Origin of the sequence: Mycoplasma sp. 4079 (genome assembly GCF_047785185.1) — a bacterium.
GTDB lineage: Bacteria > Bacillota_I > Bacilli_A > Mycoplasmatales > Metamycoplasmataceae > Mycoplasmopsis.
Genome location: NZ_JBLNNG010000002.1, coordinates 1 through 57,671, shown reverse-complemented (window position 1 = coordinate 57,671; position 57,671 = coordinate 1). Strand labels below are relative to the sequence as shown.

Annotated in this window: 46 protein-coding genes, 4 tRNA genes and 1 other RNA gene (1 of these 51 running past the window's edge); 18 read left to right on the top strand and 33 right to left on the bottom strand. The window is 29.4% G+C overall.

Annotation, left to right across the window (positions count from 1 at the left end):
• Positions 1-555: the 5' portion of a hypothetical protein gene (locus tag ACMZI9_RS00840; protein WP_416099055.1), read on the bottom strand. 102 nt of this gene lie to the left of the window's left edge; the window shows 555 of its 657 coding nt (coding positions 1-555); the start codon lies at positions 553-555; its stop codon lies off the left edge, out of view.
• On the opposite strand from ACMZI9_RS00840, the gene ACMZI9_RS00835 reads away from it, so the two are divergent.
• Entirely contained in the window at positions 556-3,663 is a 3,108-nt protein-coding gene (locus ACMZI9_RS00835) for a type I restriction endonuclease subunit R (RefSeq protein WP_323176635.1), read from the top strand. It begins immediately after the preceding gene.
• 164 nt (positions 3,664-3,827) lie between these two features.
• On the opposite strand, the gene nusG is transcribed toward ACMZI9_RS00835, so the two are convergent.
• The 7 genes from nusG to ACMZI9_RS00800 form a co-directional block, all read right to left on the bottom strand.
• Positions 3,828-4,430, bottom strand: coding sequence for a transcription termination/antitermination protein NusG (gene nusG / locus ACMZI9_RS00830; protein ID WP_323176636.1), 603 nt, complete (start codon positions 4,428-4,430; stop codon positions 3,828-3,830).
• An 11-nt stretch (positions 4,431-4,441) separates the two neighbouring features.
• A complete protein-coding gene (secE, locus tag ACMZI9_RS00825) occupies positions 4,442-4,699 on the bottom strand; it encodes a preprotein translocase subunit SecE (RefSeq protein WP_323176637.1) in 258 nt (85 codons plus the stop codon).
• A 2-nt stretch (positions 4,700-4,701) separates the two neighbouring features.
• Entirely contained in the window at positions 4,702-4,851 is a 150-nt protein-coding gene (gene rpmG / locus ACMZI9_RS00820) for a 50S ribosomal protein L33 (RefSeq protein ID WP_323176638.1), read from the bottom strand.
• A gap of 100 nt (positions 4,852-4,951) precedes the next feature.
• Complete coding sequence (locus tag ACMZI9_RS00815; protein ID WP_323176639.1) at positions 4,952-6,952, bottom strand: SGNH/GDSL hydrolase family protein; 2,001 nt, start codon at positions 6,950-6,952, stop codon at positions 4,952-4,954.
• Between the two features lie 1,036 nt (positions 6,953-7,988).
• Entirely contained in the window at positions 7,989-8,588 is a 600-nt protein-coding gene (locus tag ACMZI9_RS00810) for a hypothetical protein (RefSeq protein WP_323176640.1), read from the bottom strand.
• Positions 8,589-8,599: 11 nt separating this feature from the next.
• Positions 8,600-9,364, bottom strand: coding sequence for a 23S rRNA (guanosine(2251)-2'-O)-methyltransferase RlmB (gene rlmB / locus ACMZI9_RS00805; RefSeq protein WP_323176641.1), 765 nt, complete (start codon positions 9,362-9,364; stop codon positions 8,600-8,602).
• A 7-nt stretch (positions 9,365-9,371) separates the two neighbouring features.
• Complete coding sequence (locus ACMZI9_RS00800; RefSeq protein ID WP_323176642.1) at positions 9,372-10,604, bottom strand: class I tRNA ligase family protein; 1,233 nt, start codon at positions 10,602-10,604, stop codon at positions 9,372-9,374.
• 164 nt (positions 10,605-10,768) lie between these two features.
• Here ACMZI9_RS00800 and argS point away from each other — a divergent pair, with 164 nt between their 5' ends.
• The 5 genes from argS to ACMZI9_RS00775 all read left to right on the top strand — a co-directional run bounded on the left by argS (position 10,769) and on the right by ACMZI9_RS00775 (position 16,970).
• Positions 10,769-12,424 carry an arginine--tRNA ligase gene (gene argS, locus ACMZI9_RS00795; RefSeq protein ID WP_323176643.1) on the top strand — a complete coding sequence of 552 codons (1,656 nt, stop codon included), beginning with the start codon at positions 10,769-10,771 and terminating at the stop codon, positions 12,422-12,424.
• Positions 12,425-12,441: 17 nt separating this feature from the next.
• Positions 12,442-12,693: a DNA-directed RNA polymerase subunit delta gene (gene rpoE, locus ACMZI9_RS00790; RefSeq protein WP_257089423.1), complete on the top strand. Its 252-nt coding sequence runs from the start codon at positions 12,442-12,444 to the stop codon at positions 12,691-12,693.
• A 13-nt stretch (positions 12,694-12,706) separates the two neighbouring features.
• Entirely contained in the window at positions 12,707-13,573 is an 867-nt protein-coding gene (gene fba / locus ACMZI9_RS00785; protein ID WP_323176644.1) for a class II fructose-1,6-bisphosphate aldolase, read from the top strand.
• 82 nt (positions 13,574-13,655) lie between these two features.
• Positions 13,656-14,777, top strand: a complete 1,122-nt coding sequence (locus ACMZI9_RS00780) for a thermonuclease family protein (protein WP_323176645.1) — start codon at positions 13,656-13,658, stop codon at positions 14,775-14,777.
• 240 nt (positions 14,778-15,017) lie between these two features.
• Entirely contained in the window at positions 15,018-16,970 is a 1,953-nt protein-coding gene (locus ACMZI9_RS00775) for a DNA topoisomerase subunit B (RefSeq protein WP_323176646.1), read from the top strand.
• An 837-nt stretch (positions 16,971-17,807) separates the two neighbouring features.
• Here ACMZI9_RS00775 and ACMZI9_RS00770 read toward each other — a convergent pair.
• Positions 17,808-18,038, bottom strand: a complete 231-nt coding sequence (locus ACMZI9_RS00770; protein ID WP_323176647.1) for a sigma factor-like helix-turn-helix DNA-binding protein — start codon at positions 18,036-18,038, stop codon at positions 17,808-17,810.
• Positions 18,028-19,077: a signal recognition particle-docking protein FtsY gene (gene ftsY / locus ACMZI9_RS00765; protein ID WP_323176648.1), complete on the bottom strand. Its 1,050-nt coding sequence runs from the start codon at positions 19,075-19,077 to the stop codon at positions 18,028-18,030. Before ftsY ends, ACMZI9_RS00770 begins: the two co-directional genes overlap by 11 nt.
• A gap of 136 nt (positions 19,078-19,213) precedes the next feature.
• Between ftsY and ACMZI9_RS00760 the strand changes: the two genes are divergently transcribed.
• From ACMZI9_RS00760 to der, 4 genes are all read left to right on the top strand, one after another.
• Positions 19,214-19,993: a hypothetical protein gene (locus tag ACMZI9_RS00760; RefSeq protein WP_323176649.1), complete on the top strand. Its 780-nt coding sequence runs from the start codon at positions 19,214-19,216 to the stop codon at positions 19,991-19,993.
• Between the two features lie 87 nt (positions 19,994-20,080).
• A complete protein-coding gene (locus tag ACMZI9_RS00755; protein WP_323176650.1) occupies positions 20,081-20,476 on the top strand; it encodes a hypothetical protein in 396 nt (131 codons plus the stop codon).
• A gap of 10 nt (positions 20,477-20,486) precedes the next feature.
• Positions 20,487-21,173, top strand: a complete 687-nt coding sequence (gene cmk / locus ACMZI9_RS00750) for a (d)CMP kinase (RefSeq protein WP_416099054.1) — start codon at positions 20,487-20,489, stop codon at positions 21,171-21,173.
• Positions 21,166-22,476 (top strand): ribosome biogenesis GTPase Der, encoded by a 1,311-nt coding sequence (gene der, locus ACMZI9_RS00745; RefSeq protein WP_416099053.1) that lies wholly within the window; start codon positions 21,166-21,168, stop codon positions 22,474-22,476. The genes cmk and der overlap by 8 nt, the downstream gene beginning before the upstream one ends.
• Before the next feature lie 121 nt (positions 22,477-22,597).
• Here der and rsmG read toward each other — a convergent pair whose 3' ends face one another.
• Together rsmG and ACMZI9_RS00735 are read right to left on the bottom strand one after the other, a co-directional pair.
• Positions 22,598-23,287, bottom strand: coding sequence for a 16S rRNA (guanine(527)-N(7))-methyltransferase RsmG (gene rsmG / locus ACMZI9_RS00740; protein WP_416099052.1), 690 nt, complete (start codon positions 23,285-23,287; stop codon positions 22,598-22,600).
• A complete protein-coding gene (locus tag ACMZI9_RS00735) occupies positions 23,274-24,260 on the bottom strand; it encodes a ribose-phosphate pyrophosphokinase (RefSeq protein ID WP_416099051.1) in 987 nt (328 codons plus the stop codon). Before ACMZI9_RS00735 ends, rsmG begins: the two co-directional genes overlap by 14 nt.
• Before the next feature lie 111 nt (positions 24,261-24,371).
• Here ACMZI9_RS00735 and ACMZI9_RS00730 point away from each other — a divergent pair.
• Positions 24,372-24,457: transfer RNA gene (locus tag ACMZI9_RS00730), tRNA-Leu, on the top strand.
• A gap of 8 nt (positions 24,458-24,465) precedes the next feature.
• Positions 24,466-24,541: transfer RNA gene (locus ACMZI9_RS00725), tRNA-Lys, on the top strand.
• A gap of 171 nt (positions 24,542-24,712) precedes the next feature.
• Here ACMZI9_RS00725 and ACMZI9_RS00720 read toward each other — a convergent pair.
• From ACMZI9_RS00720 to alaS, 13 genes are all read right to left on the bottom strand, one after another.
• A tRNA-Ile gene (locus tag ACMZI9_RS00720) sits at positions 24,713-24,789 on the bottom strand.
• 64 nt (positions 24,790-24,853) lie between these two features.
• A complete protein-coding gene (gene rpsI, locus ACMZI9_RS00715; RefSeq protein ID WP_323176655.1) occupies positions 24,854-25,252 on the bottom strand; it encodes a 30S ribosomal protein S9 in 399 nt (132 codons plus the stop codon).
• A gap of 2 nt (positions 25,253-25,254) precedes the next feature.
• Complete coding sequence (gene rplM / locus ACMZI9_RS00710; RefSeq protein WP_257089389.1) at positions 25,255-25,689, bottom strand: 50S ribosomal protein L13; 435 nt, start codon at positions 25,687-25,689, stop codon at positions 25,255-25,257.
• Between the two features lie 172 nt (positions 25,690-25,861).
• The gene (locus ACMZI9_RS00705) at positions 25,862-26,542 is read right to left on the bottom strand and encodes a 16S rRNA (uracil(1498)-N(3))-methyltransferase (protein WP_416099050.1); all 681 of its coding nucleotides are present in this window, start codon (positions 26,540-26,542) and stop codon (positions 25,862-25,864) included.
• A gap of 2 nt (positions 26,543-26,544) precedes the next feature.
• Positions 26,545-28,164: an ABC-F family ATP-binding cassette domain-containing protein gene (locus ACMZI9_RS00700; protein ID WP_416099049.1), complete on the bottom strand. Its 1,620-nt coding sequence runs from the start codon at positions 28,162-28,164 to the stop codon at positions 26,545-26,547.
• Between the two features lie 185 nt (positions 28,165-28,349).
• Positions 28,350-28,961: a hypothetical protein gene (locus tag ACMZI9_RS00695; RefSeq protein WP_416099048.1), complete on the bottom strand. Its 612-nt coding sequence runs from the start codon at positions 28,959-28,961 to the stop codon at positions 28,350-28,352.
• Between the two features lie 61 nt (positions 28,962-29,022).
• A complete protein-coding gene (gene secA, locus ACMZI9_RS00690; RefSeq protein WP_416099047.1) occupies positions 29,023-31,836 on the bottom strand; it encodes a preprotein translocase subunit SecA in 2,814 nt (937 codons plus the stop codon).
• A 199-nt stretch (positions 31,837-32,035) separates the two neighbouring features.
• The gene (locus ACMZI9_RS00685; RefSeq protein WP_416099046.1) at positions 32,036-32,452 is read right to left on the bottom strand and encodes a hypothetical protein; all 417 of its coding nucleotides are present in this window, start codon (positions 32,450-32,452) and stop codon (positions 32,036-32,038) included.
• Positions 32,453-32,941: 489 nt separating this feature from the next.
• Positions 32,942-33,628 carry a hypothetical protein gene (locus ACMZI9_RS00680; RefSeq protein ID WP_416099045.1) on the bottom strand — a complete coding sequence of 229 codons (687 nt, stop codon included), beginning with the start codon at positions 33,626-33,628 and terminating at the stop codon, positions 32,942-32,944.
• A 24-nt stretch (positions 33,629-33,652) separates the two neighbouring features.
• Positions 33,653-34,147: a transcription elongation factor GreA gene (greA, locus tag ACMZI9_RS00675; protein ID WP_257089363.1), complete on the bottom strand. Its 495-nt coding sequence runs from the start codon at positions 34,145-34,147 to the stop codon at positions 33,653-33,655.
• Between the two features lie 63 nt (positions 34,148-34,210).
• Positions 34,211-34,867 carry a BC85_0335 family putative methyltransferase gene (locus tag ACMZI9_RS00670; protein ID WP_416099044.1) on the bottom strand — a complete coding sequence of 219 codons (657 nt, stop codon included), beginning with the start codon at positions 34,865-34,867 and terminating at the stop codon, positions 34,211-34,213.
• The gene (gene ruvX, locus ACMZI9_RS00665; protein WP_323176663.1) at positions 34,867-35,307 is read right to left on the bottom strand and encodes a Holliday junction resolvase RuvX; all 441 of its coding nucleotides are present in this window, start codon (positions 35,305-35,307) and stop codon (positions 34,867-34,869) included. Before ruvX ends, ACMZI9_RS00670 begins: the two co-directional genes overlap by 1 nt.
• Positions 35,295-37,919: an alanine--tRNA ligase gene (gene alaS, locus ACMZI9_RS00660; protein ID WP_416099043.1), complete on the bottom strand. Its 2,625-nt coding sequence runs from the start codon at positions 37,917-37,919 to the stop codon at positions 35,295-35,297. The genes ruvX and alaS overlap by 13 nt, the downstream gene beginning before the upstream one ends.
• Before the next feature lie 276 nt (positions 37,920-38,195).
• On the opposite strand from alaS, the gene ACMZI9_RS00655 reads away from it, so the two are divergent.
• Positions 38,196-40,628 carry a leucine-rich repeat protein gene (locus ACMZI9_RS00655; RefSeq protein ID WP_416099042.1) on the top strand — a complete coding sequence of 811 codons (2,433 nt, stop codon included), beginning with the start codon at positions 38,196-38,198 and terminating at the stop codon, positions 40,626-40,628.
• Between the two features lie 44 nt (positions 40,629-40,672).
• Here ACMZI9_RS00655 and mnmA read toward each other — a convergent pair whose 3' ends face one another.
• The gene (mnmA, locus tag ACMZI9_RS00650; protein WP_416099041.1) at positions 40,673-41,788 is read right to left on the bottom strand and encodes a tRNA 2-thiouridine(34) synthase MnmA; all 1,116 of its coding nucleotides are present in this window, start codon (positions 41,786-41,788) and stop codon (positions 40,673-40,675) included.
• Positions 41,789-41,888: 100 nt separating this feature from the next.
• A complete protein-coding gene (locus ACMZI9_RS00645) occupies positions 41,889-43,202 on the bottom strand; it encodes a C1 family peptidase (RefSeq protein WP_416099040.1) in 1,314 nt (437 codons plus the stop codon).
• A 75-nt stretch (positions 43,203-43,277) separates the two neighbouring features.
• On the opposite strand from ACMZI9_RS00645, the gene ACMZI9_RS00640 reads away from it, so the two are divergent.
• A complete protein-coding gene (locus ACMZI9_RS00640) occupies positions 43,278-44,063 on the top strand; it encodes an MAG0110 family membrane protein (protein ID WP_323188945.1) in 786 nt (261 codons plus the stop codon).
• A 111-nt stretch (positions 44,064-44,174) separates the two neighbouring features.
• Here ACMZI9_RS00640 and tuf read toward each other — a convergent pair whose 3' ends face one another.
• Entirely contained in the window at positions 44,175-45,362 is a 1,188-nt protein-coding gene (gene tuf / locus ACMZI9_RS00635) for an elongation factor Tu (RefSeq protein WP_257089347.1), read from the bottom strand.
• Positions 45,363-45,850: 488 nt separating this feature from the next.
• On the opposite strand from tuf, the gene ACMZI9_RS00630 reads away from it, so the two are divergent.
• On the top strand, positions 45,851-48,232 hold the full coding sequence (locus ACMZI9_RS00630) for a phosphoketolase family protein (protein WP_323176669.1): 2,382 nt from the start codon (positions 45,851-45,853) through the stop codon (positions 48,230-48,232).
• 82 nt (positions 48,233-48,314) lie between these two features.
• Here ACMZI9_RS00630 and ACMZI9_RS00625 read toward each other — a convergent pair whose 3' ends face one another.
• From ACMZI9_RS00625 to ACMZI9_RS00605, 5 genes are all read right to left on the bottom strand, one after another.
• Positions 48,315-50,285 (bottom strand): endonuclease, encoded by a 1,971-nt coding sequence (locus ACMZI9_RS00625; protein ID WP_323176670.1) that lies wholly within the window; start codon positions 50,283-50,285, stop codon positions 48,315-48,317.
• A 93-nt stretch (positions 50,286-50,378) separates the two neighbouring features.
• Positions 50,379-51,848 carry an endonuclease gene (locus tag ACMZI9_RS00620; RefSeq protein ID WP_323176671.1) on the bottom strand — a complete coding sequence of 490 codons (1,470 nt, stop codon included), beginning with the start codon at positions 51,846-51,848 and terminating at the stop codon, positions 50,379-50,381.
• Between the two features lie 143 nt (positions 51,849-51,991).
• Complete coding sequence (locus ACMZI9_RS00615; RefSeq protein ID WP_323176672.1) at positions 51,992-52,837, bottom strand: HAD-IIB family hydrolase; 846 nt, start codon at positions 52,835-52,837, stop codon at positions 51,992-51,994.
• 7 nt (positions 52,838-52,844) lie between these two features.
• The gene (locus ACMZI9_RS00610) at positions 52,845-53,675 is read right to left on the bottom strand and encodes a bifunctional 5,10-methylenetetrahydrofolate dehydrogenase/5,10-methenyltetrahydrofolate cyclohydrolase (RefSeq protein ID WP_257089337.1); all 831 of its coding nucleotides are present in this window, start codon (positions 53,673-53,675) and stop codon (positions 52,845-52,847) included.
• Positions 53,663-56,152, bottom strand: coding sequence for a valine--tRNA ligase (locus tag ACMZI9_RS00605; RefSeq protein ID WP_323176673.1), 2,490 nt, complete (start codon positions 56,150-56,152; stop codon positions 53,663-53,665). Before ACMZI9_RS00605 ends, ACMZI9_RS00610 begins: the two co-directional genes overlap by 13 nt.
• A 167-nt stretch (positions 56,153-56,319) precedes the next feature.
• On the opposite strand from ACMZI9_RS00605, the gene smpB reads away from it, so the two are divergent.
• From smpB to ACMZI9_RS00590, 3 genes are all read left to right on the top strand, one after another.
• Positions 56,320-56,760: an SsrA-binding protein gene (smpB, locus tag ACMZI9_RS00600; protein ID WP_323176674.1), complete on the top strand. Its 441-nt coding sequence runs from the start codon at positions 56,320-56,322 to the stop codon at positions 56,758-56,760.
• Between the two features lie 7 nt (positions 56,761-56,767).
• Positions 56,768-57,150, top strand: a transfer-messenger RNA (tmRNA) gene (gene ssrA / locus ACMZI9_RS00595).
• A 3-nt stretch (positions 57,151-57,153) separates the two neighbouring features.
• Positions 57,154-57,228: transfer RNA gene (locus ACMZI9_RS00590), tRNA-Thr, on the top strand.
• Positions 57,229-57,671 lie beyond the last annotated feature (443 nt).

Here is a 57,671-nt window from a genome sequence, read left to right as displayed (position 1 = left end):
AATTTCTTCAGAATGATTGTTTAAATTTATTGATATTTTTTCAAGCATTGGTTTAGTAATAAATTTAATTACTGATCCTTGAGAATTATTTTTCAAAACATTTATATTATTTTCACATTCTTTTAGAAACAAGTAAAAATATTTTTGAGGTTCTAATACATAAGTCCTTTGATATGCATTAAATTTGCCCTTGTAATGTTTAACTGAGATTTCACCATTACCAGCAATTATTATAGCCTCACAATCAAAAGCATAATCATTAATTAGTAACTCATTAGTACCACATGTAAAAAACGGAAAAGAACCGGCCTTATCAGCTTCATTAGCATTAAGTTTTCCTGTTTTTATTAAGCATACATCTGCTAATGATAGATTTTGTGTACATGGATATTCAGAATTTTGAGAATAAAGATTTGTCGAGATTATTTTTAAAAAATTTATTTTCTCCTCAATTTTTTCAATTAAATCATCGACGCTTCCTATAGTGTTAACTATCTGTATTAATTTTGAGAAAAATAACTGCTTTTTTATATAATAATTTCGAGGTAAAATCATATGTTTAATGAAGCTACTATTGAGAATAGCATTATAGAACTTTTAGAAAAAAATGGTTTTGAATTTTTAAATTTTGACGATTCATGACTAAGTGAAAGAAAACTTGATGATTTCATTAATAATGAAGTTCTTTTAAATTCGTTAATTGAAATAAATAAATTTGATGATTTAGAAATACTTAACGAAGCAATGAATATGCTTATGAGAGTTGATAATCCTTCTTTATTCGTAAGGAATTTTTTAGTTCACAAAATCTTAGTAGAAGGTGTGACAATTGAGTCAAATAAATATCAAGTTAACCCTCTTATTAAATTCATTGATTTTGATAATGTAGATAATAACACATTTCAAGTAGTTCATCAAATTAAGTTCAACGAAGGAAGATCGACTAGAATACCGGACATAGTTGTGTACATAAATGGACTTCCTTTAATTGTAATGGAACTTAAGACTTTAGTTGAAGATGCTACTGGAGCAACATTGGAAGACGCTTACAATCAATTAGGTGGAAGCAGCGAGTCTAATGGATACCGTTATGATATTCCAACTTTATTTAATTACTCTGCTTTTTTAGTAATTTCTGATGGAGTAAGTACTAGAATCGGAACATTGACTTCTAAATTCGATAGATACAATGAGTGAAAAAGTGTTGATGGTAAAAAAGGTTATGATGATAATTATGCATTTAAACTAAATACCTTCATAGATGGAGTGTTTGAAAAAAGCAGATTACTAGATATTATTAAACATAATATTTTCTTTATTCAAGACAAAAATGACAAACCAGTTAAGATAATCTCGCAGTATCACCAGTATTTTGGTGTAAAAAAATCAGTTCAATCAATTTTAAATAGCATTAAGTCAAACGGAAATGGTAAAGCTGGTATTGTTTGACATACTCAAGGTAGTGGTAAATCATTTTCAATGCTAATGCTTGCACATAGATTATTGATTAACAAAGAATTAAATGTTCCAACTATAGTGGTTTTAACAGATAGAATCGACTTAGATGATCAACTTTATAAAACTTTCTTTAGTGCGCGTAATTACCTAAAATGCGAACCTCAAATAGCTACATCTAGAGAAGATTTAGTTAAGAAGCTTAAACACATTAAACAAGGTGGAATAATTTTTACTACAGTTGGTAAATTCGATAAGCATCATTTACCAAAAAATGAACGTTCAAACATTATTGTCATGACTGATGAAGCTCATAGAGGGCACTATGGAATTTATGAAACTGTTCATTACGAAAGAAATAAAGAAACTGATGAATTAGAAGCAGTTTTCAAATATGGAGTAGAAAAGTATATTAGGGAAGCATTACCTAATGCTACTTTTATTGGATTTACTGGAACTCCGGTATCAACAAAAGAAAAACAAACAACAGACATTTTCGGTGATATTATCGATGTCTACGATATGACTCAATCAGTTATCGATGGTTCAACAGTAAAACTTTTTTATGAATCTAGACTTGCAAAAGTTTGGACAGATCAATCAATATTGAGTCAAATTGATAATTACTATAATGATTTAGTGAAAAATGAACAAGCAGATAATCAAGCAATAGAAAAATCAAAGCGTGAAATGAGCAAAATCAAAGTCATTTTAGAAGATGATGACATGATTGATTTATTTGCTAGAGATATTATGGCTCATTATTCTGAGAGAAAGGGTACTTTAAACGGAAAAGCCATGATTGTTTGTCAAACTCGTCATGCAGCTTTAAAACTATATAAGAAAATAGTTGATGAGATTGTACCTGAAATGAAAGAACAAGTAATTTTAGTTGTTACTGAATCTAATAAAGACACAGAAGAAATGCGTAATCTATTTAAAGATTCTGCATATAGAAAAGAGTTAGGTGAAGAATTTAAAAAAGATACATCAAAATATAAAATCGCAATTGTAGTTGATATGTGATTAACCGGTTTTGATGTACCCGACTTAGATGCAATATATTTTATTAAGAGACTCAAATCTTATAATTTAATGCAAGCTATTGCTCGTGTTAATCGTGTTTATCCAGGTAAGTATTATGGTTTAATTGTCGATTACATAGGTCTAAATAAAGCATTGAATGAAGCATTAACAGAATATACAGATAGAGATAGACAAGAAAATGTTCAAGATGTAAAGAAAGAAATTTATGACATCTTGAAAGAAAAATTAAGTGTACTTAATGAATGATTTTACAAAATTGATAAAAGCAAATTCTATAGCTCTAATGATCAAGAAAGATTTGAAGCTGTACAAATCGGAACAGAATTTGTGTTACAAGAAGCTAAAAGAGAAGATGCATTTATGAGTGATCTTTCCTTTTCTGTAAAGCAAGCCTTTGTCGTTTGTGCTGGTATTTTAACTGAAGAAGAGAAAAATGATGTTTATTATTACTTAGCTATTAGAAGTTTTATTCTAAAGCTTAGAGCAAAAACTCCAACTGTCTCTATAAAAGAAATGAACGAATATGTTTCTAATCTTCTAGCAGATGCTATTAAAGGTGATGAAGTAAAAGTATTAACTCAAACAAAAGAAGATTCAAGTAAAGTTATTGAATTGTTGAGTGAGAAAAACATAGAAGAATTAAGAGTAAAAAATCCTCCTCATGTGTTTGTTCAAATTGTCAAGAAGTTACTTGAAAGAGCAATAGCTGAATCTAGAAAAAATAATTATTTTAAATCTCAAGAATACAGTAAAAGATTAAGAAAAATCTTAGAAAAATATAATGATAGAGATGCTATTTTTTCACCAGAACAAACTATTGTTGATTTGGTTGGATTCGCTAGTGAAATGGTAAGGGATGAACAAACAGCTAGAGACCTTGGTGTATTTGGAAGAGAAAAAGCATTCTATGATGCTTTAATTAGAGATAAATCAGCTAAAGAATTACTAAACGATGAAACGCTTAAACTTATTGCTAGGGAATTAAAGTCAGTAGTTGAAGAATACGCATCAACAGACTGAGCCCATAAAGAATCCACAAGAGCAAGAATGAGAACAAAAATAAAAGAATATTTGAAGAAGTATAATTATCCTCCAGAATATCAAAAACAAGCTGTAGATGATGTAATTAAACAAGCTGAATATATAATGAGTGAAGATTAATCTTCAGATTGTTTAGGATATCAAATTCGACTTATAAGAAATATTACAATTAGACTTTATTACTTATTAAACGATTGTTTTAGTGGGTAATAAAGTCATTTTTTATTCTTCTGATAAATTTTGAATAAAAAAGAACAGCTAACACTGTTCAATTTCACTAATGATTAGTATTCTGTTGAATGTTCTAATGAATCGATGCTTAATTCAACAGAAGTTCTTTTTCCAAATGATTCAATTTGAATTGTAGCAATATTTGCGTCTAAGTTTAATGATCTAATTGGACCAATTTCACCTTTAAATGGACCATCTAAAACTACAACTAAATCATTAATTTTAAGTCCTTGTAAGTTTTTACCTAAGTTAAATAAGTGTGTAGCTTCTTCGGCAGCTTTTTCCATTTTTCTAATTTCTCTAGAAGAAACCGGCGTAGGCTTTGCTCCTTTACCAGACGATCCAATGATACCTGTAACATTTTGTGTGTTACGTACAACGTATCAAGCTTCATCTGTCATATCCATATTTGCAAAAATGTATCCAGGGTAAAGATTTGTGTATTTAACCTTGTATTCGTGACCTAAACGTCTTTTTTCTAATTCTTTAGCTGTTAAGATAGGTTTTTTAAAGATTTTAAAAGCTCCATCTTGTGTTGCATATTGATTAAATGATTCTGCAACATTTTCAGCAATAATACGGTTATTTAAAGCTTCGATAACTTGTTCTTCTTTTCCTCTAACAGTAGAGATCATGTATCATTTAAAATTATTCATAATTTACCTTTCTAAACTGAACCAATTACTTCTCATAATTTTGTAAATCCAATTGTTACTGCATAAACAAATAAAGCAAATATAGCTGTAAAAACAAGAATTTTAACAAGGTTTATTCAATTTTGTCTTGGAGTTGCTCAACGAACACGTTTAATTTCTTTAACAGTCTTTCTAAAGAAATAAATTTTATTTCTGCTTTCAAATCTGTCTTTTAAAGACATTTTTACTGTTTCGACTTTTTCAGTTTTTGCTTTCTTATTTTTTCTCATAATTAAACTTCTTCTTTGTGAATTGAGTGTTGTTTGCAATGAGGACAATATTTTTTAATTACTAAACGTTCTGCATTTCCAGCACTTTTAATTGTCACGTAATTTTTCTTTCTGCATAATTCGCATGCAATTGATACCTTGTTACTTTTCATAGTGTTTTAATTTTACCACAACATTACAATATACATTAAGTAAATGAATGCTATGTAATAGGTTTAATTGAAATTATTTACATGTGAAAAATATAACACATTACTTTCTTCATCTAAATATTGATCTCACTTTTGCAAATGTTAAACGCACTCCTAAATTAACTGTTGGGGCTAAATTACCTCTAACTAAGCTTAAAAATAATCTATTTCTAAATTGATTCTTAATAATAAGTCCAATAAGCATAATGTTGTTAGAACTAATAAGCTTCATTTTAGGTGTTTTTAGTATAAAGTTGATTGTTTCATTAATGATTTTATTTTGCATTTTAGTCATATTTAAGTTGCTCAATAACTTATCTACATATCTATCAAGAGCTTCAAAATCTCTTCTTGAGAGATATTTATAATCAATCTTGCAATAGGCTAAAATGAATTGAATTAATTTATCCTTATCAGTGAACAATTGTTCTAAAACAATGTTTAGAAACTTCGATGATATTTGTTTGATTAGCTCTTTGTTTTGAATAATAAAACTATTAAAGTAACTTTCGAAGCTAACAAAATGTGAACTTGATAAAAAGTACTCTTTAAAAATAATCATAAATTCATCTAAATCATTTTTTACTAATGAAAAATCTAAATTAAACTCATAATCAATCTTTCTAATATCAATTGGAATCTTAATAAATTTTCTTTTATTTAACTCTCCAAGGATAAAATGAATTAAATTAATTATCTCTTCTTTAAAATTAGGGTACTTTTCAAAGAATTTTTTTGTTATATCAAACAATGTTTTTTCATTTGAAACTAAAAAGAATTGTCAAAACTTATTAAGGGAAATGTTTTTGTTTCTAGTAAAGAATTTTTCAACATTATCAATCAATGTAACAAACTCTTGATTATTAGCTAAAAAGTCGATTAATGTGTCTGTGAATTTTAGTGAACTGAATTTATTTTCAATATATTCAAGTACGTTTTCGTCATGGAAAATCTTACCAATGAGTGACATAACATTCTCATTTAGAATTGCACTGAAATTAAGAGTGATATCTAAACCTTTAGTTAGTTTCTCAGTAATCAATGAATTGCTAATTGTGCTTATATAAATTCTAATTAACGAACCTTCTAGAACGCCTAATTCTTTGTATCAAGTTTGAACAAGATCAATAATTTTGTTATCGGGGTATATTGGAATACTTCTAAATTTAGTTCAAGTAAATTTATTTAAATGATGCTCTTTAGCAAAATTTAGATAAAGTTTCTTTCCAATGTATTTATAACATTTCTTACTGCAATGAATATCTAAAAACAACTGATATCATTTGCGTTCATTTCTTAAACATTGTTCAAAGTCAAATATTTCAACATATTTAGCATTTGTTGCTGCTGAAACTTCTGCAAAAATATTCTGAAATACCTTGTATATAGATTTAAAAATAGAATAACTCTTGTTTAAAAGATTATCTTTGTTTTTAAGAATCAACTTGTTAAGTACAGGTAATGAAGCAATAGGATAATCGACTAAATAGATTTTGCAATTTGTATTAACTTCTTTAATTTTGTTAACTAAAACAATATATTCATTAATGATTTGCTGTGTTGTACGTTTAACATTTTTCAATAAATCATCAATTTGTTTATTTTGAAGGTAGTAATCTTTTTGAGACATTACTTCAACTAAGTCTACATAGGAAATGCTGAATAAAAATTCAATTCCACTAGAGTTTATAAACAAGTAATCTGCTTCCTTAATTTCTTTTAAATATGAATCAAAATCATAATTAAAACAAGTATGATTAAATTTTTGAGCTAGAACTTTATTTATGTGCATTAGCTCTCTTGTTTCATCCGTAAACTCTTCACCAGAAACGATATTAATTCAAGTACTAATTTTGCTTGCTGATAGGCCTAAATTACTATATTTAATGTCTAAATTTCTACCAACATTCTTCTGAATTAACTCAATGAAATAGTCTGAATAAGCATAACCCAACTGATTTAAATTTCCATATGTTCCAGTTCCTTGAGATAAATCAAAACCTTGCGCTATTGAGTCACCAATAAATACAAATTTTTTATTTCTAAAATTGCGATTATTCATATTAATAAAATATTAGCACATAATATAAAAAGAGAAAATTTACAAACAGAGGACATAAAAACCACTTAACTTAAAAAAGTTAAGTGGAAATCTAATAGACATTGTAAAAAATTAAATAATAAAATTAAAGAAAGGTGTTTGACATTTAACAGAAAATGTCTAACTGATGAGAGAAGAAAAAATAATGAATTTCGGTTCATTTAGAACCAATTTTGTATTTCGCATTTAATAATAAAGTCTTATATTCAATAAAAGTTAATAAATGGATAAATATAAGAAAGTGAAATACTTTTCAAATGTTGAGAAAGGAATAATCCAACAAATAAACTAAAAACCATATTATATTTTGTTTAAAACACTATAAAAATTTAATGAAAACCAAATTGAGTAATGAAGAACATAAACTGGAAAGTGAAAAAGAGTTCAGTCCCCACAACATAAAAGAAGATAACCGTAATTTTGAGAAATAACCCAAAATTTACACTAATAAAATAAAAAGCAACAAGAGAAAACATATTAATTAAACTTACGAATTTTCCTTAACCCTTAAAACTTAAATTCAAGTTTAATTAATTTTGACCATCCCACACACTCCCCCAAGCAACTGAGATGATACGTTTTCATAACCTAACACTTACCCAATGTTATTAATATGCAAGAATGAATAATTATTGGAAATAAAATTCAAGTGAGTTTTCCTAAAATACGGAAAAAACATAGATAGAATCAAAAAAAGGTCTATACATGCATATTTTGTAAGTGAAAAAATAAAATATAGAAGGGACAAAATCGCCAGAGAGTAAAAACGATTTGTCTGAAAAAAATATAAACAATAATGGAGCAACAAGCAAAATATAGCTTGTTTATAAAAAACATAACATATTAAAGAGATTTTAAAAATCAACACAAAATAATTTGAAAAATCTACTGCGTTTTATACCTTAAAAAAATTACCTAAACTTATGTAAATATACGATAAATATATATGAGAAAGAAGAATTAAAAATTTGCACATATAAGTTAACATAAGCTCTATTTAACTTGATATCAATGTAGTAATAAGGTTGTTCGAACAAATAATGTCAATATCAATTGATGAACCAACATTTAAATCTGTTGTTTTCATAACTGAGTGTTTCTTTTTATAACTACTATTTAAAAAATGATTTCTTGAGTGTATTTTTTGAGTTTTAATTTGATAATCAAGTTGTTTTGGACTATGTGAGTTATCAACTACACTATTTTCCATGTCTATTAGAATTTTTTGTAAATTTGCCCTTTTGTTAGCAATGCCATCATCAAAAATATATTGAGAGTTAATTTCTGAGTGGAAGAAATTCAGGGTCTTTAACTTTAATTTATTTCAAATGAATGATTCGAAATGAGAATAGGATTTAAAATCCTTACAAAAAACTTCTGAAGAAACTTCTAGAAAAATTCCTAAAAATTCATGAAGTATAACATTTTTAATTTCTGCTAGCTCAATAGATACCTTACCAAAGACTCAACTAATTTTTCTAGACAAAACATCTATTGACTTACTGTGCTGTATACTGAAAGCAGAAATGATTTTTGAAACTAAATAATACTTGTCATTTTCGAGTTTCAAAAATTCAGAGAGAAACTTATCGTTCAAATGATATTTTCTTATCATTTAGTTAATGCATCGAACACAATAATACCTGTTGCTACTGATACATTTAAAGATTGCACATTCCCCCTTTGTGGAATATAGATTGTTTGATCTGTGACTGAAAGCACACTTTTCGATACTCCATCACCTTCGTTACCTACAACTAAAATTGTAGGTCTGTCATATTCCACCGTTGTGTATGGAAGAGCTTTTTCATCTAATACAGTTGAATAAACTCAATAACCTCTTTTTTTGAGTTGAGTTAAGGCCGCATTAAGACTATTAACTCTGTAAAAATTCATATTTACAAATCCACCTGATGAAACCTTTAATACAGTTGAATTAATTACAGCTGCATTATCTTTAGGGAAAATAATATGCTTAATTCCCCCAGCATTTGCTGTTCTTATAATTGCACCAAAGTTATGTGGATCTTGAATTTTATCCAACACAAGAATTGGTGAATTATCCTTATGCAATCTTCCTAAATCGTCAAGCCCCTTGTAATTAACAGATTTTAAGATTGCTTTAAAACCTTGATGGTTTTCTTTTGTTTCTTCATCTAAAGTTTTCTTATCAGTGATAACAATTTTTATACCCCTTAAAGTGTTATCACCTTTAAAGTACTTTAAACTTCCTTCATCAGTTATGTGTATTTCAGAAATATCTAATTTATTATTGACACAGTCAATAACAGAATTTTTCCCATACACAATTAATTCTCCCACTTTTTTAGTGGTCATATCATATTTTTTTTGTTTTTCGTGTAATTTTTTCATATTTACCTTATATTAAATTATTTTCAATCAATTCGTTTCTTAATTTGTCAGCATTTTGATAATCTTTTTGAGCTAAAAACTCTTGTCATTTTTGATAAATTGGAACATATTTTTTGTAATCGAATTTATTAAATTCAAAACCTAACTTATCAAAAATATATACTAATGTCGCTATGTGCAAGGTGTTTTTGTCTTTATTAATATTTTTAATTAGATCATTAGTAAGTTTGTTAAAGTCAGAAAATCTCTGCTCAAAAATATATGTGAATGCTTCTTTGGCTAATTCATTGTTAATTTGTGAATTGTTTTGTTTGTTTAATAGTGCATTTAAGAAGTAAATTTTGCTAATTTTCTTGAAAATCACTTCAACATTATTAATTAAATTCTCATCAATATTGATCAAACCTGTAAATGAGTTTAATAATAAAATCATTTTAAAATAGTCAGCTGAATAATTTTTAAGAAAGTCAGAAGCTAAAATTACGTTTTGTAATGACTTAGACATCTTAATTCCATTTAAATTAATTTGACCTGTTCTTAATCATTTATTTGAAAGCTGTTTTTGATTTAAAGCATAGAATTGAATATTTTCATTTTCATGGTGTGGGAATGTTAAGTCCATCCCTCCTCCGTGAATATCTAAACCAGAATCTCCAAAATGTTTTTCAATTAAGGCAACACATTCTGTGTGTCATCCTGGTCTACCTTCACCAAAAGAAACATTGTATTTAACACCTTCAGTTGTGTTTTTTCATAAAGCAAAATCAGCAGGTGCTTTTTTATTTGAAGAAAGTTCACTATCTTCAAATTTCATGTTTTCAATTTTTTGTTTTGAAACAATACCATAGTCATTTTGGTTTTTTATGACATCAAATCAAACATTGCCTTCATTGTCTAAATATGCATTATTCGATTTGATTAATCTTTGAATGAAGTTATCAATTAAATCAATATTTTTGGTTACGTATTCAATGTCAGTTATAGTGTCAACACTGAATTGTTTAAGTAAATCTAAATATAAATTACCATACTTTTCCGATACTTGAGTTTCTGAAACACCTTGTTCTTTGGCTTTTTTGATAATTTTGTCATCAATATCAGTAATATTATGAACAAATTTATATTCAATTCCTAGTTGCTTTGCAGCTTTTAAAATTAAGTCCATAGTTGCAATCGGTCTCATATTTCCTATATGAACATCATTGTAAACTGTGGGTCCACATACATATATTTTTAACATATTGTTATTATAATAAAAAATAATATTTAATTACCATTTTATATAAGCAAAATTAACTTTTATAACTATGTGTAAGGTACATAAAACTAGTTGCTTCCTAGCTATATAAAAAATATTTTTTAATATAATAGATATATAAAATATATCTATAAATAAGGAGGATTATGACACTAAAAGAACAGTTAAAACAAAACATCATTGACGCAGTTATAGAGTTGCAAAATGAAGATTTTGTTAATAAGGATCTTAATGTTAAAGATTTAGTTTTTAATATCACTCAACCTAATGTTCCTGACAATATTAACATCGATCAAGTTGTTTATGACTTTAGTACAAATATTGCATTTATTTTAAAAAATCATTGTGCTGTTAAAAATCCAATTGAAGTAGCAAATAAATTGGTTGCTAAAATGTCAAATTCAAATATCTACCAAAAAATAGACATTGCTGTACCTGGATTTATCAATATTGTTTTAAGCAATCAATTATTTTTATCAACAATACAAAACATTAACTTAAATCCAACAAACTATGGAGCTGACTTTATTAATAAAGAACATGTTAATGTTGAATTTGTTTCAGCTAACCCAACAGGATTTTTACATGTTGGTCATGCTAGAGGTGCTGCTTATGGAGATTCTTTAATTAGAATTTTAAGACATGCTGGTTACGATGTTGAAGCCGAATATTATGTAAATGATGCAGGTAATCAAATTAATGTACTTACAAATTCAGTTTATGTAAGATATCAAAACTTATTTGGTATTGATGCACAATTACCTGAAGATTGCTACAGAGGTCAAGATATAGTTTGATGTGCTACAAAAATTAAAGAAAAATACGGTGATTATTTCTTAAATGCTGATGAAGTTAAATTAAGTGAATTATCAACTGTAGCTAAAGATATTATGCTTGATAAAATCAGAGAAGATCTTGGTAGATTAAATGTTTCATTTGATACATTTGCTTCTGAAAAAGCAATTAAAGAAGATGGTTTAATTGAACCAGTTCTTAAAAAATTAAGCAAATACACATACACAGAAGATGGCGCATTATTCTTAAAAACCAAAGAATTTGGCGATGATAAAGACCGTGTACTTATCAAAGCTGATGGAAATTACACTTATTTCTTACCTGATATTGCTTATCACGAACTTAAGTTCTTAAAGTCACCTAAACTTATTAATATCTGAGGAGCAGACCATTCAGGATACATTCAAAGAATGAAAATTTCGATGCAATGCTTAGGTTACAATCCAGACAATTTAGATATATTAACTATTCAATTAGTAAGATTAATAAAAGATGGAGAAGAATTTAAAATGTCTAAAAGAGCTGGTACAGCAGTTACTTTGCAAGATCTTTTAGATTACTCTTCAGCTGATGCAGTTAGATTTATGATGCTCACTAGGGAAATCAATAATAAATTTGATTTCGATATTGATGCAGCTAACTCAACTGATGTTAATAACCCTGTATTTATAGTTCAATATGCTCACTCAAGAGCTGTATCATTATTAAATAGATTAAAACAAAAAGAAATTAATAATCAAATTAACTTTACAAATAAAGCTAAAAAACTTATTATTGAATTAGACTCATTCCCTGAATTAATTAAAACAATTGTGTCAACTTCAAAAGTCAACTTATTAACACAATACTTAATTAATTTAGCTAAATCATTTAACAGTTTTTATGCTGAAACTAAATTATTAGGTCACGAAGATGAAGCAACATATGCTCACCTTATCAAATCAGTTCAAGCGATTTTAGCTCTTGGACTTAACTTAATTGGTGTTTCTGCACCTTTATCAATGTAATTAAAGGAGAATTTATTATGTACAAAACAATGTTAGAAATCGCATACGAATTAGTATCATCACGTCCAACAGACGAATTTGCATTTATGGAAATCTTTGACACTGTTGAAGACGAGTTAAGATATGACTGAGAAGACAGATTCGTTACAATGAACACACCATATGAAAAAGTTAGAGAAAGAAAAATTGGTGAGTTATACCGTTTATTAACAGTTGATAAAAGATTCAACAGACTTGCAAACGGAAACTGAGAATTAAGAAATATCTAATAAGTGGGTTTTTATGTCATTAGTTAATGCAAAAGATATGCTCAAGAGAGCTAAAAAAGGTAAGTACGCAGTTCCTCATTTTAATATTAATAACTTAGAATGAACAAAAGCAATTCTTACAACATGTCAAGAAATGAATTCGCCTGTTATTTTAGGAGTTTCAGAAGGAGCACTGAAATATATAGGTGGATATGAAACTGTAACAGGTTTAGTTTCAGGTCTTATTAAGGACTTAAAAATTTCAATTCCTGTAGCTCTTCATTTAGATCACGGATCATTTGATGCTTGTGTTAAAGCTATTGAGTCAGATGGTTTTACTTCAATTATGTTCGATGGTTCACACCTCCCATTTTATGAAAATAAAGAATTAACTCAAAAACTTGTTTACTTAGCTCAAAGTAAAAATATGACTGTTGAAGCTGAGGTTGGTTCAATCGGTGGTGAAGAAGATGGCGTTATTGGAAACGGTGAAATTGCAGATATTGAAGAAGCTAAACAATTAGCTGCTGAAAAAATCACAGTTCTAGCAGCTGGGATCGGAAACATCCACGGTAAATATCCAAAAAACTGACAAGGTCTTAATTTTGAAGTTCTTGAAAAATTATCAAGTGAAACTGGTTTAGGAATTGTTCTTCACGGTGGTAGCGAAATTCCACTTGACCAAATCCAAAAGGCAATCAGTTTAGGTGTTACAAAAATTAACATCAACACTGATTTACAATTAGCAAACCACGCTGCGATTAGAGAATTTATTATTAACAACAAAGATCTTGAAGATAAAAATTATGATCCTAGAAAACTTTACAAACCTGGTTATGAAGCTATGCGTAAGGTAATTAAACAAAAAATATTAGAGTTCGGATCAAATGATAAAGCTTAGCATCATCTTGATGCTTTTTTTATACACATTATTTCTAAATAGGAATAAAATTATATTTATATACAAATAGAAAAGAGACAAGATGAAATTTAAAAAATTATCTTTATTCAGTTCACTTGCAATTTTACCAGTCGCTACTACATTATCTATTTCATGTGGTAATAAAAACGATGTTCCAAAAGAACCATCAAATCCTATTAATAATTCAAATAGTGAACTTATCCAAAAACTAGAAACAGTTAAAACTAATTATTCAACTGACAATAATTTGGTTGAATTAGTTAACGGCTACAAAAATAAAATAAACTCAAACACTACTAATCAAGATTTATTAACTCAAGCAGGAAATGTTGTAAAAGTTTTTGATAGTGCCAATGAAATGACTGCTGAAATTAGACATCAATGATTTTTAGGTTCAAAAACATATAACAATTTAACTGAAACATCAAGATTTTTAAGACAAACTTATGCAAATGAGCAAAACTTAATTGAATCACTTAATAAAATTGATGTAAATTTAGAAAATTATAAAAGTAAATTATTTTTAGCTTTTGCTAGTCAGCAAGAGATGGATTACTTATCATCATTAAATTTACAAACAAGTTTAGGTTTTAGCACAACAATTAAAAAATCATTACCTCAAAACTATGCTGTTGTTGATATGTCAGGAATTGTTGATGGTGACACATTATATGGTGCATATATGAATTTAGTTAGTGGTATTCAACCAGGAACTCAATCAACTAATCGTAATGGTAGAAGTCTAGGATTAAGATCTAGAGGAATCGATACTCCTGAAACAGATAAAGGTTCAAATTCAGATGAATTAGCTTCAAAAGAAAATTATTGAGCTCAAATTTCTAAAAAATACTACGTAGAACAAGTTCAATCACATGGTTTCTTCTTCTACTTTAATAAGTTAAAAGAAGATGATTATGGAAGATGAATTGTATTCTTATATCCAGACGAAAGAAAAAATCCTGATTTAGAGTTTGGAAACCAGCTTATTAGAGCAGGTTTAGCTAGAGTTGCTTACATTACATTAGACCGTTCAGATACAAAATTCTACGCAGAAACTGAAGAAGAACAAACAATGTATCACAAAATTAAGAATTCTCAAAATTATGCAAAAGAAAATAGATTAGGTTTCTGAGTTGACCCAATCGAAGATGTATTTTATAAGAACCCTAGAAAGAACTGATAATTTGATCAAGCGAAAGCTTGATTTTTTTATCTAATTTAATTAGCTTAAATTATGCATATTACATACACATATGTGAGTTAGTAAAAATAGACATTTTTTCACTTTTATAATAGTGTACAAGCCGTAAAAGTAAAAATGCGCTTGCACAAATATAACAATCTATTTTTCTGAAAAATCTATATAATATTTTAATAAATATGTAATATTTATTAAAATTTACATTTACACATGGAGGTATAGATGTCTGAAGTTAAAAAAGAGCATAACTATGATGCAAGTAATATTCAGTTTTTAGAAGGATTAGAACACGTTAGAAAAAGACCTGGTATGTACATTGGGTCAACATCTAAATCAGGTTTACACCACTTAATTTGAGAGATTGTAGATAACTCTGTCGATGAAGCTATGGCTGGTTTTGCCAATAGAATTGATATTATCATTACACAAGATAACTCAATTATTGTTGAAGATAATGGTCGTGGAATTCCTGTTGATACACACGCGAGATTTGGAATAAGTGCACTTGAGGTTGTTTTAACAAAACTTAATGCTGGTGGTAAATTCGAATCTAATGCATATAAAGTTTCTGGTGGACTTCACGGGGTTGGGGCTAGTGTTGTTAATGCTTTATCAGACTCATTTAAAGCTTGAGTTAAAAGAAACGGGAACTTATACTATGCAGAGTTTGCTAATGGTGGGAAAACTATTAAGTCAACAGAAGTTATTGAAAAACTTGCTAACCCAAATGAAACAGGAACAAAAATTCAATTCCATCCTGACTATTCAGTTATGGAAGAATTACCATTTGATAAAGAAATTATTTTAGACCACGCGAAGCAAATTGCACACCTTAACAAAGGTCTATATGTTTCAGTATCTGACTACAGAGATAACACACACTATGAATTCTTATATGAAAATGGAATTATTGACTACGTACACGAATTAAGCGACGGTTACAAGCCAGTTACACCTGTTATTTATGCAGATGGAGAATTTGCTGTTAAAAATAATAAAGATGAGGATGTTGTTATTGGTGTTGAAGTCGGTATGCAATACTTATCTGATTTATATCGTGGAAACATTATTTCATATACAAACAACATTTCAACACATGAAGGTGGTTCTCACGTTTCTGGTTTCTATGATGCCTTAATGCGTTTAATTAATAACTATGCAATTGAAAAAGGTGTTATTAAATCTGAAAGTGACAAATTTACTCGTGACGATTTAATTGAAGGTGTTACAGCAGTTATCTCAATCAAACACCCTGATCCAGAATTTGAAGGACAAACAAAAGGAAAATTAGGTTCAAAAGATGCTCGTCAAGCTGTTAACAGAGTGTTTAGTCCAATTTTAGAAAGATTCTTAAATGAAAATCCTGCTGATGCTAAGAAAATTATTGAAATTGCATCTATGGCTAAAAAGGGGCGTTTAGCTTCTAATGCAGCTAGAGAAAATGCAAGAAGAAAAAATGTTTTCGAATCAGGTGGATTACCAGGTAAATTAGCTGACTGTACATCTAAAAATCCTGAAATTTCTGAATTATATATTGTCGAAGGGAACTCAGCTGGTGGTTCGGCTAAAATGGGTAGAGATAGAAAAACTCAAGCTATCTTACCATTAAGAGGGAAAATTATTAACGTCGAAAAATCTCGTCAAGAAAAAGTTCTTTCTTCAGAAGAAATTTCATCATTAATGACAGCTATTGGTACAGGTTGAGGAGAAACATTTAACATCAACAAATTAAGATACCACAAGATTGTTATTATGACTGACGCCGACGTCGATGGTGCTCACATTAGAACTTTATTATTAACATTCTTCTACAGATACTTTAGACCTTTAATTGAGTATGGATTTATTTACATAGCTCAACCTCCTTTATACAAAATTCAACAAAATAAATTTGTTGAATACGCTTTCAACGATAATCAAAAAGACGAAATAATCACAACATTAAACCCTAGTCAAAAAATTACAATTCAACGTTACAAAGGGCTTGGAGAAATGGATCCTGAACAACTATGAGAAACAACTATGGATCCTGAACGTAGAAAAATGCTTCAAGTGCAAATTGAAGACATTTACAAATCAGATTCAATTTTTGAAACCTTAATGGGCGAAAGAGTTGAACCGAGAAGAGAATTCATTCAAAAGAATGCAAAATACGTAAAAAATATCGATTTATAATGTCAAAAATGCACATCCAAAAATGAACTGGATGTGCTTTTTCTTCACTAAAATTTAGGCTTAGATTTAAAACTTTATTGCAACTAATTTTTAACAAAAATTACAAAATCCTTAAATTACATGAATGGAATATATAAAATTTTTTGAACCTCAAAAATAAGGAAAAACTTTTATCGCTTACACACTATTATAAAAGTCAAAAATTATTTTAAAAAAATATTTTTATGCTCATAATTTTCTTTACTAAAAAGGAATATGATATAAGTGCGACAAATATATTGTCGCAACAAAAGGGAAATTCTTTTATATATCAAAAAAATATTCTATTATTTTAAAATTTAATTTATAAAGTCACAAAATAGACAGACATTTATTAATATCATTTATTATTAATCATTAAAATTATTAGGTTTTTTATACAAGTTTATTATTATCAATAAAGATATTCACTATATTTTTGTTATATATTATATTTAGTTGTTTTAACTTTTTATTTTTATCATTATTTTATAGAGTAAATTTTGTATTTACATTTCTTTAAAATAAAGAAATTTTAATCATATTTATTTGAGTAATTTTGTAAATTTAAACACACAGTTCGTCATATATAAATTTTAAATTTTCAAAATATTAACTATCTTTATTAATTAGTAGATATTAATATTCTTTGGTAATTCCATAGATTACTCCTTTATCAAAATTTATTTTTAATTAAATAATTTGGTTCAAGAGTCGTCACTTGAACCAATCATAAAATATACATATAATATCCTATTAGCACATCCAATTTAATGGTACTTGGATGTGTTTTTTGTACAAAAAAAGATGCAAAAGCATCTACATTTTGTTCATTTTTTCCTCAATTTTAAGTAAATTATGAATTGCTTTATTAACTGCATCAGTTGCAGCTTGTCTACTTGTAGCCATGACTTCAGCAACTTCTGCATATGATAAATCTTGTTCATAATATAACTTAAAAACTTGCTGTTGATTTTGAGTTAATAAATTACCATATTTATCAAATAACTCTGTGTATTTAATTACTTTTTCTAATGACTTATTGTTCATTATCAATTAATGCTTTTGTCATTTGATAAATAAATAATTCAAGATCAAATTCTTGTAAGTCATCTAGTTTTTCACCTAAACCAACATATTTAACATCAAGGTCATATTCATCTTTAATTGATAAAACAATTCCACCTTTTGATGTTCCATCCATTTTGGTAAGAATAATCCCAGTCAAGTTAGCAATTTCTTTGAAGTTTCTTGCTTGAGATAATCCATTTTGACCTGTAGTTGCATCAAGAACTAATAATGATTCATGTGGTGCTGAAGGTTCAAATTTTCTAATAACACCAATCATTTTTTCAAGTTCTTTCATAAGGTTAACTTTATTTTGTAATCTACCGGCAGTGTCGATGATTAATAAATCATAATTTTCTTCTTTAGCTTTAGAAACTGCTTGATAAACAACACTAGAAGGATCAGCTCCTTCGTGAGCAGGTTTAACAATTTCTGCACCAATTCTTTGTGCTCAAACACCTAATTGATCAACGGCACCGGCCCTGAAAGTATCAGCAGCAGCAATTAAAACTTTTTTCCCTTCTTTAACATATTTGTTTGCTATTTTAGCAATAGAAGTTGTTTTACCTGATCCATTAACACCAACAAAAACAAAAACATTTAATCTGCCAACTTCATAGTTTAGGTTTGTGTTAACAACTGAGTTGTTTGTGTAAATTGTAAACATTTGATCAGCAACAATTTCTCCAATCATTTTTGGATCGTCAATGTTGTTTAATCTAATTTCTTGTTTAATTCTTTCTACCATAACATCAACTAATGAAGCATTAATATCAGACATAATCAATAACTCTTCAAACTCATCAAAAAAGTCTTCATCAAGTTTTACGTGTCTATTTTGTAGCTCTAAAAGTTTTTTTCCAAATGATGCAGAAGAATTTAAACCTTGTTCATACTTCTTAAATTTCTCACTTGTGATTATTTTCTTATGCTCTTTTTTGTCTAATTCTTCTTGAACTTGTTCAACATCTTTAGGTTTTCTATTAAAAACCTTATTTACTAAATTTTTAAAAAATCCCATATCTATATTTTACTTTATAAATCAAAATATCACATCAGCTAAATAAAACTAAAACCATAGTGTGCAAGTCGTAAAAATAAAAATATATTTCTGCTTTATATTGAGTATAGGTATTTAAATATAGTAAAATAATTTTATGAGTAGTTTAGTAATGGTAGCTATGCAAGTAATATTTACTTTAATCATTTATTACTGTGCATATAGATTAATCAATTACCTTAAATTAATTAAGGGTAGATTCGCATACAAAGACATGCAAATGAAATCAATTTATTCAGCATTAGCTGGATTTGGCTTCTTTGCAATTAGCTTAATTTTATTTGTTTTAAATGCTACAGAAGTAATTAAATTAATTGGTTCACAAGTTAATGAAAAAACAAAAACAACCGAAACAGTCACACTTTCATTCAGTGCAATTTCAGTTTCATCAATAGTATTCTATTTATCTTGTGTTATGCTTGCAGTTTTAATTTCATTTATGATTATTGTGATTGTATTTGTTCAAAAATCAAGAATTCAAATTTCTAAGAAAGAATTTGATGAATTTGATATCGAAAAATATGACATTAACATTCTTGGTTCATTCACAAGAGCAAACAAATATTCAAGAAACATACCTGTAACATTCAAGGATCAAGTTGGGAATATGTTGTTTTTTAAGAAATTTGGAACAAAAATGTTTTTAAGCAAAATTGTAGATCAATCAATTTTCTTTATTTCACAATCGCCGTATGTTAATAAAGTTTATGAACAAAATGAAGTGACTTTTACAGAAGATACATTGTTAGCTTCACATTTTAGCAATAACAAAGAATATATCCTTTTTGTGCTTAAATCAGCACAAAAAGAAGTGTCAGTTATTAACAAAATTGATGAAAAATTATTTGAGGAAATAGTACTTAAAAAGTTTGCATAAAGAGCTCAAATGCTCTTTTTTTGTAATAAATTAATATAATTAATTTATTATGCTAAAATAAAAAGGAATTTAAAGAGGTACGTAAAAATGAGTGTTGATAGAGAAACTAAATTATTTAAAAGAATGAAAATTCTTGCAATAAATGATGATGTTGAATTGAAAAAAGAATACGAATGGTTGTATAAAACATTTTCAAACACTTCTGTTTTCATCCCAAAATACATCAACACCATTTCAAACACTAAAACGATACCTAAATCAGATTTGTATAAACCTTATGAACAAATCTTAAAAATCAAAGAGCAATTAAATAAGCTTGAATTAAATCTTGAAATGAATTCAATTGACTTCATGGATGATTATGTAATTTTCGATAATAATCTACCTGAATTAAAATATGTCCTAAATTCTCTTTATCCAGAGAACAATAAACAGGAAGATACAAAAAGTACAAAAATCAATAAAAATAAAATAAAACTTTAAAGAGGGAAATATGAGAAAAGTTAATATAGCCATTGATGGTCCAAACGGTGTTGGTAAATCAACTGTTTCTAAAAATCTTGCTCAAAGATTAAATTACACTTTTATTAACAGTGGTTCAGTTTATAGAGCAATCACATTAAATGCTCTTGAACAGAATATTTTAACAACTGATACAGCAGGTGTAATTAAATCTCTTGAAACAATCAACATTGAGTTATTGCCTAACGATATAACTTTATTAGATGGAAATGATATCTCACTTAAAATTAGAGCTGACTATATTTCAAAAGTTACTCCTACTGTGGCTAAAATTCCTGAAGTTAGAGCATTTGTTGTTAAATTTATTCAACATATGACTTTAAGACATAAGGGTTACATCATTGATGGAAGAGATACAACTTTCAGAATCCTACCTCACGCTGAAGTTAAAATTTTCTTATGAGCTACACCAGAAATCAGAGCGCAAAGAAGATATGAACAAAACAAAATATTAGGTTACAACACAAACTACCAAGAGGTTTTAAAAGAAGTTGAATTACGTGATCAACAAGATATCCATAGAGAAGTTGATCCATTACATAAAACAGAAGATGCTATTTATATTGATTGTACTGAACTAACAACTGAAGAAGTTGAAAACAAAATTATTGATATTGTTAACCAAAAATTAAAAGCAAAGAAGGAACAAAATGCGTAATACAGTTGCAATTGTAGGGAAACCAAATGTAGGGAAAAGTACTTTTTTCAATAAGCTTGTAGGAAGAAAAGTTTCTATTGTGCATGATGAACCTGGTGTTACACGTGACAGACTTTACGAACGTATTATTTGAACTGGTCACGAAATTAAAATCATTGACACTGGTGGAATTGAAATTGAAAACAGACCATTCCAAGAACAAATTCAAATCCAAGCTAAAATCGCTATTGAAGAAGCTGATGCAATCATCTTCTTATTTGATGGAACTAGTGAAATTACAAATGATGACTTATTCATTATGAACATTTTACGTAGATCTAAAAAACCGATCATTGCTGTAGCTAACAAACTTGAAGACACACAACAATTTGATTACTCTTGATATAGTTTAGGAGTTGATCACATTTATCCAATTTCAGCTCTTCACGGAGAAGGGATCGGTGATGTTTTAACTAAATGTATTGAAGTTTTAGATTATTCAGACCCTGAAGAAATCGATGCATTTAATTTAGCTATTATCGGAAAACCTAACGCAGGTAAATCTTCACTTTTAAACAATTTAGCTAAAGAGGAGCGTTCAATTGTTTCAGATATTGCCGGTACAACTCGCGATTCAGTTACATCATTAATTGATATTGATGGAAAAACATACAATGTTATTGATACTGCCGGTATAACTAAGAAGTCAAAATTAGTTGAATCAGTCGACCACTATGCACTTATGCGTGCTATGAACTCACTTTCAGAAGCTGATTTATCACTTATCGTTATTGATGCTTCACAAGAAGAAGTTTCACACTTTGATTCAAGAATTATTGGTTATGCATTAGATAATGAAAAACCAGTTATCATTGTAATTAATAAGTGAGACTTAATCGAAAAAGAAACAAACACAATGACTGAATATGAAAAAAGACTTAGAAACAAATTCCACTTTGTTCCATGAGTTCCATTTGTATTTATTTCAGCTAAATACAATCAAAGATTAAACAAACTTTATGACACAATTAACTTAGTTAGAACAAACTTAGAACGTCAAATCAAACCATCATTATTATCAAACTTGATTTTAGAAACTCAAATTATTCAACCTGCTATTCCATTCAATGGTGGTAGATTAAATATCTACTTTGCAAGACAAGAAAAAGCAAAAATTCCTACATTCACTTTCTTTGTTAACAATAAAAAATACTTACACTTCTCATATCAAAGATTCCTTGAAAATCAATTGCGTCAAACATTTGATTTTAGAGGTTGTCCTATTAAAATGAACTTCAAAAACAAGAAAGATGCTATTGAATAATTAAAAACTATGCATATGATTTCGATCATATGCATTTTTTATCGAATCATAAAACTCTCTTAACAACATGAAAAATAAAATTAAAATAAAAAAAGATAGCTTAATGCTATCTTTGAATAAATTAATTAACCTTCTTAATATCTTTTCATAAATAAGGAAATCTTTTCGGTGTATTTTCTAATTTCTTAATTGATACAATGTAATTTTCTCTATCAATATTCTCATCAATAAAAGGACTTATTGAATATTGAACTTTAACATCTTTCAAAATGCTCTTTGCGTCATTAAGTTCTTCAATAGCTTTCTTACCTTTTAATAAAGATAATGAACCATTAACTTTAACTAAGTGTAAAGCAGCCATACTTAAAGCTTTTACAGTTGCTACAGCTCTTGCTGTAACAACATCAAATTGATTAGTTTCCTTTACATCTTCAGCTCTATATTTGTAAACAGTTACATAATCTGATAAATTTAACTTCTCAATAACTTCGTTTAAGAAGTTAACTCTTTTTAAAAGCGGTTCATATATAACTACTTTGTTTTTAGGTTTTGTTAACACATATGGAATTGATGGGAAACCTGCTCCAGCTCCAATGTCTAAAATAGTTCCACCTTGTAAGTCTTTAGAGATTTCAATCATAAATACTAAAGATTCGTAAATACCTTCATTTCAAAGTCTTTCATCTGAAAATCCAGTTAAATTCATAACTTTGTTTTTCTCTTCGATTAGATTCACATAAGCTTCAAATAAACTAAAATCTCAGTTATTTTTAATGCATAATTCTCTAACAAGTTCTTTACTTCTCATCATTGTAATTATTTATTTGTTCCTTTATTTCTGCGTATACATTTGTAATGCTTCCACCATTTAGAGATGCATTAATCACTTTTCCTATAAATTCACCTAATGAAACAATTTGTAATTTTGAGTATTTTTCTAGTAATTCATTGTTATCAATGCTGTCTGTAACAATAACTTTTTCAATGTTAGGGTCATTTTCAAAAATATCAAACCCCTTCGAAAAAACACCGTGCGTTGCAACAACAATAATTTTATTAGCACCATTATCTTTTAATGTTTGTGCTGCTTTTTTAATTGTTCCACCTGTATCAATAATATCGTCTACAATAACCGCATTTTGACCTTTGATATCACCAATAATACCCATTACTTCAGTTTGATTATCAGCATTTCTTCTCTTATCGATAATTGTAATTTTAATTGTGTTTGCTATTAATTCGGCAAGTTTTCTAGCTCTTACAGTTCCACCGTGGTCTGGAGATACAACTGTGAATGATGTATTAAGTTTTCTTAATGCTAATGCAAGTGGATATTGTGCTCTTAAATCATCAACAGGAATATCAAAGAATCCTTGAATTGAAGGGTTATGTAAGTCAACACAAATCATTCTAGTAGCACCTGCTACTTGAAGTAAATTAGCAACTAATTTAGCTCCAATCGGTTGTCTTCCTGATGCTTTTCTATCTTGACGAGCATATCCATAGTAGCTTAAGCATACATTAATCGAACCTGCGCTTGCTCTTTTAAGTGAGTCAATAAATAACAATAATTCCATTAAATTATCATTTACAGGTTTTGATGTTGAAGCAATGATGTAAACATCTTTGTTTCTAACAGTTTCTTCAGCTACTCACATGGCTTCACCATCAGTATAAACTATTCTTGTTGCTTTTGAAAGTGGTATATTAACAAGTTCAGAAATCTTTTTTGCTAATTTTTCTGAATTATGCATACCAAAAATAACTGTTTGATCTTTATTCATTTTTCCTCATTTATATTTTACCCTTTTTGTTGCTTTATTATTTAAATAAAAATATTAAAAAAATACTTTGTTTTATTTTTTCTGTGTTATAATATTCAAGCAAAAAGAAATGCCCAGGTGGTGGAATGGTAGACACAAGGGACTTAAAATCCCTCGGTAGCAATACCGTGCTGGTTCAAGTCCAGTCCTGGGCACCAAAAAATGTGCGTCCTTAGCTCAGCAGGTAGAGCAAATGGCTTTTAACCATTGGGTCAGAGGTTCGAATCCTCTAGGACGTACCATTTCAAGAAATTGACCGAGGAACCTTAGAAGGTTCTTTTTTTATTCCTTTTTTTACTTTTACAGTAGTGAGCTAGTCAGATAAGTAAAAAAACAATTTCTTTAATTTATAAAAAAGAGCAAGAAAAAAACCAACTATTTCTAGTTGGTAAAATAAGGTCATCTTTATGAAATGGTGCGAACGAATGGACTTGAACCATCGACCTCACGATTATCAGTCGTGTGCTCTAACCAGCTGAGCTACGCTCGCATAAATGTACTTCTATTATAGCATAAAACTATAAAAACAGAAGTACAAAATATTATTAATTTTATTAACGTTTTGAGAATTGTCTTGCACGACGTGCTGCACGTAAACCTGGTTTTTTACGTTCTTTAGCACGAGCATCTCTTGTAAGCATTCCGGCTACTTTTAAAGCTGAACGATATTCAGGGTTAGCTTCTAATAAAGCACGTGCAATACCTAATCTAATAGCACCTGCTTGACCACTAAGACCACCACCACTTACGTTTACACTAACATCAAATGTTCCAAATGTATCTGTTAAAACAAAAGGTTGGTTAGCATCTTTTAAGTAAATGTCAGATGTTAAGTATTCTCTAGCATCACGGTTGTTAATAACAAATTTACCTTTACCTGGTGTTAATCTAACACGAGCAACTGAAGATTTTCTTCTTCCTAATCCACGGTACATAACTGTTTCTTTAGCCATAATTATTTAACCTCTAATCTTTCTGGTTGTTGAGCTTCGTGTTTGTGGTTTGGTCCAGCATACACAAATAAACTACGACGTTGTTTGTTTCCTAATTTTGTGTGAGGAATCATTCCACTTACTGCTTTTTCAATTAAAGCTGTAGGTCTTTTAACTCTTAATTTTGCTGCTGTAATGCTTTTTAATCCACCTGGGTATCCTGAGTGTGAGTAGTAAATTTTGTTTTCTTCTTTTTTAGCTGTTAAAACTACTTTTTCTGCATTTACGATGATAACAAAGTCACCCATATCTGCGTTAGGTGTAAATGTAGGTTTGTTTTTCCCTCTTAAAATTGATGCAACTTGAGCAGCTAAACGCCCTAATACTTGTCCTTCAGCATCAATAACATATCATTTTTTGTTAGCTTGTTGAGTATTAACTATTGTTGTTTGTCTCACGCTATCCTCCTATATACGTTAATAATAAAAAATTTATCTCGGTTTATAAATTTATAAATTGCTTATTTATTATACCACATAAGTTTTTTTATACTCATTTTTTTACATATGGTTTATTATGTTTTTTAAACCTATATTATAGGTATTTTATATATTTTCTTAATTAATTTTATTAATCGATTTTCATTTGCGATAACATGAAAATTGCTGCTGTTTCTGCTCTTAAAATTCTTGAACCTAATGAAACAACTTTTACATTATTTTTTGCAGCTAAATTGATTTCTTCATCTGAAAAACCACCTTCAGGTCCAACTAAGAAAATAGCATCACTATCAATTGGTTGTGGTAGGTTTGATGAAATATCAATTTTTTCATGCGCTATATATTTATTTTGAATCGGCAGATTTAACACTTGTTTTAACGTCATTAATTCAGTTAAAACTGGAATTTTATTTCTGAATGATTGCTCAGCTGCATTTTGCAAAATAGTTTTAAATCTTTCATATTTTGAGCTAAATTTATTAAATTTAAGTAAGTCGTGATTTGTGTATTGAGTTTTTAGTGGAATTATTTTTGTAACTCCAAGTTCTGTAGCTTTTTGTAGCGCTCATTCAAAACGATCTAACTTAATTACAGCCATCGCAAGAACAACTTCGTATTTATGTTCATGATTTTGTTCTATTTTTTTAATTATTTTCGCTGCATTATTATCTAATACACATTCATAAAATTCTTCATTATAAACACAAATAAAAGGCTTTGTGTCTATTCTGATAACTTGAAGATGTTTTAATGTTTCTTTTGATAAAACAAAAGATTCATTGTTTTTCTCTGTTACAAAAAATCTATTCATAATTAGTTATCTTGCATAATTTCTTCATATTCTTCAAGAGAACCTCTGAATAAGAAGCTCTTTGTAGGTGATTGAAGTTCTAAAATAACATTGGCACATTGGTTAACAAATGCTCTGTTATATGTTGTGAAAATTGCTCCACCCTTGAAGTTTTTAACACCTTCAATAACTGAGTCAATACTTTCAGCATCTAAGTGATCTAATGGTTGGTCTAAGATGATAAAGTTAGATTCAAGAAGCATCATTCTTGAGAACATTAATCTAGCTTTTTCTCCCCCACTAGTTACTTTAACTTTTTTGAATACTGAATCATTGCTAAATAACATACGACCTAAGAACCCACGCATTCTAGCATCATCATTTTCTCTGTTTTCTTTTTCTTTATTTTCAAGTGGTCACTTAGAAATTCATTCAAGAATGTTTTCATCTGTATCAAAGTATTTGCTATTTTCATTAGGGAAGTATGAAGGTGTAATTGTTTGTCCTCATTCAACTGTTCCTGAAGTTGGTTTATTAATCCCAAGTAAACATTCTAATAATTTTGTTTTAGCAATGTCATCTTCTCCAACAATAACCATTTTTTCACCTGGTTTCAGTGAGAATGATACGTTTTCAAATAAAGTTTCACCTTTATCATTTTTGTATGTTAAACCTTCAACATTTAAAATTTGTTTACCGTGATCACGGTTCATTTCTCAACGAACGAATGGATATTTTCTATTTGAAGGTTTAATTTCATCAAGTGAAATTTTTTCAAGAGCTTTCTTACGTGATGTAGCTTGTCTTGATTTGGATGCATTAGCACTGAAACGCGCGATGAATTCTTTAAGTTTTTCGATTTGTGCTTCTTTTTTAAGATTTGATTGCTTCATCATTTCTCTAGCTAACTCTGAACTTTGTTTTCAGAATGAATAGTTACCTGTGTAAATTTTCGCTTCATTGTAATCAATGTCAACAATATGTGTACAAATAGCATCTAAGAAGTCGCTGTCGTGGCTAACTACAATAACAACGTTAGGGTAGTCGATCAAGAAGTTTTCAAGTCATCTAATACTTCTAAGGTCTAAGTGGTTAGTTGGCTCATCCATAATTAAAATATCAGGATTTCCAAATAATGCTTTAGCTAAAAGAACCTTGATTTTTTGATTAGCTGTAAGCTCTCTCATTGGAGCTTCTCATTTTTCTTTAGGTATGTGTAAGTTACTTAAGAGTTCTTGTGCATCATTTTCTGCTGTTCATCCACCTAACATACCATATTTTTCTTCTAAATCAGCTGCTCTTTCATAATCTTTATCAGTTGCATCAGGGTTCATATAAATTGCATCTTTTTCTTCTTTGATTTTGTATAAATCAGTGTTCCCCATAATTACAACTTCAGTAACATTGTAATCATCATATGCATTATGATCCTGACTTAAGACAGAAATACGTTTGTTTTTCTCGATAACAATATTTCCACCTGATGGTTCAATGTCACCTGCAACTATTTTTAAAAATGTTGACTTACCAGCACCATTAGCACCGATAATTCCATAAGTGTTACCTTCTGTGAATTTTAAGTTAACGTTTTCAAATAATTTTTTATCACTAAAAATCTTGCTTAAATTTTGAACTTCAATCATATTTAGCTCCTTTGTTTTAATTAACAATATATAAATTAAGGATTTATATATTTTATATTATTTTGAATAAAAAAACCTTCAAATTGAAGGCAGTACACATCTAAGTTTTCACTTCGATGTCGGCTCCTAAAAATAATACCATAAAAATAAAAATCACATAGCAAATTTGCTATGTGAAAGATAAATTATTTTTTGAATTCTGTAATAACTTCTTCACTGTATTCTCTGAATTTGTTTGCAACTGGGTGTAATGTGTAGTAGTTTTGAACAATAACTTCTTCAACTACTTGTTCTGTAACTTCTCTAACTGCTACTTCTACTCTTTCCTCAACTTGTTCACAGTTACATTCACCTTCACAGCATGTTTGTTTTTCTTCTTCACATCCACATTCTTCTTTAGCTAATGCTGATGAGCTGTAAACAACTTCTGCTTCTCTTTTAACCATATTAGCGTTTCTGTTTGCTAAGCAGTGTCCACCACATCTGTGTCCACCAACAGGTTCGATAATATTTTCTTCACGTGTTAAGTCTGATTCAACATAAACGTATTCTTCTTTAGGTTCTTCTTTTACTTCTGAATATACAACTGTTTCTTTTTCTTCTACTGGTTGTTCTTGTTCGACTACAGTTTCTTCAACTAATACTTCTTCATTTTTAACTTCTTCAACAATTGTCATTTGTTCAACGTGGTATTTTCCACCTAAACAAGGACATGAGAAACAAACACATTGAACTCTTGGTGATTTACATACTTTACAATTTCCATCTAATTTAACTTCTAATTCTACTTGTGCCATAAGGATCTCCTTTTATTTTCAAACTATTTAGATTTAATAAATTTATGATTTTGAACAATTTTTATTTATGTTTTACATAAACATTGATATTTAGCCTTGGTCTTTGTGGTTGTCTTCTTTTTGGTGCAAGAGCTACTGAACGACTAATTTTATGTTCATTATCTTTAATATAAGCAATATTACTACAATTATAAAGTTTATTATCAAGATTTATAGCAATATTTTTATTAGTTTTATCACTTTGTTTTTTAACTTTTTTTGGTTTTTCATCTAATCTAACTACTTCTTGATTTTGTAGTTGATTTTCAGCCGGAACTTCAATTGGTTCACTAGCTGTTTGAGCTAATTTTTCTTGCTCAGCTTTCTTTTGTTGCTCTAGGTCTTCCATTCTTTTCTTAATTAACTCGTAAGTTTCAACAACAACTCTTTCTTGCTCTTCAATTGATTTGTATGGATCAATTCTGAATGATGAAAGAATTTGTTGGAATATTGGATCAGCTTTCATTTGTTTTGTGAATAATGTCTTCATTCCAATTCTGTCTGAGAAGACTTTTAAAAGCACTCCATAAGCAATATCATCAATCATTTTGTAGAAAGCTTTTGTCCCTTCCTCTGTATAAATTTGGTAAGGGTTCTTTTGTGAATATTGAGCTAAGTTAACGTTTGAACGTAATTTGTCCATTAAGTTGATATGACTTTGTCATTTTTCATCTAATGTGCCTAAAATAAGTGCTCTTAAGTGTCTTATTAACTCTTCTTCTGAAGTGTTTTCTATTGCATTCTTTTCTCAATCTTGATAAATTGAAAGAATAATGTTAGCAATATATTCTGGCAAATCTGTTTCGTGAACTTTTGAAATGTCATTAATATCAAAGTGGAATTTAATGAATTTACCAATGTTTTCATTTAAAAAGTCTACAAGAGCTTCATAATGATAAACATTATTATGCAATCTATATTCACCACTTCTAACAATAGTTCTAGCAGCAGATGCTATCATTCTTTGAACGATAAACACTATGTCACTGCTGTATAAGATTAAATCACGTTGCGCATAAATTAAGTCACGTTGTTGTCTAATAACGTCGTCATAATTTAAAACTGATTTACGTGAGTCATAGTTGAAACCTTCAATTTTCTTTTGAGCGTGATTAAAAGCAAATCTAAGTTGTTTATTAGTAACTTCTTTGTCTCCATCTTTTGAATAAGCATCTCTGAAACTTTCATAGTTTGCAAAACGTTGCATTAATTGATCTTCAATAGAAATAAAGAATTTACTTGTACCAATATCCCCTTGACGTCCTGAACGTCCTCTTAGCTGGTTATCAATTCTTCTTGATTCAGCTTTATCTGTTCCTAAAACGTATAATCCACCAAGTTCTAAAGCTTCAGGTGTAGGTTTAATGTCAGTTCCACGACCAGCCATATTTGTGGCAATAGTAACTGATTTAACTTCACCAGCATGCGAAATAATTTCAGCTTCAGATGCATTTTGTTTAGCATTTAAAACTCTATGAGGAATTGCTCTATGTGTTAAAAGTCTATGAATAACTTCTGAATCTTCAATTTGAGCAGTACCAACTAAAACTGGTTGACCTTTTTTGTAAAGTTCTTCAATTTTATTAGCAACTGCATTTCATTTTGCTTTAGCAGTTGCAAAAATTGCATCAGGTTCATCTACACGAGCAATTGGTTTATTTGTAGGAACAACATTAACTCTCATATTGTAGATATCAATGAATTCTTGCTCTTCAGTTTTTCCTGTACCGGTCATTCCACAAAGCTTTTTGAACATTCTGAAAAAGTTTTGGTAAGTAATGGTTGCTAAAGTTTTTGTTTCAGGTTCAACTTCAACCATTTCTTTAGCTTGGATAGCTTGTTGAAGCCCTTCTGAATAGCTACGTCCATCCATTATACGACCAGTGAATGCATCAACTAATTCGATTTTTCCTTCACGGACAATGTACTCAACATCAATACGCATAATTTTATGTGCTCTTAATGCGTTTTGGATTAAGTGAACATTTTCAGAGTTTTCAATTTTATAAAGTCCATCAGTTTTGTAAAACTCATTAGCTTTAGCAATCCCTGAGTGTGTTAGCGCTACAGCCTTTGACTCTTCATCAACTATGTAATCTTCAGGACCAAGAGTTCTAACGAATTGGTCAGCAGCAAAGTAAGCTGCTGTATCATCTTTTTCTCCACCTGAAATGATAAGAGGTGTTTTAGCTTCATCGATTAAGATTGAGTCAACCTCATCGATTAAACAGAACTGAAGTCCTCTTTGAACTTTGTTATTCTTATTTGAGACCATATTATCTCTTAAGTAATCGAACCCAAGTTCAGAGTGAACTGAATAAGTAATATCAGCTGCATAAGCTTTTCTTTTATCATCCTCATTCATTTGTGCTTTATTAATCCCAACAGTAAGTCCTAAAAAATTAAACACAGCACCCATTTCAGTTGCATCACGTTCAGTTAAGTATTCGTTAACTGTAGATACAATCGCACCTTTACCTAAAAGAGCATTCAAGTAAACCGGAGCAATAGATGTAATTGTTTTACCTTCACCAGTTTTCATTTCAGCTACTGAACCTAAATCTAAAAGTAATCCACCTAATATTTGAACATCATAAGGTCTTTTACCTAAAACCCTCTTTGTTGCTTCTCTAGCTACTGCAAAAGCATCATTACGAATGTCTTCTAATGAATAACCTTTTTCTAATAGCTTTTTAAAGTATTCTGTTTTAGATTTAAGTTCTTCGTCTGTAAACTTAGAAACTATGCTTTCAAGCTGATTAATTTTCTTTAAAGCTTTCTCAGCAATACGCATTTCTGACGTTTTGAAGTCTAATAATTGTTTTCAACTTTTCATAAGTTCAATTATACTTTTTTATTTATAAAATAAAAAAGACCTATTAACTTTTATGAGTTGAATGGGTCTTTTTGACTTTTAACACTATGTGTATGTAGAAAAAGTAATTTTCAGGTTAATAATTATTGTATGAATATTTAGTTAAAAATAAAGTTTTACACCATTTATTTTTAACGTTTTTTAGATATAAAAAATTAAACTAAAAATCATAATCTTGTTTGTAGTTATTTGCTAATGTAAATTTTCGTTTTGGCAGTTTAATTTTCTCGCCCAGCACAGATCTCTTATACTCATAATAAAACATTTCAGGTTTTAATTCAATATTACCAAGTTTTCACATACCATCACCACATAATAACATTACTAAATAAACATCCATTTTCTTAGTTTTTGATTTCTTTAAAAATTTGATTTTAATATGCATTCAAGGAAATCGTACTGAAGATATGTCCACTCTAACTGAAGGCCACACTGTTTTAAATTTTGTCTTTTCATTTATTAAAAAATGAACTTCGGAATGAGTATTTAGAATTAAATTATCATATAAATTTTCATTGGATAATCTTGCATTCTTACTTGAATATTCTGGTATTAAGTAATTTATATAATCATCCAAATATGATTTTAGATTACCTGATATTCAAAGACCCAAAAGTGAAGAACCCTCACATAGTAAAATAATAGAAGCAGGTAATCCTGTGTAGAAACAGAAAGTAGTGATAGTATTTATTTTAGCAAAATAAATGCATGCCAAAATTATCGAAATAATTGTGTGTATAGCCGATATTGTTATGATTACAAGAAAAACGATTAATAATATCTGTTCGAATTTCAATCTTTTAAGAAATTTTTCTTTTAAGTAATCAAAAATTTCAGGACGTATTTTCGTGCCTGAATCAATTAATCGTATAATGTCAAACAGTTTATGTCATATAAATCTCATTTTTCCATCTATCAGCCAGGATAGATAATAAATAATCATTAATATCATTCTTGATTCCTTTTCTTAATATTTAAATAATATCACCCATTCCATAAAATAATTAAAAATAAATAGTTATTGAACGCTAAGTAAAAAGAGAGCTCATCGAGCTCTCAAATTTATCTAATATCCCAATGAAACTTTATTAATCACATTTTGTTTATAAACTCATTTTAAAAATGGATAAATAGCTATTGAAATTATTACTAAAACACCTCATTCAACCAGCATATTTACTCAAATTAATGTTAATCAAACTGATGGTGATGTTACTTCTTTTATGCCTATGAATTGAATTCCGATAAAAATAAAAATCGAAACAAATAATGTATTGGCAGCAAAAATTAAAAAAGCAAAGATTGTACTTGTGAATATATTGAATTTACCTATTTTAAAGCATAAATAATATGCTCCTACCAAAAATAAAGCTAAAGCGATTCTTGGTACAAATGAATATAAGATGTTATTGAAAATTGGATAACCTAAAACAATCGAACCTATTCAAGATCAAAATCCAAATGACAGCGTGCTTCATAAAGTTCCAATCATACCTAAATGAATTGAAGCGATTAAAATAACAATTGGAAGAGTTGTTATTGATATAACACCAATCGTAATATACCCTGTGTATGGTGTAAAAGTTAAAATTACAATAATTGCCATGTACATAGCTAAGTAAGCTATGTTTTTTATTGTGAAAAGATTTTGTTTTGGTTTATGTCCAGTTTGTTGTTGTTTATTTGAATTTGCAATTCATATTAATTCTTTATTAGAGCAAGAATTATGATTTTGTGAATTATGTAGTTCCATAAATTGAGAAAAGAAAAATTCAGCTTAATTACTGAATTTAACACTTAAAATTTCAATCATGTATTTTGTTTGTGCATCAACTTCAACAACATCACCAGCTACATGTCCCATCATTGCTACTGCAAGTGGACTTTTGTTTGAAATTTTATTTTCAAATGGGTTTGTATCGTGTGTACCCATAATTGTAACTTCTTTAACTTGATTTGTGTCTTTTTTAACAAATTGAACAGTTGTACCAATTCCAACTGTGTTTTGTGTTGACTCATCTTTAGCTTCAATAATTTTTGCATTATCTAAAATTTGTTCTAATTCGCTAATTCTACCTTCGACAGCACCTTGTCTATCTCTAGCTGCATCATATTCAGCGTTTTCAGATAAGTCTCCTTGTGCTCTAGCTTCTTTTAAGGCAGCTTGAACAGCAGGTCTTTCAACATTAACTAAATGTTCATATTCTTTTTTATATCTATCGTAAGTTTCTTGCGATAGGTAAACAACACCTTTTAATTCTTCATTGTTCATAATCATTCTCCTTATGTTATTTTGAGAAAAGTTAATTTAATTATATTTTATTTTAGTCTGATTTTATCTTTTTACTATAAAAAGAAATTTAGAACTTAAAAATGATACTTCATATGGGATTGAAGACATCCTAAGTAATGAAATTAATCTTTTAATTTCAGATCTTTTTGCATTATCAAAACTAATAATACACATACCTTTTTGCATCTTGTGAACATACTTATCATATAAGTCATTTACGTCTTGCTCAGTACGTAAAATCGCAACAAAATCTAATTCTTGATCTTTATATTCTATTATTCCTTTACCAGCTTCATTACCAAAAATCTCTTTAACTTTATCATATAAGTCTTTATTTAAACTTGAGTTTAAATAATAAATATTTGATTTTGTTTTTGAGTCAATTGCAACTATTGGGAACATATCTTTTTCATCAACAATTAAGCAATTTTGATAATGATTTTGATAAATTGTATTAATAATACCTTCAATGTCTAAATCATTTGCTTTTGATTTTAGGAAGTCTTTAATATCAAAAGGTAATACACCAAGTTCACTACGTAAAGATTCAATTTGAACAAGCGCTTCAGCATGCGCTTTTGCTAAATATTTTTTACGAATCTTTCTTGAGTAAATATTTAACCCAATGTAAATACCAATACCTAAAACAAACACAACTATTGCAGATACCATTAAAATCATTCTTGTTGTATCACTCATTATTTACCTCATTTATGTTTATAGTAATCTAAATAATCATTAAGTATGATTTGTGCTGCAAGCTTATCTTTATGATCTTTTCTTTTCTTTCTAGTTAAACCGGCTTCAATCATAGTCTCATGGGCTTTTTTAGTTGAATATTGTTCATTAACCAATAAAACAGGTAAGTTAAATTTTTCTTCAAGTTGCTTTTTGAAATCTTCAACCATTAAAGTTCTATCACTCTTATCTCCACTAATTTTAAGTGGGTAACCAAGCACTATTCCATCGATTTTGTTTTTATAAACTTCATTAATGTAGTAGCTAATTCTGTCAAGAGCTTGGGTAAATTTATATTCTTCGAATTTAAAGTTTTCTAATCCTGATGCAATGATTTCACTTTCATCAGTGATTGCAATTCCACAACTTTTAGTTCCTAAATCTAGACCTATTTTTCTCATGTAATCTCTTCTAATGCAGCAATTAAGTTATTAGCAGTTGCGACTTTACCCATAGATAAGATAGCGTTTCCACCACCACGTCCATTAAGTTTTGCAAATAATTGTTGTGCAATAGCATTTGAATTGTATTCTTTTGAAGCTACAACAATCATTGGATTGGTTTCATCATTTGATGTAAGCACAACTAAAATATCGTTGTATTTTTCTCTTAATGTAGAAGCTACTGTTTTAATGTTTGATTTATTAACTGTTTGATTTAAGTAAACTTTGTTTCCATTTATTGTTAAAACTTCAATTGAGTCATAATCAAATTCAAATGAATTTTGTAAATCTTTTTGAATTTGCTTATTGTCTTCTTTAAGTTTTTCAATTGCTTCTTCTAAGTAGTCAATTGCTTCTTCTTTTACAGTAGGAATATTTAAATCAAAGTTGTATGAAGCTTCTAGCTCAGTGTTTTTGTCAATTAATTTTTCTGCTTCAATAATTAATTTATCAATTTCTTGATCTAAAAACTCATCAACTAAAGCATTTGATGAAATAGCTCTAATTCTATATACACCAGCAGCTTTTTTATCAACGTTTGTAATTTTGAAGTTTTCTAATTTAGCTGTATTTGATAAGTGAGTACCTCCACATAAGTCAGCTGTAATATTGTCAAATTTAACAATTCTTACATTTAATGGGTTCATATATTCTTGTTCTTCAAGAGTCATAATTGCACCCATTTCTTTAGCTTGGTCTGTAGTCATATTCAAGTAATGTCTTACAGCGTCCATCTTAATGTACTCACGAACTAAGTTTTCGATTGCTCTAATTTCTTCTTTTGTAGGTCTTGTATCAGCTGGTAAATCAAATGTTAAACGTTCTTCATTGTTATTTGAACCTAATTGTCTAATTTGATTTCCTAAAACGCTTCTAAGTGCACTGAATAATAAGTGTGTTCCAGAGTGGTTTCTTTCAAGTCCTAGTCTAATTGTTTCGTCAACAAAGCACTCTACAGGTAAGTTTTTAACAATTTTTCCTTCAACTTTGTGAATGTGGTTTCCAAATTTATCTTTGAAAACATCTAAGATTAAAATTGTATTTGTACCTTGTTTTATGTATCCACGGTCGTGTTTTTGTCCACCACTAGTTGCATAAAAAGGAGTTCTATCAAGCACAACATATGAAATTCCGTTAGCTTGCTCAATTTCTTTTTCAGTATCTAGTAAGTATAAAATGCTTGAAACTGATTTTGTGTATTCATAACCAATAAATTCATCAACTTTTGATTTGATTAAAGTTAATGAGTTGATTACTTTATCCATTCCTGAAACTTTTATTCCTTTACTCATTTCAGCGTGTTTTTGTTTTGCTGCTTCAAAAGCTTCATAATCAATTTGGATATTTTGTTGAGCTAAAATTTCTGCAGTTAATTCAACAGGGAAACCATATGTTTCGAATAATTTAAATGCAATGTCTCCTGGGAAAACTTTTAAATCTTCAACAATAAAGTCAGATAGAATTTGTTTTCCGTTTTCAATAGTTTTAGCAAAAGTTAATTCTTCATCTTCAATAACTTTTTTAATTGGATTTACATAATATTCAAAAGGTAATGTTTCTTTAATCACATCAACAAGTTTGTGTAAGAAAGGTTCGTGAATATTTAATTGCATAGCTTTGTAAACACTACGTCTAATTAATCTTCTTAAAATGTAACCTCTACCAACATTAGATGGTTTAGCTCCATCAGCAATAGCATTAGTTACTGTTCTCATGTGATCAGCAATAACTTTAAAATATGAGTTCATTAAAGTTTGATCTTTATCATTTACAAAGTAATTGTTTGTATCATATCTATAATTTGTGAATTTCTCGATTTCGTGAATAATAGGTAAAAATAAGTCAGTATCAAAGTTTGTAGGCGCATCTTGCATAATTGAGACAATTCTTTCTAATCCAGCACCAGTATCAATATTTTTTTGCTTTAATTCTGTATATTCACCTTCACCATTTGAGTTATATGTTGAAAACACAATGTTTCAGATTTCAATGTATCTGTCGTTTTCAATGTCTTCTTTAAGTAGCTCGATTCCTCTTGAATCATACTTCTCACCACGATCATAGAAAATTTCTGTGTTAGGACCACAAGGACCTGAACCAACTTCTCAGAAGTTAGTATCTTTGCCACCTGGTATCATGTGTGATTCGTCAAAACCATGAGCCATTCAGTAATTTTTAGTTTCTAAATCTTCATAGTAGTATGTGAAATATAATTTGTCTTTATCAAGTTTTAGAACATCTAATAGAAACTCAACAGCAAAATCAATAGCTTCTTTTTTAAAGTAATCTCCAATTGAGAAGTTTCCTAACATTTCAAAGAATGTATGATGTCTAGCTGTAATACCAACATTTTCAATGTCATTTGTTCTAATTGCTTTTTGTGAGTTAGTCAATCTTTTTGCAGGAGCTTCTTTTTTACCTGAAAAGTAATCTTTCAAAGTCGCAACACCACTATTGATTCAAAGTAATGATGGGTCATTTTGTGGAACTAAACTTTTTGAAGGCACAACAAAGTGTCCTTTAGATTCGAAAAACTTTAATCATGATTCTCTAATTTGTTTTGAATTCATACTTACCTTCCTTATGTTCTTTTATTTCTTTGAAATAAAAGTAAAAATATTACTAAATTATATTAAAAAGATTTTTAAACAGTTTAAATTTTCAATTTGTTTTAATCAATATCCTTATTTTCATTTTTATTACTAAAACATCTTGTACACTAAGTTAAAAGTTTTAATTGCAGATTTGAATTCAAAATAATTAGCACAAAATTTTGTTAATTTCAGTTAATTAAAATAACCAAGTTAAATTCTATAAAGTGTAAAATTATATTAATTAGGAGAAATATGAAATTAAAAACAAAAAATATTTTTAAATTATTAACATTAACTGGTGCGATTTCATCAGTAACAGGAACTATTGCATGTTCTCAAGAAGCACCTAAAGAACCTAAACCAAGTAATCCGATTGCAAATCCAGGTGACATAGCTCAAACAATTGCTAAAAAAGAGGAATTATTGGATTTCTCAAAATCACTCACCGATACTGCAATGATGCTTACACCAAATCTTTTCAATAACTATGTCAATTTAGTTAAATCGCTAACAAATGCAGATATTAATGATAATTCTGAGAATTACGTAGAAGCTCTAAAAATTAAAGACCAAATAGCAAAAAACTTACAAGATATCAAATCATTAGAAGAATGTAAAAAAGAGGTTGAAGGAATCACTTTTTCAAATATCCCTCTAACAAATGAAGCTATCTTATTAATTGAAAAGACAAAAAAATATGTGACTTCAAAATATCGTTCTTCAATCGAAAAGCTAAATAGTGTCAACATAAAAGAATTAGACGATTTTGAACTAGATAAGCTGATTGCTTTAACCTCTTATGCGTTGAAATTGACTAGTTCATCATTTGATAACATGTATCCGATAGTTATGAAGGTTATTAGAGATAAATATATCTTACTTAATAGAATGGATATAAATTCTTTGAATGATCTATTTACAAATTTAAAGGATCAGGAGCAAGTTAAACAATTCTTTCTTGCTGCAATCACGGAATTATATGAATCTTTTGATGATACCGATAAAACTGTTAAAGCATCACAGAATAATTCTCTTCTTTTTCCGTTTTTGAATTATTCTAATCCGGAATCTGATATTCAAGCTGAAAGAAGATTGCATATCGAAACTTATGGAATGGCAGAAACAATTGTTGATATTTCTGAATTAGTAAATTCTGTAATAAATAATCCTGAAACGCTTGATTCATTAGGAACTGAGAAAAAAGATGAAATCTTAACTTTCTTAAAACAAATAAATAATAAACATAAGGGTAATACCAATTTGAACTTATATACAATCGGCCAAATGCTTAATAACGATGCCATAAAGATTGAAAAAAACATAATAGTTAACATTGTATGAGCTATGTTTCTTCAAAAAGATGAAACTACAACAATGCTAAAGTCAATCATTAGTGAATTTACAGATTTCTTTTTAAAGAAACAAAACAATACTGTTTTAGGACTTAAATACGAAATTCCAGAAAAACAAATACCTATTTTCTTGAATGAAAATTACACTGCAATTATGGAGGAAGCATTTAAGGATAAAAAAGTTTCATATGTTTATGCTCCATATGTTGAAAAAATTGGGAAAGATTCATTAAATACAGAAGATATTAGAAATGTATTTTTACCAAAAGCAACTTATTTAGGAGAAAATGCAATTAGACATCAATTGTTAGCAGAATTTGCAAATACAGTTCCAGAAAGCTTTAAAAAACAAATTAAGCTTAATGAGAATACTTATGTATCTGTGGATAGTGAAGCAACTGATGTGCAAATAACTTCAGATAAGCCACTTTATTTTGTAAATGGTTTATTCAAAAGCAATGAAAATATCAATACAGTCACAATTACTTCTACACAACCAGTTTATATTTCAGAAGAAATGTTTAAACACAGTACACTTAGAACAATAACAATTCAAGCACCTGAAGTTTATATTGCAAATGAAGCATTTGCAGATACTCCAGCACTTGAAACATTTGATGTTCAAAATGTTCAAAATATAGGTGAGTATGCGTTATTCGGTTCGAAATGATACTATGACCATATTTCAAACTCAAATGAAGAGCAAATTAAATTAGATTCAGTTTTAATTGGTTACAAAAATATCAATAATAAAGCTGAAATCACTTTAGACCCATCAATTACACAAATCTACAACTCTGCATTTTCATTTGACAATAAAATTCCAGAAGCAGCAACTGCTAATGAAGTTATTACAAGTATAGCAGCAGAAAATGTTAAATCAGTAAATCAAGGAACATTTGGATCATTATCAAACTTAACAAGTTTAAACTTACCTAACTTAACTTCTCTAGGTGCTACAGCACTTCAAGGAACACCATATTACTATAACATCTTAAACGATCAAGAAAGCACAAAAGCGATGTTAGGAAAAGTTTTAATTAAATTTAAATCTGATAACCCTTATGTTACATTGTCTGATAAGGTTGAATTTATTTACACAACTGCATTTAAGAGTTCAAACCAAATAAACTCAATTCAAGGAGAAAATGTTAAGGGTATTGCTTCAAATACATTTGCAAATGGATTTGGAACAATTTCTGCACTTAACTTCCCTAACTTGGAAAGTGTCGGTTCATCTTGAGCAACATCAATTTCTCCACAAAGTGAAACTCCAGTTCTAGTTGCTCCTAAATTAAATGTAGTTAATAAAAAGCAATTAATTCGAAATTAAGATAAGAAAAATCATATGAGTTAATTTAACACCCATATGATTTTTTATATGTATCATTTTTTAGTTTTATCATCATAAATTTCATCAATTGTTGCTCCACCAATACATTTGTCTCCATCGTATAAAACAACTTGTTGGCCTGGTGTAACAGCTGATGAACCCTCAGGATAGAATACTCTGATTTTATCATCGCCTAAAAATTCAACGGATACTTTAATATCTTTTTGTCTATATCTAAATTTAGCAGTTAAATTATCAGGATTAAAATCTTTGTTATTTAAGGTTAATCCTGAAGCAATTAAATTATTTGAAATCAAGTATTCAGGTTTTGAGTTAGGTGCAACATATAAAATATTTTTTTGCACATCGTGACCACAAACATAATATGGTTCAGCCATACCACCTAAATTTAAACCTTTTCTTTGTCCAATTGTGTAATAGAAACATCCGACATGTCTTCCAACAACTTTATTTGTTGTAATATCTACAATATCTCCATCTTGTGCTGGTATATAGTTTTGCAAGAATTGTCCAAAGTTTCTTTCTCCAATGAAACAAATTCCTGTTGAATCTTTTTTAGTTGCAGTAATTAAACCTAACTCAGAAGCAATTTGTCTAATTTCAGGTTTAGTTAATGCAGCAAGTGGCATAATAACTTTTTTAAGTTGATCATGACTTAATTGAGCTAAAAAGTAAGTTTGATCTTTATCTTCATCTTTCGCTCTGTATAAGTGACCATCAATTACATTTGCATAATGTCCCATAGCAATATAGTCTGCTTTAAGTTCATTGAATGCATAGTTAGCAAAAGCATTGAATTTTATGTACTTGTTACATAAAATGTCCGGATTAGGTGTTCTTCCTTTTTTGAATTCTTCAATAAAGTTTTCAAAAACATTATCTCAATATTCTTTAACAAAGTCAACTCTTTCAAGTTTGATACATAATGAATTTGCAACTGATTGAGCATCCATATAATCTCTTTCCTGTGGACACATATCTTGTTTAAGATCATTGTTTCCAAGAAAATCATTATTAACAATACTGTCTCAGTTACGCATAAATAATCCTACTACTTCGTAACCTTGCTTTTGTAATAAATAAGCAGCAACTGATGAATCAACGCCACCACTCATACCTATAACAACTCTTTTAGACATATTTCTCCTTTATATACTTAAATAAGTATATAAATTGTAATATAAAAACCAAAAAAGCGAAATTTTTTGGTTTTTAATGTAAAAATTTAACTTTTTGCTATTAAGCAAATGGTTCTCATAACTCCAGAACAACTGATTTATCAGCTTTAAGATATTCTTCTGGAACATATTTAGGATCTACAATAACTGAGAAGTTGTACTCATCAAATCATTCATCAGACATTGAGTAAACACCTTTTTTACCAGAATCATCACCTCAACTGTTTTCAACTTTTCAAGCAATCGGTTTACCATTTTCTGTCTTAACACCTACAAAAGCCATCGCGTGATTTAACATTGAGTTAAAGTAGATAATTCTATCTTCTTTATTAAAGTCACTAATTGGTTCAAAAACTGAATTAAAATCATAAAGTTTAGGGTCAAAAATTCCTGATTTATTATCTTTGAAAGGATCGACATCACAAGCAAATCAAACTGGTAAGTTATCTTTTAATGAAGCAATTACAGCACTCTTAATTACATCTAATGGAACGTTAATCATTTCAACATCTTGATCTTCATAAACTGATTTTTGATATTTAAGAACATATTTAGTTCCATAGTCATAAAGATTTCTAGGGTCGTGCACTAGATTAACTTTTTTATCAAAATCTTTTCCTACATATTTTTCGAAAAACTCTACAGGAGTTATGTTTTCAATTTTGTGATACTTATTATCTTTATCTTTGTATTCATAAGTGAACTCATTAACTGGTGTTCCTAAACATTTAGAAACGATGTCATAAACTCTGTAAAGTGCATCTTCTTTAACTGCTTGAATTTGTGATTCAGCAGCACCTTGTGCAACAAGTACTCTAATTTTCTTCATTCCATTTTTAAGATGCTTATCAATTTGTTCATTCATATCTGTTGTATTTCCTGAATGGAATGTTTCAGGCATAATTGATTTTGGAACTGCACCATATTTTTTAAGTAAGTTAGCAAAATATTCTCAGTATCCACCATCTGAAGCAACATTTCTATTAATTAAGTGATAAACTTCTCTATTTTCTAATGGTAAGTTCGCTGTTTGGATTGCATAATTTAAAAATGTATTTGCTTTTTCAATTTTGTCATAGAAAGCAAAGTAGTTTTGTGAAAACTCAAAGCTACTTACATTTAAGTTTTTAGCAGCTTCAACTCTACCCATATTTAACGAAGCGAAAATTCAACATCTTCCACTATTTTTTTGTGATGTTATATCACCTAATGTTGTTTCTATGTCAAAAACGTGATCGTGTTTGATAAATGTTTGATGATCAAAAACTGTATTCTTAATACCATTTTTGATGATTGAGTTTTGAATCATTTTATTGTTTGATTTTGATTCAAATTTTGACTTGAATTCATCTAATAAGTTTTTAGTTACATTCATTTTTACTCCTATATACCTTGTATATTAGTTATTAATATAGTTCAGTTTAATTCATAATGTATTACAATTTAAATTATGAATAATCAAGAAACTATTAAAGCAGTTCCTGATGTTAAATCAGGCTCTGTAAAATTATTTTATGGAATTATACTATTAACAAGCACTGGTGGATTGCTTTTATTATCATTATTATCAATCTTCTTTGTGTGAATTAATTTACTAATACTAAATTCAATGCCAAAATCGTTTTATCAACTTTTATTTTTAATAATGATGATAATCGTCCCTTTTATTGGAATTATGATTCTAAGTTTTATAAAACCGAAAAATGAATCTCAAAATCTAATACTCACGAGCATCAAGTTCTTCTTCTATGCATTATTCTATGGAATTTTAATCGGAACAGCTTTATTATTAATTAGTTTTGGATCATATACATATGATAAATCTGCATTAGAAATTGTCAAGTATGCATCATTGCAATTAGCATCAGTTATTTTTATACCAGTAGGAATATTATTCTTGACCGGAATATTAGGAATGTTAAAAATTATTAATGTAAGATCACTAATAGTAATGATTTTAGTTCTATCATTTGCAATATTAGTTACATTCTTAATTTCATTCTTTGCTTTTAGACAAAGAGATAACATTAACTGATGAATCGGAATTTTAATGGTTGCATTAATCTCATTATTTATGATTCTTCAATGATATTCAATTAGAAAAACAGCTGATTATGTCGAGTATATGAGTAGAAAATCATTAATCACTTTAGGAATTCAGCACGGACTTCAGTTATTTGTTTCATTAGCTCAACTACTTTATTACGTTATTGTTATATTGGTTAAAGAAAGATAAAACAATTTACTCTCAACACTACGGTGTTGATTTTTTTGTTAAAAACGCAAAGAAAATACACAGACCTAAATCTGTGTATTTGAAATTATTTGTGAAAAACAATTAGTCAAATTATTTAACAATTTTTGTAACTGTTCCTGCACCAACTGTACGTCCACCTTCACGGATTGAGAATTTTGTTCCTTCTTCAACAGCAATAGGTGCGATTAATTTAACTTTTAAGTTAACATTTTCCCCTGGCATAACCATTTCACGTCCTGGTTCGAATTCAATTCCCCCTGTAACGTCTGTTGTACGGAAGTAGAATTGAGGTTTGTAGTTTTTAAGGAATGGAGTGTGACGTCCTCCTTCTTCTTTTTTAAGAACGTAAATAGCAGCTTCGAATTCTGTGTGAGGAACGATTGAACCTGGTTTAGCTAAAACTTGTCCACGTTCAACTTCATCACGGTTAACTCCACGAAGTAATAATCCAGCGTTATCTCCAGCTTGTGCTTCTTTAAGGTTTTTACGGAACATTTCGATTCCTGTAACAACTGTTTTCTTAGTAGGTTTTAATCCAACGATTTCAACTTCGTCGTTTAATTTAAGTGTTCCACGTTCTACACGTCCTGTAGCAACTGTTCCACGTCCTGTAATTGTGAAAACGTCTTCAACAGCCATTAAGAATGGTTTGTCAAATTCTTTAACAGGTGTTTGGATGTATGAATCAACTGAATCCATAAGTTCCATAATTTTTTCTTCGTATTTTGCATCACCTTCTAATGCTTTAAGAGCTGATCCACGAATGATTGGAGCATTGTCTCCATCAAATCCGTATTCTGAAAGAAGTCCACGGATTTCCATTTCAACAAGTTCGATCATTTCTTCTTCACCTTCAAGCATATCTACTTTGTTTAAGAATACAACGATACGAGGAACTCCAACTTGTTTAGATAAAAGAATGTGTTCACGTGTTTGAGGCATTGGTCCATCTGTTGCAGCAACAACTAAGATAGCTCCATCCATTTGAGCTGCCCCTGTAATCATGTTTTTAACATAGTCAGCGTGACCAGGACAGTCAACGTGTGCATAGTGACGTTTTTCTGTTTGGTATTCGATGTGTGATGTGTTAATTGTAATTCCACGTGCTCTTTCTTCTGGTGCGTTATCGATAGAAGCGTAATCACGAGCTTCTGATAATCCTTTTTTAGCTAAAACTGTAGCAATAGCAGCAGTTAAAGTTGTTTTACCATGGTCAACGTGTCCGATTGTTCCAACGTTAACGTGTTCTTTACTACGATCAAAATCTAATTTTGCCATGTAATTTCCTTTCTATTTTATATATATAAAATTGTTTAATAAATGTATTGTGTTTTAGCGCCAAAACCAACCTATGCCTAGCCTTTCATCTAGGTCCTGTCCATTTGTTAAATTAGCACATTAATTTTATCAAAAATAATTTTTGAAAACATTATTTCCAATAACATTTAAATTAGTTTTTATATTGTACCACAAAATGCAATTTCTGTTATTTCTGTCTAATAATGAAACTAATTAGAGATGCAGTTTTATATAAAATCATCAATTAAATTTAATAAAAATATATGCGATAAATAATACTAAAAATTTCTAAAAATTAATTATATAAATGTACAAAATTAAAGCAGTTTGATGGTGCGAAATATTGCTTATTTTCGGTTTTGTTTAAAAAATAAATAAAGTAAAATAATGATACATTAAGTTACAAAACGTTTTAACTTGATGTTTAAATTTATTTCGAAATAAAATCAAACAAAAAAGGAAACAAGATGAAAAAAACTTTATTTGATAGTAAAAATTATTTAGATAAAGTGCATGCTTGATGACGTGCTGCTAACTATCTTTCAGTTGGGCAAATGTTTTTAAGAAACAACCCTTTACTTAGAGAAGAGTTAAAAGCCGAAGATGTTAAGATGTACCCAATCGGTCACTGAGGAACAATCCCAGGACAAAACTTAATCTATGCTCACTTAAACCGTGTTATTAACAAATATGACTTAGAAATGTTCTACATTGAAGGTCCAGGACACGGTGGTCAAGTTATGATTTCTAACTCATACTTAGATGGAAGCTACACAGAATTATTCCCAGAAATCTCACAAGATGAAGAGGGATTAAAAAGAATGTTCAAGAGATTCTCATTCCCTGGTGGAACTGCATCTCACGCTGCTCCTGAAACACCTGGTTCAATTCACGAAGGTGGAGAGTTAGGATACGCATTATCACATGCAACAGGTGCTATTTTAGATAACCCACAAATCATTGCTGCTACAGTAATCGGTGATGGAGAAGCTGAAACAGGACCACTTACAGCAGGATGATTCTCATCATCATTCATTAACCCAGTTAATGATGGAGCTGTATTACCAATCATCCACATCAATGGTGGAAAAATTGCAAACCCAACAATCTTAGCTAGAAAATCAGATAAAGAAATCAGAGATATGTTAGCTGGATTTGGATGAGAAGCTATCTTTGTTGAAGCTGATGTTTTTGACCAAAGAGGAATTCACAAACCAATGGCAAAAGCATTTGACAAAGCTATTGAAAAAATCCAAAAGATTCAAGCAAAAGCAAGACAAAAATCAGCTGAAGAAGCTACAAGACCTATTTGACCAGCTCTTGTTGTTAGAACACCAAAAGGTTGAACAGGGCCTCACACATACAATGGTTTAACATATGAAGGAAGTTTTAGATCACACCAAGTTCCACTTCCTGTTACATCAGAAAAACCAGCTACATTAGACTTATTAAAAGAATGATTAACTTCATATCATCCAGAAGAATTATTTGATGAAAATGCTAAATTCAAAGCTGAATATGCTGAAATTGCTCCTAAAGGTGCAAAAAGAATGGCAATGCACCCTATTACAAATGGTGGTGTAAACCCTAGAGCATTAAACTTACCAGACTGAACACAATTTGCATTAGACATCAAAAAACCTGGTTCAGTTCAAGACCAAGATATGGTTAACGCTGGAAAATGATTTGCTGAAGTAATCAAAATGAACCCAGATAACTTCCGTGTATTCGGACCAGATGAAACTAAATCTAACAGACTTTACGATGTTCTTAAAGTTACAAACAGACAATGATTAGAAAGAGTAAATCCTGAATTAGATGAAGCTATCGGACCAGTTGGAAGAGTTATCGATTCACAATTATCAGAACACCAAGCTGAAGGATTCTTAGAAGGATACGTATTAACAGGTCGTCACGGAATGTTTGCTTCATACGAATCATTCTTAAGAGTTGTTGACTCAATGCTTACACAACACATGAAATGAGTTGCTAAAGCAAGAAAAGTTCACTGAAGAAAAGATTACCCATCTCTTAACGTTATCGCTACATCAACAGCGTTCCAACAAGACCACAACGGTTACACACACCAAGATCCAGGTATTTTAGGTCACTTAGCTGACAAAAAACCTGAATTAATTCGTGAATACTTACCAGCTGACTCTAACACATTATTAGCTGTATTAGACAAAGCTTACAGAGAAAGAGATGTAATTAACCTTATCGTTGCTTCTAAACAACCAAGAGACCAATTCTACAATGTAGAAGAAGCTAAAGAATTAGTTGAAAAAGGTCTTAAAGTTATTGATTGAGCTTCTACAACAAAACCAGGTGAAGAACCAGACTTAGTTGTTGTTGCATCAGGTACAGAACCAAACTTAGAAGCATTAGCATCATTAGAATACATCAACAAAGCATTCCCTTCACTTAAAATTAGATTCGTTAACGTAGTTGATTTATTAAAATTACGTCACCCAAGCATTGACCCACGTGGATTATCAGATGCTGAATTCAACGCAATCTTTACAAAGAACAAACCAGTTGTATTCGCATTCCACGGATACGAAGGTCTTATTAGAGATATCTTCTTCTCACGTCAAAACCACAACTTATTTGTTCACGGTTACAGAGAAAACGGAGACATCACAACATCATTTGACATTAGACAAATGAGCCACATGGATAGATTCCACATCTCAATCACAGCTGCTAAAGCAGTTTACGGTGATAAAGCAGCTGACTTCGTAAAACAAATGGAAGAAAAAGTTGCATACCACAACAGATACATTAAAGAAGTTGGAATTGACATTGACGAAGTTAGATTCTGAAAATGATCAGGTCTTAAAAAATAAGACAAACACTTTATAAGTGTTAAAAGATAATCAAAAACACCTTAGTAATTCAAACTAGGGTGTTTTCATTTTGCTTTTTTAATTAACTATTTTCTAAACCTACTAAAATACCTCTATTAACAAATGGTTTTCTACCTTCAAGACTATCAATAAGGTCTGGATAATCGATAAATGGGTTTCTTAATCCACCTTGGTATCTAGCTGTTTCGTTGTTTCTATCAATATCAAATTGTGAAATTGAATCTGTTGAAACTCAGTTTTTGTATGTTTGATAGTAATGGTCTTTAATATATGGTTTAGTGTTTGAGAATATTGAATTTGATTTTTGATTTAAGTTTCTATTTCTATATGTAACTGTAAAGTATAGATATGCTCTAGCAATATCTCCTTTGAATGCATCTATTGGTTCAAATGTTGTTTCACCAATTGAGTTTCTTCCTAATTTTCCACCATTTCTTGATGTTTTAGCTGTATCATTTACATTGTCGTGAGGGAAATTACCTCTGTTTGCATTAACTTTAATATCTGTAGGTCAAACGTGGTGCGCGTCTGAAACCATTGGTGATTCTTTGTTGAATCAAGATTGTGGAATTAAGTGTTCCTTGTTTGTCCCTTCCCCTTCATCTCTTGCAGATGATCTTTTTCCTCATTGAAAATCATGGAATGTATATGGATCTCTTCCGTTTGGATTTTCTGAATAAATATCTAACAATGTATTATCTTTTTCAAAATATTTATCTTTAAATGCATTATATTGATCATAGAATGTTCCTAAAGCACCATATGAGCGAACTCCTCCAAAGTGACTGTTTTGAATCGTTAATAATGCATCATATAACTCATCACCCATTTTACCATCAGCTTGTGCATAGTAATTATTACTTGCATCATATCTTAAACCATTAGCGGTAACTGGTTGAGTTGGTTGTGAAGGTTCTGGATTTGGATTTGATGGTGTTTCACCATTTCCTGATGATGGTGGAGTTGATGGATTATCACTTCCATTAACTGATTCTTCTATAGATGACTCCTCAACAATGTTAAGTTTTACAACAGATGTGTATAAATTGTCATTTGAGTAGTCAAATGTCTTATCTTCATTTCTAACTGTTAATTTATATTTAACTGTTAGTGTTTGTGTTTGTGCATTATATTCGTAATTTAAGAAACTATTTGGATATTTCTTATTTTTGTATGTAAATTCTTTTTCTACATCATTTACTAATTGGAACTCATCGTTTTCAAATTCTGATTTGAATTTAAGAAATGCTGGTCCTTTTTTCTTATCTAATCCAACTGTTCTGTCTGTGTACATATAAGCAATATTTTCATGAGCATTTAACTTAGCTAAAACTTGTGTTTTTAAGTCTCCTGAAAGTGGTAATGAAACTAAAATATTGTTATATAAAGTTGTTATATCCTTTTCAACTGGTTGAACCGCGTTACCTGAAAAATCAAGTGTAAATATTGAAGTATACACACTGCTTCCAACTGCAATATAACCATCAGCTGGTCGTGTAGCTTTATAACTAATTACAACTGTGTTTGTTTGTGCATCAAATGAATCAACATCTATTAATTTGTTGTTTGTAATTTCTTCATTAGTGATTTCGTTTCCTGCAAATGCCTTATTAATAAGTTTAAACTCTTGAAAAATACCGTCTTCATTTAACAACGCAACAAATGTATTATTCGTATCATTCAAACGAAGTGTGTCATCAGCAGCATTGAAGACAAGTTTTGCATTTTGTGCACTTAATCCTGAAACAATTGCTTGCTTGTTTTCTTCTGTTAAAGACATTGGGTTAGTAACTATGTTTGAAGCATCAGGCATTTCATATTCATTTATTGGTTGTCCTGGATTTGGTTCAGGGTTTGGATTTGAAACAGGTGGAGTTATTGGATCTGTAACCGGTTCCTTAGGTTCTGGTGTTGGTTTTTTATCAATTGGATTTGATGGTTCTGGATTTTTTTGTGAACATTGAGTTGATAATACTGATGTAGATGTAACGAATAGTGATAATACTAATAATGGTTTTAAAAACTTTTTCATACCCTTACTATTATCACTTTTTTAAAAAAGTGATAGAAAATAGCCTTAATTTTCACAAAATGTGAAAAAAATAAGCCATTTCGGCTTATTTGATTAATTCTTTTGTGTAGTTGAAACAAGCACTCCTAAGTTTGTGAATGGTTTAGGGTTTGATCCAACTAAGTTTTCTAATAAGTTAGGGTAGTCAATGAATGGGTTTCTTAATCCACCTTCAAATGCAGCAATTTTATTATTTCTCGCAACGTCAAATGGAGAAACTGGATCAGTTGCTGTTCAGTTTGCAAAAGTATTAAAGTAGTGTTCTTTAATGTAAGGTGCTGTTCTTGTGAAGATTGATTGAGATGTAGCTGCTAAGTTTCTGTCATTGTAAGTTACAGTGAAGTAAAGGTATGATCTAGCAATGTCACCTTTGAATTCATTGATTGGTTCAAATGATGTCATACCAATTGAGTTTGTCCCTAATTTTCCACCGTTCATTGATATTCAACTAGCAGAAGCATTTGCAACTAAATCGTGAGGATAGTTACTTCTTACTCCGTTTACTTTAATATCTGTTGGATAAATGTGGTGAACGTCTGAAACCATTGGTGATTCTTTACTGAATCAAGATTGAGGAATAACGTGTTCTCTGTTCATTCCATGGCTCTCACCAGAAGCATTATTACTTGTTGGGTAAGATCTGTATGTGTATGGATCTGTACCTGTTGGGTTTTCAGAATAAATATCTAACATTGTGTTATCTTTTTCAAAGTAAATATCTCTGAATGGTGAGTTGCTTGATTGGTAGAATCCTGGAATATCTCAATATCCTCTAACACCTGATAAATGTGCTTTTTGAATCTTTAATAATGCAGCATATAATTCTGCACCGCTTTTTCCGTTAGCTGATGCATAGTAATTATTACTTGAATCATAGTTGTATGAGTAGTTTGAATTTACTGGTGTAATAGTTATATTTGAACTTCCTGTGTTTCCACCTGTTGTTGGTGGAGTTGTTGTAGTTTGTGCTTCCTTAAAGAAAACAGTAAATTTTGATGTGAATGTTTTAGTTGAAAATTCATATCCACTATTATCAGCAGTTCCTGTGTTAATTGCAGCTTTGTATGTTAAAGTTAATTCATTTGTACTTGCATTAAATTGGAAGTTAATATCACCATTTGGTCTATCTGTACTTTTGTATGTGAAAATTGGTTCTTCAAAGTTAGCTGGATGGAATTTAGCATTAATAGCTTCTTCAAACAATGCCCCAACAGCTGGTCCTGTTTTTCTGTTTAAACCAATTTCATTTGTATTTCTCATGAAGTATAAGAATTTGTTATTTCCATCTTTTAAATAAGTTAAGATTTGATCTTTTGAAGTAGCAGGAATTTCGATAGGTTTAAACACATTGCTTGCATTTTCTAATGAAACTTCAGCTGGTGCAGCAGGAATAACCGGTTTTGGTGTAACAATTTCTTTTCTTGTATTATCATCTGTTTTATTACATGAAAGTGAAACCATCGGTAAAATAGCACTAGCTGCTAAACTTGATGTTAAAAATAATTTTTTAAAAATTTTCTTCATTTTTCCTCCTTAAAATAAGGTTAAAAATTTCTATTATTTTAGTTGTATTATGTATCAATATAATTTAAAAATTATATTACTTATAATTTTATACAAATAAAAAATAAAAATATGGAAAATTTATTCCATATTTTGTGAAAAATTTACTTGTCTAAAAATTGGGATAAATACTTTGCAAGTCCAGATTGATTGCATGGGAATTCAGTAATTTCATCAGCAATTTTCTTTAGTTCAGGAACTGAATTTTGCATTGCAATCAATGTTCCAACTTTACCTTTTGTAGTTGAATCATTCATTGAATCACCAATGTGCATAGCATCTTCAGGATCAATTCCTTTAAGTTTGCAATATGCAACTTCAGCTTCACCTTTTGATGAACCAATCTTAGTAATTTCTAAGGTTTTATTTTTTTCTCCAACAAATGCTATTTCAAACATGTCTCCATATTTTTCTTTTCATCTTTTAGCAAATTTAGCAGCCTTTCTAGCTGATAAACTAGATAAAAGAGCCTTGTGTATAGGATAATCGTTTTTAAAGTCTTTGTATGGTTTTGCATTTGTAATTCATCTGAATTTCTTAGAAAAGTTTTTGTAAATTTTATTTACAAATTTAATAATGTAATATAAGTAGTTTTTTACATATACGTGTCTTGAATCAATCGTTACAAAAGCAAATTTTTTAGAGATTAAATCAAATAATAACTGTGCTTTTTCAGGTTCAATTATTTCCTCTGAAATAATTTTTCCATTCTCAACTGTAACAGCTCCATTTCAAGCTATATATGTAATTTCTCCTGTTAAACCTTTAACAATATCAGAAGTTTTTGCACTTAAACCACGACCAGTTGCAACTACAACTGGAATTTGTTTATTTAACTCTGTAAGTGTTTTTTTAGTAAATTCTGTTGCACTACGCATTCAGAATTTTTCTTCCGGTCCATCTAATGTGGTTCCATCTAGATCGATAAAAATAATTTTAGGTTTCTGCATTAATCTCCTATTTAACAATGTCAACTAAGTTTTTCATTAATGCAACTACAGTCATAGGTCCAACTCCACCAGGAACTGGTGTAATTGCAGCTACTTTATCTTTAACATCTTCAAAGTCAACATCACCTGATAATTCTGCTGAAAGTTTGTCATCCAAGTTAGTTCCAACATCGATAACAATAGCTCCTTCTTTAACATTGTGAGCTTTAATGTATTTTGCAACACCTATTGCAACGATTAAGATGTCTGCATTTTCAATACCCTTAATTCCTGTTTCTTCATTATATGTAGAAACGTTAGCATTTTTTCTTTTAATAATGTGTGCAAGAGGTTTTCCTACAACATGTGATCTTCCAACAACACATACTCTTTTGTTTTCTACATCAATTCCATAGTGTTCCATTAATTCTAAAACACCACGTGCTGTAGCTGGAATAAAGTGTTTGTCAGCTGTATCGTTATATAATCTGAATTCATTTTTTGTTGTAAGTCCATCAATGTCTTTATCGTATGGAACTGCATCTAAAATAACTTGAGTTGGTAAATGAGAAGGTAATGGCAACTGAACAATGATTCCATCGAATTTTTCATTGATTCTGTCCATTTTCTTAAGTAATCTGTCTTGAGAAATATCCTCATCAAACTTGAATAATTCAGCTTCAATCCCTAAATCTTCAGCTACTCTTAATTTGTGAGCTATGTATTTGTTTGAAGCAGCATTATCTCCTACTTGGATAATTGCCATTCTTAATTTTCTTTCTAAATCAAGATCAATTATCTCTTGTTTCAATTTAGCTAATTCTTGTTTAGCTAACTCTTTACCGCTTAATATTTGCATGATAATTCCTCCTCATATTTTTTAAGTTCATCTGTATATTTTTCTAATTTTGCTTTTTCAACAGCAACTTTATCAGCAGGAGCTTTTGAAACGAATCTTTCATTGTTTAAAAGTTGCTCTGCTCTAGCTATTTCTGCTTTAACAAAATTAATTTTTTCTAAAAGGAGCTCTTTATTTCTTTGTTTTGTTTCATCTGATTGTTTTATGAATAAAACATTGTCATTTAGCGCTATTAAGTAATCGTTATTATCTTCGTATAAAGCAAATACCATTTTGTTAATTGTCTCAATAGCAACTTGTGGAACATCGTTTTTAAGTGAATAAATAAGAAGTTCTTTTTTAGAAATTTGATTATTTTCACGATATTTTCTAAGTTCAGTTACAACTTCAATAACTGTGTTTATATAATCGGTTGAATGATCATCTTCAAATGTAGGTCATAATTGTTCTAATAATTCTGCATCAAAGATTTCTGAATATAACCTGTCTGTTATGAATGGCAAGAATGGATGAAGCACAATTAAAGTTTTTCTTAAGACTTCAAGAGCTGATTTTTTAGAATATGAACTCTTTAAGAATTCAACGTATCATCCACTAAGGTCTGTGAAAATGAATTTGTAGATTTCTGAACCAATAATTGAAAACTCATAGTTATCAATAAGTGAATCGATCTTAACTGATAAGTTTTTAAGTTGATTTAATATTCACTTATCTGCATCAGTAGCTTCATTGTTATTATCTTCTAGTTCATTAATGTATCTAGTAATGTTTCATAACTTGTTATTAACTCTTCAAGCAGCTTCAACTTTATCGTCTGAGAATTTAATATCTAAACCTGGTGTTGTATTTGTGATTAAGAATCATCTTAAAGCATCTGAACCATATTTATCAACCATATCCATAGGGTCAACACCATTGTTTAATGATTTAGACATTTTTCTACCTTGTGCATCTCTAATAAGGCCGTGAAGTAGTAATCTATCAAATGGTTTTTGACCTGTAAATTCAAGTCCAAAGAAGTACATTCTAGCTACTCAGAAGAAAATAATGTCATAACCTGTAACTAAAAGAGATGTTGGATAATATCTTTTTAGTTTTTCATCATTTTGAGGTCATCCTAAGAACACAAATGGAGCAAGTCCTGATGAGAATCAAGTATCTAGAACATCTGGATCTTGAACTCACCCTTCACCTGGTGAATCAACTTGAACTTTCATATTACCATCTTGGTCATATCAAGCAGGAATTCTGTGTCCTCATCAAAGTTGTCTAGAAATTGTTCAATCATAAACATTTTCCATTCATTGACGCATAGTTAATTCAAAACGTTTTGGATAGAACTTAACAGCTTCTGAAGAATCTAAATCTTTTAAGATTAAATCTCTGAAGTGTTCCATTTTAACAAATCATTGTGGTAGCACTAAAATTTCAACTGGTGTTTTAGATCTATCTGAAATACCAACATTTGAAATTGTTGTTTCAACTTTTTGAATATAACCATTATCTTGTAAGAATTGTGCAATCTTATCTCTTGCTACAAATCTTTCTAAACCGTGGAATTCAGGTAATGCAGGATAGTTAATTAAACCATCTTTTGAAATTGTTTCGTTGATTTCAAGATTGTGTTTTTTTATAATATCAACATCAACTTCAGCGTGTGCACTAAGTTTCATTAATCCTGAACCAAAGTCAATATCAACATATTCATCAGGGATGATTGGTAATTCTTTTTTAGTAATTGGGTGAATTACAACTTTTCCTTCTAAATCTTTGTATCTTGAGTCATTTGGATTAAAAACAACAGCAACGTCGCTTAATAAAGTTTCTGTTCTAACAGTAGCAATTGTCAACACATCGTTTGAACCCTTAATTGGATAATTGATGTAGTATATTTTTTGCTCTGTAGGTTCATTATTAACTTCAATGTTTGATAAAGCAGTTTGTAACTTAACATCTCAGTTAATTGCTTTAACACCTTTGTAAATGAAACCTTTGTTGTATAAGTTAATGAAAACTTTTGAAACAGCTTCATTAGCTTCTGCATCAAGTGTGAATCTTTCAGCTGAATAATCAAGTGCTAGACCAATTTTTGATCATTGTTGTCTAAATAAGTTTGCATATTCAGCTTTTCATTCTCAAATCTTATCAACAAAAGCTTCTCTGCCTAAATCGTGACGAGTTTGACCTGTTGATTGGAATAAAACATCCTCAACTTTTGATTGTGTAGCAATTCCGGCGTGATCCATACCTGGAACTCACATAACATCAAAACCATTAAGTTTCTTATATCTTATAATTGTGTCAGGTATGTAAACATCAAGTGCATGACCTAAATGTAGCTTACCAGTCACATTTGGTGGTGGTAACAAAATAGTAAAAGGTTTTTTGTCTAAATCATGAGTTTGAAAATATTTCTTAGCTTGTCATTTTTTATCAATGTCTTTTTCAACTAGAGTGTGATTATATATTTTGTCCATTAATACCTCCTTTAAATAATTTCAAGGTATTTTTACTTAAAAAAATATCTATATAAATAATTATTAAAATTATAATAAATTTTGCTAAAATTCCTTGCCCCTTTTACTGGTAGCACATAAGTGAAAAAATAAAATGTTTATAAAACAATATAGTAAAATTTAATTGTATGAAGATAATTAGCACAAATAAAAAAGCTCATCACAACTATGAAATTATTGATAAATATGAAGCAGGAATTGAATTACTTGGTTGAGAAGTAAAATCAGCTAGAGCTAATTCAATTGACATTTCAAATGCCTTTTGTTCTATTTACAAAGGTGAAATGTATCTTAAGGAAGCTTACTTCAAGCAATATATGCACGTAAAAGCAGATGAGTTTAGAGATAGAAAATTACTTCTTCACAAAAATGAGATTCGTAAGATTAAATTTGCTACAGAATCACAAAGTCTTACTATCATACCTTTAAAAATGTACTTTAATTCTTCATCAAGAATTAAAGTAGAAATAGCTTTAGCTAAGGGTCTTAAAAAATATGATAAAAGACAACAAATCATTAAAGACGAAGTTAATAAAAAACTCAATAAGCTAATTAATTCATATAAATAATCATTATGGGGATATAATGGTTTCGACATACTTTGGGGTGTTGTTGTTGCAGTAGTGTGGTAGACTATAATTACTTCTAGACTTTCTTAAATGGAAACGCTAAAAAAGAAAACAAAGTTTCAAACTTTGCGATGTTCTCAATGAACAACTTAAACCCAGTTTTTGCTTAATTAAATGCAATCTGGTGACTTTAATGTAGCTCCTTTCTATATTAAAGTTGGTCTTAAGAGGATAGCATTAGCTTTGGCAAACTGATGTGAAATTTAGCCAAACTGTTTAATATTTTTCGAATACTTTATCATTAAAACAGTTATAAAAAGTATTCTAAACTGTAGATGCAGCAACATGCTCAATTTGTGGACAGGGGTTCGATTCCCCTTATCTCCACCATTAGCCGCTTTAGTTCTAGTGGTAAAACAGTTGACTCGTAACCAACCATCATGAGTTCGATTCTCATAAGCGGCACCATTAGATTAATATATTTAAACATCATGACTATCGAAGTTGTGATTTTTTTAATGTCTTTTTTAAAACAATCACTAAGTACCTACCTTTTTCAGAATTTACTTACATTTTTTTAGAATAATGATAGATAGCAAAGTTATCTACTGTAATTATTAAAAAGAATGTATGAAAATAACTAAAATATTGATTCCATTTGGTGTAATATCATCTATTTTGTTGCTGCAACAATTTCAGTATCTCGTGGTTAAAGATACCAACAGGTCGTAAAAGAGTTCAATGAGCGCGACATTTTTAGCTATTTGCTTGATTTTGTTTACATCCCTTCTCTTGTATAAATTGCATTGTTTGAATAGTTTATATATTTTGCAAAAAATTAAAATTTAGCAGTTATTTTAATGAAATTTTAATGTTTTAATAAAGAAGGCTAAAAACAAAAAAACACCTTA